The sequence below is a fragment of the Chryseobacterium sediminis genome, from assembly GCF_008386505.1.
Classification (GTDB): domain Bacteria; phylum Bacteroidota; class Bacteroidia; order Flavobacteriales; family Weeksellaceae; genus Chryseobacterium; species Chryseobacterium sediminis.
In genome coordinates, this window is record NZ_VUNZ01000001.1 from 1,265,229 (window position 1) to 1,322,899 (window position 57,671).

Sequence of the window (57,671 nt, forward strand, 5' to 3'; positions counted from 1 at the left end):
ATAGGTCTCGCCTTCATTTCATAATCCGGACGGAAACGGTACATATAAATTCTTCCGTAATCTTCCAGTTCCTGCTTAAATTCAGGAATCAGTTCTGCGTGAAACTGAGGATCGAAATAACGTAATGCATTCTTCAATGCCAGTTTTTTCTCTTCTTCTCCTAAAATTTCTTTACGCTTCGGAGCATGGTTGATATTGGTTTCGTATGGTTTTGGTTGTGGCAGCTGACTAGGAATCCCCTGCTGTATCTGTTCTTGAAATGTCATATTACTATTTAAAGGTCTATTTTTAAACAATGTTTGAAGTTTTAAAGATATTCAAATTAGAAAATATAGGCAAGAGGAGAAGGGAAGAATGGTTTAAAGTTTAAGGTTTAAGCAAAATTATTGAACACGATATCAGTCACAATCTGATATTAATATTATATTTGAATAAACATGCCTCAATTCCCCTCTTCCGGAGGAGTGGATTTCAAAGTGCAAACTTTGAAAGACGGGGTGGTTAAAAACACAATAATGAAAGAAATCCCCACCATCATCAATGGAATTCCGATCCATAGGAATTTCGTTGAAAATCTACCTTACAATCCCCATTTAAAGTTACTATTAAAAGAAAAGCGCAAAGCCCGTATTTTGGGTGAAGTAATATTCTGGAAGAAAGTACGTGCAAAAATCTTTCATCATATTGATTTTGAAAGACAAAGGATTATTGGAAATTATATTGTTGATTTTTATATAAAAACTTTAGGACTTATTATTGAGATTGATGGTTCAATTCATAATGAAAAACAGGTTTATGATGGGATAAGAGAAGAATATCTTGAATCTCTGGGACTGCTGGTTTTCAGAATTAGTGATTTTGATGTGAGAAATAATTTGGGTGTGGTGATGAAGGAACTGGAAGAATTTATTATACTTCATTACGGAAACCACCCCGTCTTCAAAAATTCTTTAAATTTTTGAATCCACCCCTCCGAGGGAGGGAATTGCCTTTACTAATATTAGTCGTTATTCAACATAAAAAAACCTCACTGAAATTCAGCAAGGTGGTTTTTTTTATCGTAAAAATTTAAGTTAAAACATCATCGTTTTCTTCTTCATGATCATCTTCATTATCGCTGAGACTCCAGTAGTTGTTCTCTTCATCTTCTTCCCCTATTTCTTCCATTTCATCATCGTCATCTATTCCGGGGATATCTAAGCCCTTATCAATTTTATCATCATCAAAATCTTCATCTAAAATAGGATTTCCGTCTCCATCAAGCGAAATATGTTTTTCTCTCTTAAATATATCTTCGTTAGGGTTATAATCCATCTGTTCTAACCTCTTGTTCTGTTGATTAATATTTTTCTCTGGTGCCATAATATTTAAGATTTTAGGTTTATATATTTAGAACAAAAATAATTCCAAGTTATGATGAATGAGAAGAATAAACGTCAGGATTTGCACAATGAGGCATTTTTTCATCTTTTGAAAAAGCGATGATATTTCCTGCAGCCAGTCTTGCCATCCCGTTTCGGGCTTCGATAGTGGCAGAACCAATGTGTGGCAGGATACAAACACTTGAAAGTTCAAGAATAGGATCATCCGCTGACATAGGTTCGGGGTTGGTAACATCAAGACCAGCGCCCCATATTTTTTGATCAACCAATGCCTGATACAAATCTTTTTGATTGTGAAAGCCTCCTCTGGCAGTATTGATGAAAATAGCATCCGGTTTCATCTGTTCAAATATGGACTTATTAAATAATTCTTTATGGTCAGGGGTAAAATTGGCATGAACACTCAATACATCTGAGTTTTTGATCAGCTCTTCAAAAGAAACATAAATTGCTCCCAATTCCTGTTCTGCTTCTTCATTATGATGGCGGTTATGATAAATGATATTCATTCCAAAAGCTTTTTTGGATTTTTCAGCCATTTCATAACCAATACGACCGAGCCCGAAAATACCAAGGGTTTTTCCATAAAGTTCCTGACCTAAAGCATGCAGAGGATCAAATGCTCCCCAACTTCCGTCTTTTACTTTCCGGAAATTGTAGCTTGCTCTTCTCGCCACCGACTGCATGAGTAAAAAAGCGACATCTGAAGTGGCTCTGCTCAAAACATCAGGAGTATTGCCCACCGGAATATTCCTGTGAGTAGCTTCTTTGATTTCCACATGATCAAATCCCACAGAATATAAAGCAATGGCTTTCACATTCGGGCAGGCTTCAAAAAAGTTTTTGTCATATTTAAATTCTGCCCCAACACTTAAAATGGTATCGGTATTTTTACAGTAATTCAGCCATTCTTCATAAGAAAGGTTTTCTTTTTCCGGAATTGTAATTTCCAGTCCTGCTTCTTTCAGCATTTTAATTCCTGCTTCGGGAATTCTTTTATTGATAAAGACTTTCATTGGTATGGATTAAGGATTGTAAATAAAAAACCTCACTCGCAAAAAGTAAGGTTCTGAACTTTAATATTAAAAATTATTTCTTTTCATCTGAATAGTCTCTGTTCTTCTCCAGGCTTCAGAAGCAATTTCCTGAATTTCTGTCCAAACTTCTTTCGCGGACTTTTGAGTCTGTGCCATAAATCCTTGTTTGGTTGCTTCCTGATTCCTGCTTTTCATGTCATGAATGTAATCTTTTGCCTGCTGGGAATAACTTTCTACGCTATATCCCGGATTATTACTGAGGTTTTTCTGAAGATTACTAAAATCATGTGACGCTTTGAATCTGTTCGTGTCCATAATATAGATTTTAGTGATTGGGTTCTCGTATGAGTCCAATTTTCATTCCGAAATGAGTTAAAATATTTTAAATTTTGACTAAAGCCAGTTGAATTTAATGTAAAAAAAAACGGACTAAAGTTCATTCCTATTGATGGGATTGGTATTCGGCAGAACTGGTGTTTGAGACCAGCCCTTCTACCAATTCCGTGATTTATTGATTGGTATTTCCAAGCATAGGAACAAATTTATAAGCCCCGAATTCTTCTTTTTCAAATTCTGTAGGACCTATTTTGGTAAATCTGTATAAAACCTGTTCATCCGTAGGTCCCAATGGAATCACCATTATTCCTCCGATGTTCAATTGTTTTAAAAGCTCTGTCGGTAATGTAGAAGCGCCACAGGTTACAATGATTTTATCAAAAGGAGCAAAAGTAGGAAGTCCGGCAAAGCCATCTCCAAAGCTCTGAAATTTTGGAAACAAATGAAGTTCTCTGAGTTTCTTTTTGGAAAAGTCGAACAGGTCTTTTTGCCTTTCAACTGTATATACATGAGCTTTCATTGCCATTAAAACAGCAGTCTGATATCCGCATCCGGTACCAATTTCCAGAACTTTTTCGCCTGGTTTTACCTGCAGCAGTTCAGATTGCTCTGCCACCGTTGAAGGGTGAGAAATGGTCTGATGTGCCAGAATGGGAAATGCCCTGTCTTCATAGGCAAAATCTTCAAAGATACTTTCGATAAAAAGGTGTCTTGGAACTTCACTCATTGCCGAAAGTACATTTTCGTCCGAAATTCCAATTCTGTATCGAAGGTAATCTACTAAAATCTTTCTTTTTCCTTTATGTACAAACGAATCCTGCATTTGACAAAAGTAAGAAATTAGATTTTAGATTTCAGAAATCGTATGAAAGAATTATCCACAAAAAATAGAGCACTCTAAAAATGACCGCTTTATTCTTATTTATCAATTCCATTTTATCGGATAAGGTCCATAAAAATCGCTGAAGGTATTATCTGCACATCTTTTTCTGACAAAAAAGTTATAGCTCATTGTTTTACTTAATCCTATATAAACGGCTTTTTGGCCTGTTACTAATTCCCCACCTGCCGGTGGTGCAGAACTGATCGTTAAGACAGTTTCATACATAGAAATCACATCATTTTCCCAGGATACTGTAGCGTCAAAAGTAGAAGAATAATCAGAAGAAGTCGTTTTTGAATACGTTGCATATCCCGGTTTTACACAAGTTGTCGTATTACTGGCCACAACAGTAATGGGTCCTGCCCAATTGCTCCTTCCATTGGCTGTTCCGCAATTTTTTCTTACGTAGAGATCATATTTATTATTCTTATACAATGGAAGACTATAGGAATTCTTATAAGTTACAACTGCGGTTCCTTTTCCTAAAGAGAAACCAGGCTCTCCATACTGTATTTCATAATATCCTTCGCCCTGGCTAATCATATTCCAGGAAAGCAGGTTATTTCCTTTTTCAAATGTCAAATTTGTTGGAGTTCCACATTGAGCCTGCGGGTCATATGGACTATCTCCTATACATCCGGCAGTACATAATCCTAAGATGAGTAATATCGAAATTATTCTTTTCATGGTTATTTTTCTGACCGTGAATTTACTGCAATTTCTTTAATGAATACATGCTTTCAATCTTAAATATCTCCAAGTGAAAAGTCATGTATTTTATAAATGTACATTCACTATATTTACAAAAATTTAATAAAGCTATGTTAAAAGCAGGTTTGGTAGGTGCCGGACACTTGGGAAAAATACATTTAAAACTTCTTAATCAATCAGATAGATATGAATTTGTAGGTTTCCATGATAAAGATGTTGAAAACGGAAAGAAATTAGAAGCCGAATTCGGATATAAATATTTTGAAAATTTTGATGAATTGCTTGAGCAGATTGACATGCTTGATATTGTCACTCCTACAGTTTATCATTACGATTATGCTTTAAAAGCCATTGAAAAAGGTCTTCATTTCTTTATTGAAAAACCGGTAACCCAGACTCTTGAGCAAGCAGAAGAAATTTTACGTTTATGTCAGGAAAAAGGAATTAAAGCACAGGTAGGGCACGTTGAGAGATACAATCCGGCTTTTATTGCCACTAAGGAATATATCAGCAACCCGATGTTTATTGAAATCCACAGACTGGCAGAATTTAATCCCCGCGGAACAGATGTTTCTGTGGTACTGGACCTTATGATCCATGATCTGGATATTTTATTGAGCATGGCTAAATCTAAGGTTAAAAACATCCATGCAAGTGGTGTTTGTGTAGTAAGTAAAACTCCGGATATTGCCAATGCAAGAATAGAATTTGAAAACGGATGTGTAGCCAACCTTACAACTTCCAGAATTTCTATGAAAGCCATGAGAAAAAGCAGATTCTTCCAGAAAGATGCTTATATCTCTGTAGATTTCCTTGAGAAAAAGGCAGAGGTTATCAGAATGAAAGATGCTCCTGAAAACCCTACTCCATTTGATATGATCATTGAAAATGCAGATGGAGAAAAGAATCAGATTCTGTTTGAATACCCAAATATTCAGTCTAACAATGCTATTTTGGATGAGTTGAATTCTTTTGCGGATGCCATCACAGGCGATAAAAATGTAGAGGTTTCTCTTGAAGACGGTACTGAAGCGTTGAAAGTGGCTTTGGAAATTATGAGGCTGATCAGCTAAAAATAAAAATATGCTGTTTTATCACAGCTATACCTACAGTGCTATCTTATAATCGAAAGAATGATTATGAGATAGCATTTTTAATTTTCAATAGCTTATTCCAGATATCAGGATTTTTAAATTTCAATAAAAACTTTTCGTTAAAAATTACTGATTTATCAATAAAAAATCCGTTTCAAAACAAAAAAACAATATATTTGAACAACAATTCAATAAAGTATTGAAAAATTTTGTTTTACATATATGGATACCTGACATAAATGATCTGAATACAGATTCATTTTGTAATGTCGCCATTCATTATAATCTCTAATTTCCATACTATTTAATCCATTGAAATCATTATGAAAAGAGCTATTGTAATATCCGCACTTTTATTGTCTCAATTTGGGACATCACAATTGTTAAAAACTTCTGGACGGAAGATCGTTAATGATAAAGGTGAAAATATCCAATTGAGAGGTCTGGGCCCCGGCGGCTGGATGCTTCAGGAAGGTTATATGCTGAAAACGGCTGACTTTGCAGGTCCCCAGTATAAGATTAAGGAGAAAATTGCTGAGTTAATTGGTGAGGACGGAATGAATGAGTTCTACAAAGCTTATCTGAAAAACGGAATCACCAAACAGGATATTGATTTTCTGGCAAAAGCAGGATTCAATTCAATACGACTTCCTATGCATTATAATCTTTATACACTTCCAATTGAAAAAGAAGCCGTAAAAGGAAAAGATACATGGCTGGAAGAAGGCTTTAAAATGACCGATGATCTGCTTCAATGGTGTGCTGCCAATAAAATTTACCTCATCCTGGATCTTCATGCAGCTCCCGGCGGACAGGGAAATGATGTCAATATTTCTGATAATGATAAATCTAAACCTTCGCTTTGGGCCAATGAAGAAAACCAGAGAAAGACTATAGCTCTCTGGAAAAAACTGGCTGAACGATATAAAGACAGTCCATGGATTGGAGGTTATGACCTGATCAACGAGCCTAATATAAATTTCACAGGCAAAAACCCGAATGGTACCGACGAAATGTCAAATGCCCCGCTTTGGAAACTTCAGAAAGAAATCACCGCTGCAATCAGAGAGGTTGATAAAAAGCATATTATTTTCATTGAAGGAAACGGCTGGGGAAATAATTATAACGGACTGCCGGCTATCTGGGACAACAATATGGCTTTCAGCTTTCATAAATACTGGAATTACAATGATGATCAAACCCTGAAATTTGCGTTGGATCTTCGGGAGAAACACAATATGCCCATCTGGCTTGGTGAAACAGGTGAGAATTCCAATGTCTGGTTTACTGAGCTTATTCAGCTTTTGGACAAACATAATATCGGGTATGCGTTCTGGCCGATGAAAAAGATTGATAATATTGCCGGAATCACCAATGTCAAGATTACACCTGAATATGAAAAGCTATTGGATTACTGGAAAAACGGCGGTGAAAAACCTTCAAAAGAATATGCAAAAAAAGCATTGATGCAGATTGCTGACAACTACAAACTGAACAATACGGAAGTCAAAAAAGATGTTATTGATGCCATGTTCAGACAGACAACGGATGCTTCAACAAAACCATTTAAAAATCATCAGGTTCCGGGAAGAATATTTGCTTCGGAATATGATTTGGGTAAAATGGGTTCTGCTTATCTGGATAAAGATTTCATTAATCTTTGGGTAAGTGATCCTGCAAAAAGATCCGAATGGAACTCCGGACAGCAGATGAGAAATGATGGTGTGGATATTTATAAGTGTAATGATAAAATTACCAATCAGTATTATGTGGGGAAAACAGAATCCGGAGAATGGCTCCAGTATACTGTTCAGTCAAAAGGAGACAAAAATTATACGTTTGACATCCGTTATTCAGCAGCCAGTGATTCAAAAATAAGGATTGAAACGGCTTCCGGAAAAGTTTTAGCTTCGGTATCATTGGCTTCTACCGGAGGAAATGAGAACTGGAAAACGATTTCCGTAAAGAATATCGGCCTTCAGAAAGGGGAAAACAAGGTCAGAATATTCTTTGAAAATGATGGTGCCAATCTGAATTATTTTGAAGTAAAATAGTAATAATTATCTTAAATTGCAGCTCTCTTTTGGTGTTCAAAAGAGAGCTTTTTAATTTCGGTATTATGAAAAAAACAGCATTTCTTTTTCTTCTAATTTCAGCATTCACATTTGCTCAGACCTCACTATTGGAACAAAAAATACATTCAATTCTTAAGAACAAAAAAGCGACGGTGGGAGTTTCTGTTCTGGGTTTTGAGAATAGTTTTAAATATGATAAAAATTCGGATAAAAAACTTCCGATGCAAAGTGTGTTCAAATTCCATATTGCAGCCGCAATTCTGAATTCTGTAGATCAGGGAAAGCTTTCGTTAGATCAGAAAATTGTACTGAACCAATCAAATTTACTTGAAAATACATGGTCTCCGCTTCGGGATAAGTATACGGGAAGTAATGTTGAAATTCCGTTAAGTGAAGTGATTGAATATACTGTTGCCAAAAGTGATAATAATGGCTGTGATATTCTTCTCAAGCTTTTGGGAGGAACTCAGCCTGTACAGAAATTCATGGATTCCAAAGGAGTAAAGGGTTTTCAGATCAAGTATAATGAAGAGGCGATGCATAAAGACTGGAAAGTTCAGTATGAAAATTACAGCACCACAAAATCTGCAGTTGATGTCCTGAAAAAGTTTTATGACGGCAAATTATTATCAAAAAAATCTACAGATTATCTGATGCAAGTAATGCTGTCTACTTCAACAGGATTAAACAAAATGGTAGAACAACTTCCCAAAAATACTCCTGTGGCCAGAAAAACGGGAGCTTCCGGAAAAAATAACGCAGGTTTAACAGGGGCAGAAAATGAAATTGGCATTGTTACTTTACCCAATGGAAAACATTATGCATTAGCTGTATTTGTCAGTAATTCAATGGAAACGGATGCGGTAAACTGCAGGATGGTTTCTGATATTTCCAAGGAGGTTTGGGAATATTTTAATAAATAAAATTTTAAGCTTATTTTTAAAGCGATTTTTAACATGAAAAAAATAATAGTAACAACGGCTCTGCTGGCTTTCACATTCTTTTACTCGCAGAAGAATCAGAATTATTTAGAGATCAGCTACGGAAGCGTATGCTGTGGTCCGCCATCTGATAAACCTGTCATCAGCTATCTGAAAGAATTTAAGAATAAAAGCCGGGTAAAAAGTCTGGAAATCCTTTTACAGAAAGGCAGAGGCAGAGAAGGTGAATTCACATTATATGTTGGTACTGATTATCTTACTAAAAATCAAAAAAGCCGTCTTATAAGAGGATTAACGGCTACTGTTTCTAATCAGAACAACAGTAAGAAAACCCAAAGTACAGGAACCGTTTTCTTTGATTCGGCAACGGTTGTTTCTCAGGCAGATCTTATTGACGTAAAAAATTTAACTATCTATAAAAAATAAAGGAAAAATGATCAAAAACATTGTAGTTATCGGAGCGGGAACCATGGGAAATGGTATTGCACATACTTTCGCACAAAGCGGTTTTAAAGTAAATCTTGTAGATGTATCTCAGGAAGCTCTGGACAGAGGTTTGAAAACCATTACTACCAATCTTGACAGAATCATTGCAAAAGGAAATCTTACAGAGGAGCAAAAAGCTGAAACACTGGGAAACATCACTACTTTCACAGCATTAAATGATGCAGTAGGTGCTGCTGATCTTATTGTAGAGGCAGCTACAGAAAACATGGATCTTAAACTGAAGATCTTTGGCCAAATGGATGAACTGGCTCCTGAAGGCTGTATCCTTGCAACCAATACTTCATCTATATCTATCACAAAAATTGCTGCTGCTACTAAAAGAGCTGATAAAGTAATCGGGATGCACTTCATGAATCCGGTTCCAATTATGAAACTGGTAGAAATCATCAAAGGATATTCTACTTCCAAGGAGACTTTTGATGCCATCTATGAAATGAGTAAAACTTTAGGTAAAGTTCCTGTAGAAGTGAACGATTATCCAGGTTTTGTGGCTAACAGAATTTTGATGCCAATGATCAATGAGTCTATTGAAACGCTTTATAACGGAGTGGCTGGTGTAGAGGAAATTGACACGGTAATGAAGTTGGGAATGGCACATCCAATGGGTCCGCTTCAGCTGGCAGACTTTATTGGTCTTGATGTATGTCTTGCGATCCTGAATGTAATGTATGACGGTTTCAAAAATCCGAAGTATGCTCCTAACCCATTGCTTGTAAATATGGTAACAGCAGGGAAACTTGGTGTAAAATCAGGTGAAGGATTCTATGATTATTCTGAAAGCAAAAAAGCTGAAAAAGTTTCAAAAATGTTTTTGAAGTAATTTTAAAGTCAATAATTTTATTTATCTTTGAGAAAGTTAAAACATTAAAAAAATGAAATTACCAAAGTTTTTATTAGCAGATAATTCGGAGTTTCCAGAGGATCTATTTGTAGTTCATACAGAATACCCAAGATTTATCTTAAACGTTGAGGAAGAAGAAGTTGAGTGGTTAGATGATCTTGAAGGTGATGATGAAGAAACTATGGCAGACGAAGCTACTAAAGTAGTAGAAGCAGCGTTTAAATGGTGCGACGAAGAGTTGGCTAAGTACGACGAAGAAGAGGAAGATTAATAACACTCTAAAACATAAAAAAGGAACTCAATTGAGTTCCTTTTGTTTTTTATTCTGATTTAGTGAATTTCAATAATAAAAGATTGTCTTTATACAATTCTAAAGTATTTCCGGAAATCACATACTTGTTTGCTTTTCCCATCATATCCATAAAGTTCTGCTCTACTCCGATGTTGTTACACATCATTTTTGTAGAACCCATCTGTCCGGCCGTAAAACCACCTGTAGACGGATCTATGGTAGCTGTTCCGAAATAGTTGTTGCATCCTGCGTTTCCAGTGATCTTTTCTCCTTCGATGTTCAATGTTGGAACTTTACCTTTTACCGTTTCAGCCAGAGTCCATTTTGTATTGGCAAGAGCAGGCTGAGCTTTTCCTACTTTAGAAGCAGACGGGCTTGTCATAGATCCACATGAAGCCAATACTGCTGCTGTACATATACTTAAAAAAAGATTTTTCATTTTTTACTTTTTGAATTAATCCAAATTTACGGAAATTATATTATTTAAACGGGTTGCGGTGAATTTTATTATCCTTTAACAGTTGACATTTGAAAATTTTTCCGAATTATTTTTACGCTCTTGATAATCAAAAAAAGGGTTGAAAGCGTTAAGACATAAGAACTTTATCTGCATTAAAGTTATAGCATTGCCTTTGTCATTCCGAAGGAATCTATACTATAATTGGTTTATAAAATATATTGAGACTCCTACGGAGTGACAAAGACTGTGGATAGATTGTTTTTATACTAGATTTCTATTTTCACTACTATCACGAATGCGATTCAATAGGAACGGGATATAATCCTGAGTCTAGTCGAAGGGAGCCGTTTTTGTATCAACAAAAATTCATTTGGCTTTAGCCGAAACATATTAATATATTTTTATTAAACCTTTAAAAACGAAAAAACGGACTTTAAAAGTCCGTTTCTATTATTTATGAAATATATTTTCAATGATTAAGATCTCAACTCAGCGTTGAATTCTTTCTGGAACGCTTTGATCAGAGAATCCATTACTTCTGTAATTTCTTTTTCTTCCAATGTCTTTTCTTCGTTTAACAGCTCGAAGCTCATTGCATAAGACTTCTTGCCTTCAGGAAGATTTTTACCTTCATAGACATCGAATAGATTAATATTCTTAATGAATGGAGATTTATTCTTTTTAGCCGTCTGATATAAATCCTGATAGTTTACATTTTTATCAATCAATAAAGCTAAGTCTCTTCTTATTTTGTTGAATTTCGGAATGTCTTTGAATTTCAATTCATTTTTAGAACGCAGTTCCTGAGCATATTCCAGTTCAATTTCTGCATAGAAACAATCTTGATCAATATCAAAGTCTTTTAATAAAACAGGAGCTACTTTTCCAATTCTTACCAGTGCTTTACCATCAACTTCATATACCAGAGAATCTGAGAATCTTTCATCCGTTAAAGCAACTTCTTTATAATCTACAGCCAGTCTTTCCAATAAAACTTTTACATAAGCTTTAAGGTTATAGAAACTTACAGCAGACTTAGGCTGAAGCCAGTTTTCGGAAACATCTCTTCCGGACACCAACAAAGCCAGTTGTTTTCTTTCTTCGTATTTTTCTTTTTTGTGATAAATTTTTCCTAATTCAAAGAATTTGATGTCCTGGTTCTTTCTGTTGATATTATATACAGCATTCTGCAGAAGACCTTCTAATAAAGATTTTCTCATGAATGCCAAATCTCCGCTTAAAGGATTTAACAGTTTTACAGCATCAGTTTCGTCTTTTACAGAAGTTAATGAATTATTCATCACTTCATTGAATCCAAGGCCTTGTAAAGTTCTTGCCCAGCTATTTTCCAGTTCATCCTGATCGTTAGTGCTAAGTTTCACCGGCGTAAAAGAAAACTTCTGTGGAGCATCAATTTTATTGTAACCGTAGATTCTTAAAATCTCTTCAATGACATCAATTTCTCTTGTTACATCTGCTCTGTATGCAGGAACAGAGATTTCAAAGCCGTTAGGAATTTCATTTAAAACCTGAATTTCCAATGCTTTTAAGATTTCCTTTACTTTTTCTCTGTGAATTTTCGTTCCTAAAATCTGCTCAATTTTAGAGAATCTGATAATCACATAGTTATCTTCTATTTTCTTAGGATATTCTTCTAATAACTCTCCTACTAATTTTCCTTCAGCAATTTCCTGAATCATCTTAATAGCGTGAGTGATGGCCGTTCTTGTAAGATTCGGGTCTACTCCTCTTTCAAATCTGAAAGAAGCATCTGTATTCAGGCTGTGGGCTTTTGCTCCTTTTCTTACCGCAATCGGGTTGAAATAAGCGCTTTCAAGGAATATTGTTTTTGTAGTTTCTGATACTCCTGAATTCTCACCACCGAATACTCCGGCAATACACATTGGCTTGTCTTTACCATCTTTGATCATGATTTCAGAACCGTTCAATGTTCTTTCAACTCCGTCTAAAGTAGTAAATTTCGTTCCCGGTTTTACAACTCCTACTTTCACTTTCTTATCTGCAATTTTATCTGCATCAAATGCGTGAAGCGGTTGTCCGTACCCGTGAAGAATATAGTTGGTAATATCTACAACGTTATTAATCGGGCTTAGTCCGATTGCTTTTAGTCTGTCTTTTAACCAAGATGGAGAGTCTGCCACTTTCACGTCTTCAATAACTGCTCCGATGTATCTTGGGCACAATTCAGCATCTTCAATTTCCAGTTTGAAATCATGAGTTCCTTCATTATTCAAAGCTTCAGAAGATACTTTATTGAATTGAGATTTTAGTTGGTTTGTAGAAAGATAGGCATGTAAATCTCTGGCAACTCCATAGTGAGACATTGCATCGGTTCTGTTTGGAGTTAACCCGATTTCAAACACCTCATCATTAGTAAGCTCAAAATAGTCAGCAAAGTTTTTACCTACTTCATATTTGGTTTCATCCAGCACCATGATTCCTCCGTGATCTTCGCTAAGACCTAGTTCATCTTCTGCACAGATCATTCCCTGAGAAACCTCCCCTCTGATTTTTGCTTCTTTAATTTCAAAAAAGTTTCCTGTTTTATCATAGATTTTTGTTCCGACAACTGCTACAGGAACGGTCTGTCCTGCATCTACGTTTGGAGCGCCGCAAACAATATTCAATATTTTTCCGTTTCCTACGTCTACTGTTGTCTTCTTCAGTTTGTCAGCATTCGGATGTTTTTCGCAAGTTAGTACTTTACCTACCACAATTCCTTCCAGGCTGCCTCTTACACTTTCAAATTTATCTATCCCTTCAACCTCAAGACCAATATCTGTAAGGAATTCACCGATTCTTTCAGTTTTTGATTCCGTTTTTACAAAGTCCTTCAGCCAGTTGTTTGATATTTTCATTTGTTTATCTATCTACTTATTTAATTCGTCAGATGAGCCTTAAGGATGCACCTGCTCTATTTTGAAACTTTTATTTGAAATTCCACCCCTGATTCCGGTGTGATTTTTCGAGCTACAAATGTCGTGTTTTTTTGAGAAATAGAGAAATTTAGAAGCGACTTTAAGATAATTAATTTTCATTAATACTTCTTGAATCTATTGATCAGATGGTCTTGCTACCTTCTTTAAACTGTCAGAGAATAATACCAGTCCTCCGGCCATCATGATAATGTCTTTCAACACTAAACGTCCTGCTCCGGATAGATATGGAAATCCAAATTGAGGCGTCGGATAATCTCCACCCAGATTCGGCACATATACTTCGGGAGTGGTTCCTAAAAATGACAGGGTAACTAATGACATTAAAAACGTTAAAGCCCCTCCTACTGCTCCTATTTTAGGAAACCAGATTCCTAACAGCACCAAAAGTCCGATTATAACGATCATTGTCCCCAAACCATAAGAAAATGTGTATGTCCTATTTTCTTTATGCCAATCAATATTTTTCTGGATAACTTTACCTTCTGGGTTTTTATACAGGGTATATTCTGCAACAAGTTTTTTGTCTTCATTAAGAATTTTATTCCCTGCATTTTTGTAGAAGAAACTCATGAAAGGGCTATTGGCTACAAAGGGTACAATTCCTTCGGCTTCGTAATGAAATGCCTTTAAACCTCCAATCCAGGCCATAACGATGAAAATTGAAATTCTGAGAAAATTGAAAAAGTAAGTATCCAATTGTAATAAACGGTGGTAAAGTCTGTTGTTTTGCATGTGATTTATTTTTTTAACAAAGGTATTCACACGCTTATGGCGTCAACATAGATATATCAGGACATTACATGGACATTTTTGCCACCACAGAGATTCCTACTTGTTCTCTATATTTTTTGGGAGAACATCCTACCGCTTTTTTAAAATACCTGCTGAAGTAAAATTCATCTGCAAAGCCAAGTTCTGAAGCGATTTCTTTTACAGATCTATAGGTTAAATGCAACAGCTTTTTGGATTCAAGAATAATTCTTTCATTGATAAGCTGGGTAGGCGTTTTCGCAAATTCTTTCTTTACCGCTTTACTTAAAGTATTATTGGTGATACTCAGTTTGTCACTGTAAAATGATAGTTCCTTTTCACTTTTAAAATGAACCTCCAGCAGTTTCTGAAATTCTGCAGCATTTTTATTCGGCAGTTTATCATGAGAAACTACACTGCTTTCTATACTACTTTTCTGTTTGCTGCCAATGGCAAGGATAAGCTGTATATACGTTTTGATAATGGATTCTGAAAACTGATGTTTTTCTGATTCTTCTTTTTTGATATGATTAAAAAGCTCGAGAATATATTTATAATTTTCTTCGGAGAGTTCAACCCCTGGATTCAGGTAAATATTATTGAAAAGCAGTCCATTACACGCCACTTCTTCTTTATGATATTCGATACAGTAATAATCACCATGAAAAAAAAGTACATCGATATTTTCATCAGATTCCGAAGCCAGTTTCAGTTTCTGATAAGGAGAAAGAAACAGTATATTGTATCCGCTGTAAGAGTAATTAATATCATCCACAGAGAAAACACCGGAACCCTTCCATAGAATAACACTGTAGTTTTCAGTAGTGAATTCTGAAGGAAAATCTGAGGTGTGATAAGACTGTATTTTTATTTTCATGATGAGTCCTTTTTAAACACTAATGACACTAATAACTCACAAATAATACGATTTGTAAACTATTTAATATTCTCTTGAATAGGTTTTCTTCTCTGTCAAATATTCGGTTTTAGTTCCGTTACCAGTTCTGAAAAGGGTTTTGAGAGTTTCTCTATATTTGTCATTCTCTACTCTGGGAAGATAGCATACAAAATGTAAATGTGGGCCTTTGCTCCATCCTGTATTTCCACTTAATCCAATTACATCTCCTTTTTTCACCTGATCACCAATATTTACCTTGACTCCGTTTTGCTTTAAATGATAATATTGAGCAAAAGTTCCATCCGGATGTAAAATAGTAATATAATTTGCTTTATCTATGCAACTTCTTGTTGGACAACCTATATTACTGGTGCTTACCAGATCTGTTACCAACCCTTCTCTCGCAGCAGTGACTTCAGTTCCTTCCGGCATTGTAAAGTCTAAAGAATTTTCATTCTGATGAGAGAAAGTTCCATTATATCCCTGATAGATATTAACCGATTTTCCTTTTTTAAAAGGCAAATCATAATGATAATCTTTATCATAGTTTATTAATGTAACATCTCCAATGTACATCATATATCCTGGAATATTCTTTACCTTCCAGCTTTTCATTTTGTCTGCAACAACAAAATAACCAACTTTATTTCTTACTGAGTTGGCAGGAATTACCTGAGTTGTTTTAAAGGGTTTGGGAATTCTCATATTTTCTACTTCTGGAGACCCTGAAAACACTAAAGACATTGGATAAATGCCCTTGTTATCTGCATAAAGGTTTAAAGTATCACCTTTTTTTTCATGATAAACCTTAATGTTACTTTGTGAAAATAAGGCGATAGATGGTAATAGTAAAATAAGAGTTGTTATTTTCTTCATGTTTATTATTTTTTTTCTTACTATACTTTTGCCTTGAAGCAAAAGTATGCAAAAGTTCAAGACGGGAATCATCCGCTAAAAATTTGAATGTACTCCTAAAATTTCCAAACTCGCATGGATAATCCGGTTCTTCTTCGGTTCAACAGTATGCCCCATGCTCAAACAGTGGAAATTTTTTAACGGATTACATCCAAATTTTCTTAACGCTCCTAATTCCTAAGTCGGTTCCACATAATTACAACTATGAGTCGGAATGCAGGATTACAAAAAAAAGCCGGAAAAATTCCAGCTTTCTTTTTTATGGTATATTTAATATTATAATCCGATTACCGGCATTGATAACATTAAGATATTTTCGTTTTCTTCAAGACCATCAAGAGGTTCAATGATCCCCGGTCTGTTAGGTTGAGACATTTTCATGGTGATATCATCAGATCCTAGAATTGTCAGCATTTCAGTTAAGAATTTAGAGCTGAATCCGATATTGATATCTTCTCCGTTATAATCACAAGGAATCTGCATGTCTGCTTTGTTTGCATATTCAGTATCTTCTGCATGAAGGTGAAGAATATTTCCTGAAAGCTTAAATCTTACCTGATTGGTAGATTTATTAGACATGATAGATGCTCTTTTGATTGCTCCTAATAAAAGGTTTCTGTTGATTGTCAATACATTTGGATTTTCCTTTGGAATTACCGCTGTGTAGTTTGGATATTTACCGTCAATCAGTCTACAGATCCATATATGCTTACCAAAAGTAAACTTAGCCATATTCTCATTGAAGTCGATTGTAACGTCTTCATTGGAACTTGCCAGGATATTTTTGAAAATGTTCAGAGGTTTTTTAGGCATGATAAACTCCATCGGCTCAGCATTCATCAGATCAGCTCTTTTGTACACCACTAATCTGTGGGAGTCTGTAGATACGAAATTGGTTTCGTTTTCTCCAAACTGGAAAAGAACCCCTGTCATTACCGGACGAAGAGAATCATTACTTGTAGCAAATAAAGTATTTGTTAAAGCTTCAGACAAAACCCCTGCAGGCATCGTCACGCTTTGTGAAGCGTCGAATTCCGGCAATTCAGGATAGTCATCAGCATTATCTAATGCTACTGCGAAATTATCTTTTTCATCTAAAATCTCAAGCTGGCTTCCTGTTCCTTCTGCATTGTCTTTCACAACAAATGTCAGAGGCTGTTCACCATAAGTCTTGATAAAATCCTGAAAAATTTTAGCAGGAACAGCAAATTTACCTGTATCATCAGACTTTACTTCCAGAGAAGTAACAAGAGTTGTCTCGCCGTCAGATGCTGTAATGGTAACATTATTTCCGTCTAATTCAAAAAGATAGTTTTCTAAAATCGGTCTCGATTGAGAGCTTGATATTACGCCACTTACAGTTTGTAACGCCTTCTGCAGTTCACCACTTGAAATAATAAATTTCATAGATTTATAAAATAAGTTTCTACAAATATAATAAATAGATACAATAAAGAAAAGAATAATATGGAGGAGTTTTTCACAAATATCCTTAATCTGTTTTGAGCCTTGATATTATGCTTAAATTTCTTTTGATCTTATAATTTTCTTCAAAATATTCACTTTAGTCGGATTTCCATTTGTCTTTTTTTTCTTCAAAACGCAGTAAAACATGAGTATTTGGGAGCAAAAAAGGTTAAATACTGATCATTTTCTCTAATAATATCTTATTTCAAATATAAAAGATAATCTACAACAATCAAAATACAAAGCTTATCTTTGTGTGGAAAGTTCAACATTATGCGAAAACCTCCCATTCATAAAAGTTTCCTCAATGCTTTTCGGGGTGTTTTCATGATGATAAAAACGGAAAGGAATTTCCAGATTGAGCTTCTGGCATTCTTCGTGAACCTCTTTTTTATTTTTTATTTCCGACTGAACAACACGGATGCGGCCTTGGTTTTAATCGCTTCGTTTGCTGTTTTAAGTGCCGAAATTTTCAATACAGCCATTGAAAAGATCTGTGATATCATCCAGCCTGATTTCGACAAAAGAATTGGCTTTATTAAAGATATTGCGGCAGGCGCTGTTATTCTGACAGCCATTGCATCGGTAATTGTTGGGGTTTTGGTATATTGGAAATATGTTTTCAGCTGAGCTGAAAGAAAGAAGCCGGGAGCTGAAAGTTTTAGACCACCCCGTCAAAAATTCTTTGAATTTTTGCCACCCCTCCAAGGGAGGGGAATATTACATCTTCAGTTCAAAGGTTTGTGAAGACAGGAGGTTTCATACTTTTTAATCTTATTTCACAGCAATTAAGATATCCACTTCGGCATCTGACGGATTCTGTGCTTTTTTTCCATAGATTTCAAAATCAGCTGTAAATATTCTTCCCAGATCCATTTCCCAGATTTTCAACCATTCATTGATAACCAAGTCTTTTGAAAGATCTCCTTTCGTAGTAAATTTCACGTAATTCCCACCTTCAAAAGAATACCCAACCATTCCTTCAGGAATAGTGTCAAGGTTTTCCACTTTACACCCCAAAACTGTTGTATAAGGCTTTGTATGGTCTTTTTCGTAATCCGTATAGATGGAATAAATGGTATTGTCTATCTTATTCGGAATTGAATTGAGAATATCCTCGTTTATCATTTTTTCCCATAATACCGGAATATCTTTTCCGGCCTGTCCATTTTCATTGGTGGTTCTTACTGAGATTCCAATAATCTTAAAAGGTTCCACTTTCATGTTATTCATTTCTTGATTTTTTGTTGTGTGACAAAGATAAAGACTGGTTGTGACAAGGGTATGTCAGGAGTTTTTTAAATTGATTGAATATTATATTTTTTTTAAGGTTAAAACCATTTGAATGTTGACGTTTTAGATAAACGGGCTTCCTTCGTTCCCGCACAGGATTATAGCCCGTTCCTATTGAATCAAATTTCTGCGGTTATTCTCTTTTGGCTTAGCCAGTCTATCCAATTTTGTCACTCCATAGGAGTCTCAGTATATTTTATAAACCAATTATAGTCTAGATTCCTTGCTTTGCTCGGAATGACAAAGGTGCCGTTGAAGTTTTATAGCAGATAGTGAGATTGCTTTGCCCGCAATAACTATTTCCCGACGTAAATAAATCCTTTTTTTCCGGATTTAAAAACAGTTTCAATTCTTTTATAGTCATCCACTTCATATTCATCTGCCTGAAGGATTTCCGCTTCTGTTACTTCAAAAAGCACTCCTTCTATTTGATCATTATCATTTCCTGAAAATTCCAGTACGGGATGGTATTTCTGACCGCTTTTTCGCAGTACTTCAGGGTCTGTAATTTCAAGCATACTCAGTTTATAGCCTGATAAGATGTCTTTTTCACCTTGTAAAAGTCTTCCAAAGGTTTCTATCTGAACTTGTTCTTTCTGTAAGGTTCCGTAAGAAAATAAATGTGGCATTATAAATATTTTTCAATGATTGGAATGGCAACTTCGGCCATCATTCCGTAGCCTTTTTCATTGGGATGTACTCCGTCTGCAGATAATAAAATCTCTTTGTCTTCTAAGAAAGCAGCATAAAAATCAATATACCCCAGTGAATGTTCTGCTGCAAGATCTTTAAGGATTTGATTATAAACAACAACATCTTCATTAATCCTTTTTTTGCCTGAACTTACTACCACTCCATCAATCTTTTGAGAAAAAGGAAGGATGCTCACAAGATAAATTTCGTTGGAAAATTCTTTGGCATGTGCGATTGCAGTACCCATATTGTTTTTAAATTTTCCAGGATCTACCATCTGTACTCCTTCTTTTATAGCAAGATCATTGGCTCCATAGCTTAAAAAAACAATATTTCCATCAGCCGAATTTCGAGCATTGAGTTCGTGTGGAATTCTTTTTAGTAATCCTTCTGTAGTCTCCCCACCGATTCCTAGATTGAATAAAATCAGTTCATCTCCATTCCCTTCGTGAAACTGTTGCAAGGCATATCTTTTCAAAATATCCACCCAGCCTCCAAAAACACCGTCATATTCTCCATAAGTAATGCTGTCACCGAAGAACAGCCCGTAAATAATTTTCTTCATTCCACTTTTATTGTTTCCTGTTTTTTGTTGAAGTAAAAGTATTAAGAAAAAACTGTTTGAGAATTATAAAATTACTGAATTTATGGAAGATTTTAACGCAAAGTTTGACTATTTTCTATTATAGATTTAAGGGAGCAAAGTAAAGAATCAACAAGTTGATTGGATGAAGCGAATATAACCAAAATTGAACCATTAAGATTTTTTAAGAAGGAAAGAATTATTAAGATAAAGCTGAAAGCTATTATTAAGCAGACGGCTTTATTCATCGTTGATGAATCTTAACTTATTTTAAAATCTTTACTGTTCTTAATGGTTTAAGATTCTCTTTACTCATCATTCCAGTCTCAATATAATATTGGCATGTGATTCTATTATTTCCACCAGAATTTCAAAAAGGGTCTGCCCTTTTCCTGCGGTCAACTCATCTAATTTCTGCTGAATTAATTCTATGTTGAATGGTTTTCCCTGCCTGATCTTATTTTCGTAGAATTCACGGGTGGCATTAAAACCCAGATTTTCTTTTGATTTCTGTGATTCCTTCCAGATGATTTCAATTTCTTCTTTGCCATCGATTACTCCGAAACCTCCGTAAAGAATATCATCAAAGCCATCCAGTGTTCCTACTTTCCAGTCTGTATCTTTCATCAGAGCGCTTGAAGCTTCTTCGTAGAAACCTTCTAAAGACGAAAAATGACCGCCATGAATGACGATCATTTTTCTTTTATTATTATTTGAAGTATTCAACACCGTTTTTGAATATGTTGTGATAATTCGCGGTTGGTATATTTTTCATGAGACCTTCAGCAAATCGTTCCGGGTGTCCCATTCTTCCGTAGATCTTTCCACATGGGCTGGTAACTCCTTCAATTCCGAATAATGAGTTATTCGGGTTGAACGGCATCCCGTGAGCGATGTTTCCATCAAAATCTATGTATTGGGTAGCAATCTGTCCGTTTTCATATAACTTTTTGATTTCTGCTTCTGAAGCCATAAAACGTCCTTCTCCGTGAGAAATCGGAATGGTGAAAGTCTGACCTTTCATTCCTTTTAACCAAGGGCTTTCGTCATTTACCACTTTTACCGTTACCATCTGAGAGATATGTCTTCTGATCGCATTGTGAGCTAATGTCGGAGAGTTTTCATCCAAATCTTTGATTCTTCCGTAAGGTAATAATCCTGACTTCACAAGCGCCTGGAATCCGTTACAGATCCCGATGATCATACCGTCTCTGTCTAACAATTCATGAACTGCGTTTTTCATCTTTTCGTTTTTCAGAACGTTAACAATGAATTTTGCAGAACCGTCCGGCTCGTCACCTGCAGAGAACCCTCCTGAGAATGCCAGAATCTGAGATGTTTTGATCTCTTCTACCCATGCATCAATACTTTCCTCCAATAACTGGTGGTTGATATTAATCAAAGGCAGACTGCTTACTACAGCACCTTCTTTCTGGAATGCATTCAGTGTGTCATACTCACAGTTGGTTCCCGGGAATACCGGAGCAAAAACTTTAGGCTGAGCAATTCCGTGCTTTTTAATGATGATATTTCTTGGATGGATTGAGTTTGATTTTTCATCAATTTCAACCGTAATTTTTTCTTTTTCTACTGTTGGGAAAAGGTTTTCAAATGTATTTGTATTGGCAGATACAAGGTCTGTGATATTGGATTCAAGACCGTTGATTTTTACAATACCAGAATCTTTTACTTCTCCGATAAGCTGAAGAGCAGATGAGTTTAATTCTTCTTTTGCTTCAATAATTAAGCTTCCGATATTTTTTGCCAATAAAGTATTTTCATCAGCATTAACCTCAGCACCTAATCTATTTCCGAAACTCATTTTTGCCAAAGCTACTGCAAGACCTCCTTCTTTCACTGTTTTCACAGAAACAATTTTTCCTGATTTGATATTTTCAAAGATGAATTCAAAAACGTCTTTTAAAGCATTATAGTTTGGAAGTCCACTTTCCTGAGCAACATGATTGAAGAAATACAGTTTATTTCCTGCATTTTTCAATTCAGGAGAGATGATATTTTCTTTATCTCCGTTGGCACATGCAAAAGAAATCAAGGTTGGCGGAACATTCAGATCCTGATACGTTCCACTCATGGAATCTTTCCCTCCGATAGCGGCAAGACCTAAATTGATCTGAGCATCATAAGCTCCTAAAAGTGAAGCTAAAGGTTTCCCCCATTTTTCCGGGTTTTGTCCTAGTTTCTCGAAGTATTCCTGGAAGCTTAGTCTGATGTTTTTGTAATCGCCTCCCATGGCAACAATCTTCGCAACACTTTCTACTACAGCGTAAGATGATCCTAATAGTGAGTTTTGTTTTGAAATTTCAGCATCAAATCCCCAGCTTGCCAAAGAAACGGTCTTAACGTCTTTTGCTCCTAAAACCGGCAGTGCCTGCACACTTCCTTCCATTAAAGTCTGCTGATATTTTCCACCTAAAGGCATGGCTACTGTAGTTGCTCCAATGGAAGAGTCAAACATTTCCAATAGCCCTTTTTGGGAAGCTACATTTTTATCTTTTAAGATGTTCAGGAAGTTTTCTGCTGTGAAAGCTTTAGTTTCTTCTTTTACGTCTTCAAGGTGAGTGATTTTCACTTCCTGAGACTTAGAACATCCGTTGGTATCTAAGAAAGCTCTTGAAAGATCTACAATTTTGTCTCCTTTCCAGAACATCTGCATTCTTCCTGAGTCTGTTACTTTTGCTACTTCTACGGCAACAATGTTTTCAGCTTCACAGAATTTGATAAATTTTTCTTTATCCTGAGGATCTACTACTACCGCCATTCTTTCCTGAGATTCAGAAATAGCAAGTTCGGTTCCGTTTAATCCTTCATATTTTAATGGTAATACGTCAAGGTTTACTTCCAAAGAGTCTGCAATCTCACCGATAGCTACTGAAACTCCTCCAGCTCCGAAGTCGTTTGATTTTTTGATCAGCTTCGTTACTTCAGGATTTCTGAATAATCTCTGGATTTTACGCTCTTCTACAGCATTTCCTTTCTGAACTTCAGAACTCATAGTGTGGATTGAAGTCTCGTCCTGCTCTTTTGAACTTCCGCTTGCTCCTCCTACTCCGTCACGACCTGTTGCTCCTCCTAAAATGATGATTGAATCACCGTTTTCAGGTTTTTCACGTCTTACCCAGTCTACAGGAACAGCTCCGGTAACGAAACCTACTTCCATTCTCTTCGCTTTATAACCTTCGTCATAAATTTCAGAAACCATTGTGGTAGCAAGCCCAATTTGGTTACCATAAGATGAATATCCGTTAGCAGCCTGTTTTGTAATGGTTTTCTGAGGTAATTTTCCTGGTAATGTTTTATCAACCGGTTCCAAAACATCTGCAGCACCTGTTAATCTCATCGCCTGGAACACAAAAGATCTTCCGGATAATGGGTCTCTGATAGCTCCTCCTAAACAAGTGGATGCTCCTCCGAAAGGTTCAATTTCCGTAGGGTGATTGTGGGTTTCGTTTTTGAATAACAAATACCAAGGTTCTTTTTTACCGTCGTATTCTGCTTCGATCTGGATGGTACATGCATTGATCTCGTCAGAAATTACCAGGTTATCAAGATTCCCTGTTTTATGGAAATATTTACCGCATACTGTTGCAAGATCCATCAGGGAAATTGGCTTCAGCTCACGGCCTAAGAATTTTCTTTTTTCGATATAATCATTGAAAATAGTTTCCAATGTGTGTTTGAACTGGCCTTCAAACTGAATGTCTGACAATTCTGTTTCAAACGTAGTGTGACGACAGTGGTCACTCCAGTACGTGTCTAATACTTTAAGTTCTGTTTCCGTAGGATTTCTGTCTTCAGTTTTGAAGTATTCCTGAATAAATTTCAGATCGTCCAATCCTAATGCAAAACCATGATTGTTATAGAAGTTTTCAAGTTCTGCATCATTGAAATTGATGAAATTTTCGTGGATGATCACTTTTGACGGCATCTCATCTGCAGGAATATCCAGGATAGATAAGTCTTTTTCCTGAGATTCTACTTTGTTAATCAAAAGGTCTTTGATTTTAACCAAATCTGCTTCAGAAACTCCTTCAAATTCGATTAACTTTCCACTTCTTACTTTTGATTTTTCATTTTCTGTAAGCAAAGCAATACATTGTTGTGCAGAGTCTGCTCTCTGATCATACTGACCTGGCAAGAATTCCATTCCGAAATGAATTGTTTTTGCTGGGTTTTCTGTGTGTAAAATATCAGTAACAGGGTCTACGAAAGTGTTGTTGACCACTTTTTCAAATTCTCCTTCATTCAGATTGAAAATATCATATACATTGTATACTTTCACGCTTTGAACTGCCGGAACAACCGCTTTTACTTCATCAAAAATTTTTGGACTTTCAACATCGAAAATTCCTCTTTTTTCTACGAAAATTCTTTTGTTATTAGACATTAGATGTCAGATTTTTAATATTAGATTTATTTTTCTTTTTACTTTTTGAATCTAAAGTATCAACGTTTAGTTTCTATCTTAGGTCCATGTGTATTTGGAATTTTTGGAGGAATTTTTCATTCTGCCATTATTCTGTACAAATTTAAAGGAATAAGTCTATTTTCTTCAAATTTGAACGTTGGAATTTCCAATTTTATTTATTTGTTTCTAAATTTATTAGGATTATCCTGATGTTCTTTCTGAAAATCCTCTGCATTTTTTATTTCTTCTTTCAGCCAGCTTTCAAAAGGAACTTTTTTCTCATTATAATCTTCTATCGCATAAAATGTTTTACCATCTTCTGAAACCAGAAATTTGAAGCGGTAAAGCATATCCAATTCCTTTTTCCTGTAATTGTAGGTGTTTACCTGATAATACGGAAAGTTCTCTTTTGGTCTTTCTACGATTTCAAAAAACAGATTCTTTTCATTTTCGGACAGTTTATTGTAAAAATTCACATAATAAAGATCCGAAAGTTTTTTCTTTTGCTCTTCAAAGAACTGAAGGATATTCTTCTCTTTTTCATTGTATTGAAACGAATTCGGATAATATTTCCCATCTATTTCCACTTCATTACCGGATTGTTTTGCGACAGACTGAACGGTTTCTCCTTTAGTATTCATCACTCCCCATTTCCCGCCTACGATTGCTTTATGCTCATCATTTGTTTTTTCCCAATCACAGCCGTCACAAAATGCAGCATATCCGTAATTAAAGGGTGATGCAAAATCGTGTTCAGCTTCAATGACTGTTTTCCCGTTTCGGTCTGCAAATCCTACTTTACCATTTTTAACCAATCTTCTCAATCCTTCAGAGAAATAATCTGCTCCATTGTCATAAAGAAAAGGTTTATACAGGAATTTCCCATTTTTATCATAGACATATCCCCATGCATTTTTCTCTGGTTTTTCCCCCTCTTTACTGCCATCAAAAAGAATAGTTTCTCCTTCTACGGGATCTCCATCTTTAAGGAATGAAAAGATTTTGAACTGTGCAGGAACAATAATTTTTCCAGCTTTATTTTTTACCCCAACCAGAGAGTCTTTGGATTTGAAATAATATAAAACTTCTTTTCCCTGAGAAAAAGAAAGCATTGGTATTAATACAATGGTTACCAGTAGTCTTTTCATATTCGTTGAGATTGGAAATAAAATATGCAGCCGAAAAGACTGCATATTGTTTTATACTTTAAGATCAGCTTCTAATCCTATTAAGTCTTTGTTTTGGTCTATAATCGGCTGTACCTCGTTCTTGACGAATTCTTCCGTCTGAATTGGTGCAAAACCAATAAAGTTCTTAGGATCTAAAACTTCTTTCAGTTTTGATTTATCTAGTTTTAAAGAGTTATCATTTAAGATTCTCTCAATAAGGTCATTTTCTTTTCCTTCTTCTTTCACTTTCTTGGAAGCTTCCATAGAGTGAACTCTGATCACTTCGTGGATTTCCTGACGGTCACCTCCTGCTTTCACTTCTTCCATGATAATATATTCTGTTGCCATGAAAGGAAGTTCTTCCATAATATGTTTGTTGATTCTGTTCGGATATACAACAATTCCGTTCATGATGTTGTTCCAGATCAATAGAATTGCATCAACAGCTAAAAACGCCTGAGGAATTGTTAATCTCTTGTTTGCAGAGTCATCTAATGTTCTTTCAAACCACTGTGTAGAAGCTACCATTGCAGAACTTGTTGTCAGAGACATTACGTATTTTGCCAACGCCCCGATTCTTTCGCTTCTCATTGGATTACGTTTGTAAGCCATTGCAGATGAACCGATCTGGTTTTTCTCGAATGGTTCTTCAATTTCTTTAAGATTCTGAAGTAAACGTAAATCGTTTGTGAATTTGTGCGCAGACTGTGCAATATTTCCTAATAAAGCAACTACTTTAGCATCAATTTTTCTATCGTAAGTCTGTCCGGAAACTCCAAAAACTTTATCGAATCCGAATCTTTTTGAAAGTTCTTTATCTAAGTGTTTTACTTTAGAATAATCTCCGTTGAAAAGTTCAAGGAAACTTGCAGCAGTTCCTGTAGTTCCTTTTACTCCTCTGAAACGAAGCGTTTCCAGGAAGAAATCAAGTTCTTCAATGTCAAGAACCAAACTCTGTAACCAAAGTGTAGCTCTTTTCCCAACTGTCGTTAACTGAGCTGGCTGGAAGTGAGTGAATCCTAAAGTCGGAAGATCTTTATACTGAATCGCAAAATCTGCTAAGTTCTTCATTACGTTAACCAACTTTTTCTTTAAGATTAAAAGTCCGTCACGGATCTGAATTAAGTCTGTATTGTCTCCTACAAAAGCTGAAGTTGCTCCCAGGTGGATAATTCCTTTTGCTGAAGGCGCCACATCTCCGTAAGCGTGAACGTGAGCCATTACATCATGACGGAATTTCTTTTCATACTCTGCTGCTTTCTCATAATCGATATTTTCAGCATTAGCTTTTAACTCAGCAATCTGCTCGTCTGTAATTTCAAGTCCAAGGTCTTTTTCGATTTCAGCAAGAGCTATCCAAAGTTTTCTCCAATTCTGGAATTTGTTATTGTGTGAGAAGTTAAATAACATTTCTTCACTGGAGTAGCGCTCTTCCAATGGATTTTTGTAGGAATTCATTCGTTCTTTTACTTTTTAGATGTACAAAAATACGGTTTTTCGGTGAGAGATGAAAATCTTGCTTTTATGATTTTTCAACCATATTCTGAATCAAATAAAGAGTTTTCATTTATACTTTTATCTTGAAGCAAAAGTATACAAAAGTTCAGGACGGGAATCATCCGCTAAAAATTCGAACTGAATGTTAGGTCTAACAATAAACAACAGGCTGTCTCATTTCTGAAGCAGCCTGTTTTACATTATTTTCATGAATCAGATTAATCAATAAGTCCGCATGGTGATCCCACAGAAATACATTTTTTCACAAATGAACACCAGAAGTATCCTGGCAGACACATTGGAATACCTCCCTGAACTGTTTTTAATTCTCTTTTTGAAAGTTTTCTTAGATTTTTCATGATAACATTTTTTGATTTTTTTCCTACTCTATATGCTTTTCGGATTACGCTTTAATTTGGTAATACAATATACATTTTTTTCGGATAAAAACATAACCTGTTCATTTTATATAGTTTACAATAAAATTTGTTTGTTAACTTTGGATGGTCAACAATGCATGTTAATATAGTTTCTAAAACAAGGAAAATAAAAACCTCTGCTATTCATGGACACGAGCGATAAGCTCGCGCTAGCAGGGGTACGAATAAAATCAGCAAAAATTAAGGCTGTCCAAACTTTTGGGACAGCCTCTTTTAAGTTAGTTTTTTAATTGGATATTGCTACACTTATTTTTTTCATACCAATCCATCCATCCTTTTCTATCTTTTTCATATGCTCCGTAAGGGTATGTTCTACTATAATTCAATGCACTCTCATATGATACATGTGAATAAATCGAAATGAATTTAAGAGACTTATGAAAACTTTCATTTTGATTTTTGGTAATTAAGCTATCAACAATATTTATATTTTTGTAAAACTCATATTTAAATTTCTTATTTTCTATACACTTTGAAGATCCTTTCGATAAAATTTCTTTTTTTGTTATAGAACATGAAAAAAAGAACATTACAAAAATAATATTTAATATATTTTTCATAGTTATGGTATAGGTTTTTTATTAACATTAATTCCACCTGTTGCTGTAGTTGTCAAAGTTTGTTCTGTTACATTGTTTTTACTATCAATAAATCTATCCGCCCCACCTGTGGTATTTTCCATTCTTGTATTACCATTGGCTTTGTTTTCTGCTGTTTTGGCTACATTATGGGATGCTTCATAATCTACAGCTGTACTACCAGAGATTTTCCCTAAATCTCCTGACTTTAGACCTAATTTAGCTTTTTCATGTTGTTCAACTGTTGAATGAATTAAAGCTCCAGCACTTGTTGCTCCACCACTTCCTGCTTTGTCAAATTCTGCAATGTCTGCAATGTCAATTTTGTTAGTAACCCAACTGTCAACAATAGTATTCACATCATTTTCAACCACTTCTTGTTTAACTACTTCACTACTATTTACAACGGCTGAATACTCTTGATAAAATGCTTTTTGTTCCGAAGTCATTTCTATACCAAGACTCGCCATACCTGTTGAAACAAGACTAATTTTTCCTGAACTATCTATATTCACACTATAAAAACCTCCAGTTCCTTTAGATACTTCATTTTTATATTTCTCGATTGCAGTTGCACTTCCTGTAATAATGATATCAGTAACTCCACGACCATCAGGATCAATAAACCTAATAGGATTATTTACAGTATAAGCATAAGGTGACCATCTTCTGTATTGTTCTGCCAACGGATCTATCACTCCCCATCTTCCAAGCTCCGGCATATAGAACCTAGCCCCATAATCATACATCCCCGTCTCCTGCAGTTCTTTGCCGTTGTACTTGTACTTATATGCAGGGTTTCCTGTTAATACATTATACCCTTCATGTTTTAATCCAAACGGGTAATAATTACTTTCTTCAATGATCTCTGTGCCTGCTCCATTCTTGGCATAACTCAACCTTACATTTCCAAGATGATCAGTATAGTTGTACACATACTTTCCGGTTTCAACATTAAAATATCCTCCTGCGGTTGGAAAGAATTTCAATATTGAATCAATATATTGAAAGCCATCCAGATAATCTGTCGTTTCCGTTCCAAAAACCTTTCTTACTTTCACTCCGTCTGCTCTGTAAATATAGTCTGTTACTTTGGAGTTTTGGGTAATCTTTCCCGGCAAATTTAGATAATTATATTTTATTTCACTGATATCTTTATCCTTATGATTAATCATATTGCCATTCTCGTCATAATCTATCTGTTTTCCTCCTGTAGGATATCCATTAAAATTCTGTGTGAGATCAGAAGCGGAAATTAGTCTGTTTCCGGAATAAGTATAATAAATATTGTCTATATATTCTGGGGTATTATTACTTCCTTTCATATTTCTCTGAAGTCTGGTAATATTTCCGTTAGAATCATACGCTATTTCTTCATTGTAAAAATGATTAATAGGGACAGAACTTGTAGGCTCCTGATAGTAACCCGCGGTAAGCCTGTTTAAAGGATCGTAAGCATAAATATATCTTTTCAAAATGTCATCCATAGACGTTTTCCAGTCTACTTCAGAGATATTACCATTGAACTTTCTATAGGATGAATTAACTGAATTCTGATATCTTATTTCATATCCAAATAGTTTTCCATTCAAAGCTGCAGGATCATTGATCTGGGTCATCCAACCCCTGATATTATACTTATAATCTATCTGCTGAAGTGGAGAAGAAACTGTTGTTCCTCCTACTTTCTTAGATTCCAGCTGGGAAATTTCATTATATTTATTCTGAGCCAGATATTCAACAGGGTTGCTGCCTATTTGATGGGTATGGGTCAGAAGTCTGTTCTGGGAATCATAGGTGAATTTTTCTACAATGATCTTTTCAGGATCTGTACCAAGCCTTCTGTGATAGGTATTGGTCTGAAGAATAACTCCTGTAAAGTCAAGTTTATTATTTACCACAGTATAGCCTCCCAAATAGTTGTTGCTTCTTGATCCGAAGGTTCTTCCTTTCGTATCATACCAGACAAAGTTACGAGTCCATCTGTCATCTTCTATATTTTTGATATAGGACGCAGTAAGAAGTCCCTTGGTGGTTTGTGCGTTTGCAGGATTGTCCGTAAGAAGAGGCTGGGCAAAGACATTGGTAACCCCAGGAGAGCCTTGGGGATAAGTATCATAATAATTAACTGTTAATAGTGTAGTGACAGAACCTGGATAGCTGGCAGAACCACTATCATAATATACCCCCATTCCACTGTTGGTGAATCCTACCGTAGAGGATCTGGTTACATTATTACTGCCTTTAGCATCTGCTAATGTTTGTTCTGCTCCTCTTCCTGCTGTTCCATACGTCTGGGAACTGGTATATATTCCAGTATAGGCGGTTCTTCCAAATTGGTCATATTTGGTAAAAAGCCACTGTTTTAAAGCGCCCATAACAGCATCCTGGGTCATAATCAGCCTGTCCTGTTTGTCATATACCATATATTCCCAGCCTTTGCCCGGAATTTTCTTTTCCACCAGGCGGCTTCTCCCGTCATATTTATACTGATAACATAAATCATTAAGTACAGTATTGGGATCTGTTGCTGCAGAAGCTTTGGGAGGGATCACATAAGCCAGCTGGTTATAATCATTGTAAACATAGTAGGTATCTGCATTTTCTGAGGCACTGATTACTTTTCTGACCAATACAACCTGTCCTTGTCCGTTTTTGAACTCTATGGTTTGGTTTCCATCTTCGTCGGTAACCGTATTTTTATATAATTGCCCCGTTCCATAAGAGCCTGATAATGTAAGACTGGAGGTAAAAGTGGTATAGTTAAAAGTGGCTATGTACTTTTTAACATCGCCATCTGCATTGGCATCATATCCAAATTGTACAGGCTTTGTACTCCATGCTGTACCCACCTGAACCTGCTGCTGAATCCTGTCTAATGGTGAATTTTCCAGAATCTTCTCTGAATAAATCTTCTCTGATCCATAAGGTGTACTACTCACATTTGATAAGGGGTCAGGAGTAATGGCTCCGTTCAGTGTTCCTCCCTGGGGTACAGGAAGATAGTCCTGAACCTGCCTCCCAAACTGATCATATTTAATAGGAGTAACAATATCCCGTCCTAATGGAGAGGCTTTTACATTGACAATTTGTTTGGGTCTTCCCAGCCCGTCAAAATACTGAACCGTTTCGGAACTTCTCACATTAGCTAACGTAGGATCGGACAAATAGGTCTTTGAATACACATAGTTTTCTGTATTGGAAAGCTGTGCCTGGACAGTTCCTCCGATAAGAATCCCTATAGGAATTATAAGTTTTTTCATGATTGTGTTTTAGTTTTTATAATTGTATTTGAATTCTTTTACCGTTTTATAGATCATATTCCCACTGCTGTCTTTTTCCTGCTGACGGATTTCTTTCAATCGGTTAGCACTATCATAAATATAATATTCACTGATTCCGGATGGCGGTGTGATACTTCTTACTCCTACTAAAGGATCATACGTATAGGTAGTAATCTGATAACCGGATAAGGAAGTATTAGCTCTGAATGAACTTAATGCAGATAAAAACGCCGCCTCATCATTACCCGAAGCTGCTGAAGCATCAGTATTGGAAGCATTAACAACAGAATCAATTAAAGACTGCTGAATATCTGATAATTTCGCTCCTTCTATCTTTGCAATAGGCTGAGTCTCGTTATATCCCCAGATAATTACTGTTGAAATACCATTTCTAGTGGTGAACTGCTGCAGGTTCCCTTTGGAATCATATTGATCATAATTAACTTCCGTAGAAGAAACATTTTGCAAATCTGTAGACACAACAGAGCTTGGAAATAAGTTCAATGGGTTATCGTATTTTGTTTCTGTTTTAGAAAGTGTTTTAGCGGCTGCTCCAATAGTTTGTGTTGTTTCGGTTTCTAAAGGAATACCAATCATATTGGCATTGATCAGACGTTGATTTCCTTTTTCATGAGCATATTTAAAAGTAGTATTAGACAGTGAATTGTCAGGAAAAGTAGTTTTTTGAGAAGTCAGCTGGTAATGAGAAGTACTGTTATACAAATATTCTGTCGTAGTTGTAAGTTTTTTGTAAGGAGTATCATCTTGTATATCTACAGGTACGTTTTCATAATATTCGGTACTTTTTGTATTGGAAAGAATCGAATAATAACTTTCTTTGGGTAATGAGACCATACTATAATTAGAAATAATTGTCTCCAGCGGTAAGTTTACATGAGAAGAAAATAGAGCATATGCTTCTTTACCTCGTAAATCATAAACAGTTTTTAAGGTTTTTAAGTCATAATTATTTGATGTTTTACTTTTAAGAAATAACTGTCCTGATGCTGATTTAGAAAAAACTCTATTTTCAAGAAGTTTTCCATTAAAATCATCATAAGAAAAACTTTTGTCCATTGAACTTACTGTATTTGAAACTACACTTCCTAAATAACCGTCAGAACCAAAAAAATTCTGATAGCTTCCATCAAAGACTGGCATTAAAGGTGTTCTAATAATGAACTGGTCTTGTTGATACCCGTTACTAAATATTTTTTGTTCTCCACCCTTTTCAAAATTATCACCTCCATAGCTAATGGTAACGTTAGGATATGACGGATACATAAAGTAATCAGAAAATGGACCTATAAGTTCTGATGATTCAAAATCGTGATTATATGCTAAAGGCACAAGAACCATCCCCCCTGTACACCCTTCTACAGTATATTGAGATGTGGTATAACTCGTCGGATAAAGAGAGATCGGTATAATATTCATATTGTTGATATCCTTGAATAAGGAGTAATGTATTCTTTTAATATTGGTAATGGTATTATTTTCATCAACGTCATAAGTTTTTTTTAGTCTCAACCCTGCTATATTCTGACTACCATAGCCGCTTTTATAAGAAACCATAAAAGTACCCCCGTAATTAACATTAGGTTTTGGCACTAATGATAATTTCAAAATATAACTCTTACTTGGATCAGTGGTAAAAGTAAAACTTTTGTTTTTTGTTCTGGAACCATTGTCTATATCTGCTTGTGTAGTTTTGGGTAAATTAATGACTTCATTCAAGAGTACATTGCCTGTAACCTCATCCAGAATTTTTAAATTAACTTCCAACATTGTGGTTATAGAAGTAATTTCATTTTGTGTAATCACCAGATCAAAGGCCAATTGATTATCAATAATAGCACTTCCATCTAATGTTGTCGTACTTTCTGTTATGGGAACATCATAAGGATTGCTACGAACTTCACCATTTTTATTTTGTAAAAGAGCATATTTTTGTGGTCTGGCTTCATAATCAAAAAAAGTAGTGCCTTTAGTTGGATATGTAATAGAGGACAATGTTCCTTTTTTTGCCGATGAAAAATCAGAAGTTCTATCAGCATAGTTGTATAAATCACCAATAGCATAAGGAAAATTAGGGAGTCCCAACAATCTTAAATTCGGGATTAGTGTGGAGTTAACTTTATTATTAAAGTACCCGAATACATCAGCACTAAAGCTGTATTTATCAGGTAGCCCCGTAGGATCATCATAGGAGAATGAATATTCATTATCAAATACAGCGTTCTCCCCTTGATAATTATATTTCTTTATTTTTGTTAGAAAAAATCGTTCAAGAACAGTGGGGTTTAATGTGGAATATTGATCGAGGTATTCAAAACTTATTTGCTGGTATTTTTTATTTGAAAAACTATTAACGATATCAATTGAGGAGATTTTATTATAATAAATACCATTCACGTTATTATAATTAAAATTTATTGTTTTTTCTTTTCCTATTATTTTTACTAATACTCTTGCATCCTGAATTTTTAGAATATTACTTTCTTTTATATAAGCTGGAACAGCAGCTGTTCCGGACCCCTGACAAACGGTACCATTTAATTCCTGAGATCTAAGTACTTTTCTTTCCGTTATTGAATTTAAAAATGACTTTGCACCTATATTCTGATATTCAAAAGTAATTTCATTATTTCCAACATTAGTAATTTTCGTTAAATAAAAGCTTGTGTATCCTGAATAAATAGGAGCATCACGAATCCAGGTTTTTTCAATGGCTGTGCTTCCTCCAAAATAATATTTAATACCATCATTAGTGGTTAGCATAAATTGATGGGTCGTTTTAAAATCACCAATAGTTTCAATTTTGAATTGATGACTGTCTGTAGTTAAAACCGGATTTAAATTCTTATCTAAATAAAATTTTCCTGACAACCCATTTACCGAAATACTAAATATATCTATTTCATTATCATAAGAATCGTCTGTAAAATATGATTTCACCAATAATGAATTATTAGATCCATCCGGGATATTAACTAAACTCTCTATCTCCGATGAAGTATTAAATATTAATCTATTAGATGGGACTTGCATTTCGTCAGGAAGGTCATTAATTGTCCTTGTTATAACACCTCCCGCATCTAAAAACCAGCTTACTCCAACATTATTGGGCAAATCATTTACTTTTACACCCAATTTTGAGTAATTTAATTCAACTTTATTGAATATATTTTTTTCCTTTATTTCAGCGATAGGAATATTAATCTGAGCCATTCCTTTATATTCATTTAATGGCTGATTCCCATATCGTGTCATTTCTTCCGCTTGTGGAGTGGGTGGTACTACATTGGTAGATTTACTTATATTATTTTGTTCACCTGTCCTATTTTGTTGTGCATTCATATATAGAGCTGCAATGCAAAATAATAAAGTGAAAATTTTACTATTTATCATTTTTAAAATTTTAATGTTTAATAATGGAGAAACAATTTTAGTTATTGGCTATTATATCTTAGAAGTCTCTCTCAGATATAATACAGACAAAAGCATAGAAAAATATTCTCCTTCCTATTATTTCGTTTTTAATGGTTATCTTACTTCTTTATCAATTTAGCATTCGCCGTTTTATTTGCATCCGTTTTTATCGTCACCAGATACGCTCCCTGAACCAAAGCCTGGGTATTGATCTTAGTTACTCTGTTCTTAGTTTTTATACTCTGAAGCTGTCTACCAGACATATCATACAACAGAATATCAGCATCTTTGAAATCAAAGCCAATTTCTACATAAGCATAATCTGAAACTGGGTTTGGATAGATTTTGATATCATATTTTTCAATGAGCTGATCAACTTGTTTGTCTCCCAGTTTTACAATCTTCCAATTTTCTTTACCAAGCTCTTCTGCACTGGTTCCGGCAAGAATAATGGATCCGTCTCTGTTCAGTTTTAAATCTGAAAGTCTTTCTTCCTTCTTTCTGGATTCTCCTTTGACATGTTTTCTCCACTGTTCATTGCCGTTTTGGTCTAGATAAAGCATCCAGAAGGTCTCATCATCAGTCTGTATTCTTCCTTCTGCCTGAGTGTAACCTCCCAGCAATATTCCCTTGGAAGATTTGTCATCTGCGGAATGAAGAACACTCATACTCATCAGAATGTCTCTGTTTTTGAAATTGTAAGATTTCTGCCACTGCTCATCGCCTCTTTCATTTAAAGAAATCAACCAAAGGTCTGTCCCTTCTTCAATACCTACCGTTTTATTTCCTGATCTCTCCGATCTGGATTCTCCACCAATGATGAAACCTGTTGAAGTTAAAGCCAGAGTTCTGACATGATCATCACCTTTCCCTCCAAAGTTCTTTTCCCATTCTACTTTTCCGTTTTTGTCAAGTTTGACGATCCAGTAGTCGCCTTCACCGAAGTTTTCAGTTTGTTTCGAGTTTCGGAATACGGGATTTGAGTTTTGAAGGCTTGACACAGAACCCGCATCTCGCATCCCGGACCCCTTTTCAGATCCCGAAACACGAACCTCGGAACTTCTGGAATAAATTCCAAGCAATGCTCCGCCGTCCCTCGTTGGAATCATCTTCTCTACTTCATCCAAGCCTTTTCCACCTAAAATTAGTTGCGAAAGTTCTTTTCCGGATTTGTCTAACTTGGTAATTAATACATCTTTAGAACCATAGCCTTTTGAGGAATTCTGTACATTTCCAGCTACAAAGAATCCTAAATCTGTTGTTTGAATAACCGCTCTGGCTTCTTCATCTGAAGAGCTTCCTAAAGTCTTTTGCCACAATTCATCACCAAATTCATTGATTCTGATCAGCCAGATATCTGACCCTCCTTTAGAGTCCTCTTTTTTATCTAATCCTTTTCCTGAATATGAGGTTCCGGCCAAAAGGAATCCACCGTCCTGTGTGGTAACAGTAGCAGACAGGTAATCATGATTTTGTCCTGAGAAGTATCTCTCCCAGACTTCATTTCCCTGCTGGTTTAGTTTTACCAAATGGAAATCGTAACCGTTGTTTTGTTTACTTTCTGTAGGCTGCTGCTTATTGCTTTGAATAGAGCTTCCCGTGATTAAATATTGTTGATCGATTGTTGTAGTAACCTGGCTAAGAAAATCCTGGGTAGAGGATTTGATGTCTTTCTGCCATACCACCTCCTGAGCAGATATGCCCAAGACCGTGCATAAAGTAAATGCACTGATATAGAATTTTTTCATTCCAATGTTGTTTTCTGAGTTAGTAATTAGTTTATTAAAAAACTACGCAAATTTAACACTTTTTAAGACATAAAAATCCCAAAGAAGCGATTTAACATAAATCATACTATTTATTATTTGATTTGCTTATTTATATTTGACTTTATCTTATGATGACAAAAATATATACGCAGAACGACAAAACTTGTCGCATAAAAATCTATTTTGAAACTAATGAATATACAACACAAAAAAGCCACTCTCCCGAGTGGCTTCCTATTTTTTTGAATTTTATTTTACTGATAAATCACTTCATCATTCTTTTTGATCTGGTAGCTTTTTTTATACGGAGTTAAAACATAGCTGTCTTTAATATAAGACCCGCTTTTCCAGACTTTCGCTTTCCCTTCTTTATTCAGGATAATACTTTTTGCTGCTCCATCCGGAATAAAAACTTCCGCTTTTTTCATGTCTTTCGTGAAAATTACTGCCGTCATTGAGGTATAACTTTTATCTGAGTTTACTTCCTTTAGTTTTATTTTCTGACTGAAAGTTTTTATACAATTATTTTTTAACTGTGAATAAGTGTATCCTGCAGAACCAATACAGCCATGAACATCTCTGTCACCCCCTAAAACAGGAGTACTTTTTTGGGCAAAAACTAATGAGCCAAGGAACATTGCGCTGAGTAAAATTGTTCTTTTCATATGTAAAATTTTTGTTTTCTGATTAGTAGAACTATATCCCTAAATGGAGTATTAGTTAATTCTTCTAAGGTACAAAAAAAACCACTCTTCCGAGTGGTTTTCATTTTGAAATATGATCTTATTGATAGATCACAATATTATCCTTTTTAAGTTGGTAGCCATTTTTTTTGTAAGGAACCAATACATATCCATCTTTTTTCCACGCTTTGGCTTTACCGCCTGCTCTGGTAAGAATGATGCTTTCCGAATCGGAATCTTTTACAAAAACCTCAGCTTTTTTCATGTCTTTGCTGAAAATAACCGCAGCTATTGAAGTATAACTTTCTTTTGGAGCAACTTCTGTCAACTTAATTTTCTGTTCAAAAGTTCTTACACAGTCTTTCTTGATTTGAGAGTAGGTATACCCTGCAGAACCAATACATCCGTGTGCATCTCTGTCACCACCTACTACAGGTGTTTTTTGTGCAAATGCTAAAGAACCAAGGAACATTGTACTCAATAAAATTGTTTTTTTCATGTCGATTTGCATATAATAATAATTACCGTGGTATTATTAAAAATCATGCCAAAAAACACATAATACACATTTCTGTGAATACTTTTTCTTTCTATTATTTAGTCCAATTGATTTTTGAATGCTTCACATCGGCAGAACTTGTACCAATCATAATATCAAACTCTCCTGATTCCCAGTCATATTTCAAATCTCCGTTATAGAACTTAAGATTTTCAGGAGTAATATCAAATGTAATCTTTTTGGATTCTCCTTTTTTCAGAAATACTTTCTGGAAACCTTTCAATTCTTTTACCGGTCTTGTAATACTTCCTACCATATCTCTGATATATAATTGAACTACTTCTGCCCCATCATAATTGCCATTATTGGTTACAGTAACTGATGCCTGAACAGTTTGATCTCCTTTCGGATTGCTGTTCGATACTGCAATATCAGAATATCCGAATTTTGTATAACTTAAGCCAAATCCGAATGGGTACAATGGTGTATTACACTCATCCATATAGTTTGAACGGAATCTCTGGTACTCACATTTATCAGTAAGTTCCTGGCTTAATGGACGGCCTGTATTTTTAGCATTGTAATAAATAGGAACCTGGCCAAGGCTTCTTGGGAAAGTCATTGGTAGTTTTCCTGATGGATTTACTTTTCCAAAAAGAACATCTGCAATTGCATTTCCGGCTTCTGAACCTGCAAACCAAGCATTAAGGATAGCATCAGGAGCATCTTTTACATTGGTTAAAGCTAATGGACGGCCTGTGAAAAGTACCATAGCAATTGGCTTTCCGGTCTTCTTTAACTCGTTTAAAAGATCAACCTGCGATTGAGGAATGGTTATTTCTGTTCTTGATGATGATTCACCACTCATTTCCGCAGATTCTCCAATTGCCAAAACAATTACATCCGCTTTATTGGCCACATCAACAGCTTCTTTTAATAGTGCTTCTTTTGAGCGGTTATCCCGATCCGTTTTCTTACCGTGAGCTGCATAGATATCTTCCAACTTAGCATCATAATCAATATTAGCACCCTTAGCGGAAAGGAATTTTACTTCTTTACCATAAGTCGCCTGAAGCCCCTGCATCAGGTTTACTGCTTTATCATGTTTTGCAGCAACGCTCCAGGTTCCGGCCATATTGAGTGAGTTGTTCACCAATGGTCCTATTACCGCAACAGTTCCTGACTTTTTCAAAGGAAGCACCTGATTTTCATTTTTCATTAAAACCATAGATTGAGCCGCAACATTTCTTGCAATGTTTCGGTTTTCCATATTGTAAACTTCTTTTGCCGCCAGTTTTGCGTCACCATATTTGTATGGATCCGTAAATAATCCGAGGTCATATTTTGATTCAAGAATTCTTTTTGCTGCCAGATCAATTTCAGCCTGAGTTACTTTTCCTTCAGCTAAAGATTTTTTTAATGTTGTTAAAAAACCTTCGCCTACCATATCCATATCAACACCAGCTTTCAAAGCCAATGCAGAAACTTGCTGAAGGTCTCCCATACCGTGATCAACCATTTCATTGATCCCCGTATAATCGGTTACTACAAAACCTTTAAAGTTCCATTTATTTCTTAAAACTTCGGTTTGCAGCCATCTGTTTCCGGTTGCAGGAACTCCGTCTACTTCATTGAAAGAAGCCATCACAGAAGCTACACCTGCATCAACAGCAGCTTTATATGGAGGAAAATATTCGTTGAACATTCTCACGTGGCTCATATCAACCGTATTATAATCTCTTCCGGCTTCTCCTGCACCATACAATGCAAAGTGTTTTACACAAGCCAAAATAGTGTTCCCAACTGCTAAGTCTTTCCCTTGATATCCATACACCATATTTTTCGCAATTTCACTGCCTAAATACGGATCTTCACCTGAACCTTCGGACACTCTTCCCCATCTTGGTTCGCGGGAAATATCGACCATTGGAGAGAACGTCCAGTTGATCCCGTCAGAAGACGCCTCTCTTGCGGCAACTCTTGCAGACTGCTGAACCAGATTCATATCCCACGAAGCTGCTAAGCCTAATGGAATGGGAAATGTTGTTTCATAACCGTGAATAACATCCATTCCGAAGATCAAAGGAATTTTCAAACGGCTGTTTTCCACTGCTACTTTTTGAACAGCTCTGATTTTTTCCGCTCCCTTTATATTGAACAAACCACCCACTAAACCTTGTTCAACTTTTTTACCGATGTCTGAGCTTTTTGCCAGACCTGTAGTAAAATCACCTGAACTTGGTAAGTTAAGCTGGCCGATTTTTTCATCCAACGTCATTTTAGATAAAAGATTATCAACAAAAGCTTTCTTTTTAGCCTGATATTGAGCCGTCTGATAAGACTGAACGGGCTTCGTTACCATTTCCTGTGCGGAAAATACAGGTGCCAATGCTAAAGTGGCAATTACAATTAACTTTTTCATAAATCTATCTTCTTAAATTATTGTTTTTATATTTTTAGTTTTAATTCGATGGGTTTATCTTTCGATCATTGTGTGTTGGGTTACTTTTCTTTCTTCTTAGACAACATCCATTCATAAAACTTGGGGTTTGAATAGGCAGAATCCCATGAATTGTGATTATCATTCGGGAAAATAACCAATTCCGCAGATGGATTTACCGGATGCAGTTTTTGATAAAAATTAAAAGCATTGGCTGGTAATACAATATCATCCATTCCTCCATGAAATATTTTCATATTCAAATCCTTAAATTTATGAATATTGGCTGTCATTACCTGATCTGTAGGGGCACAAACCGAAGCTACTGCCGCAAACATTTCAGGATGTTCCATCGCAAGTTTCAAAGTTCCCCATCCTCCCATAGAAAGTCCGGTAAGATAAATGCGGGAAGCATCAATTTTATATTTCTTCTGAATTTCTTTGATCAGATTATAGACCGTAACGGTATCCCACCATGTACCTTCAGGACATTGAGGCGCCAAAATAGCTACCGGTTCTTTGATCAGGTTTTTATAGGTGAACGGACTGTGTGCTTTGACTAAGTCAATATTAGTTCCTCGCTCTCCTGAACCATGAAGAAATACTATTAATGGTACATTTTCTTTTGTATTCTGAGGATAATCCAAAACATAGGATATTTTTTCCTGCCTTTGAATTTCTTTATTAAGTTCTGCTTTTATCTCCTGTGCATTCAGTTGTAATGAAAACGGCAGAAGTAAAAGAGGAATATATTTCAGTTTTAATTTCATATTGATTTCGGTTTTTGACCAAAGTCTTTGAATCTGGTATTATTTTATTCCATATTTGGTTGACTGAAAGCTTAGCTTTTTTAATCCCTGCTGAATTTCAGGAGCATTCATAAACAATTTCCAAAGGAATCCTGATCTGTAGTTTTCGATCATTGGTGCAATTGTCCCCTGATCTATCGCCAGATATCTTGGTGTAAACCAATTGTTGTAATTAATAGATGTAGCATCATAAGGGCCTGCAGATCCTATAAATTCAGGTTTTTGAGTATAGATGAATCTCAGGAAAGCCATTGATTCTTTCGGAGTATATGGAAAACTGCTCAAAGCGGCTGTAGGCGTTATCACACCGTTGTCATTATTGCCCGGCATATGAGCTGTATAACCAGCGCTTCCATCCTCATTTCTGGTATAACCGGCTGTAAGTCCCCAATAATTAGGTCCATAACCTTTCCATTGTTTTGGATTTTCAACACAATATTTGTAGTCGATAAGGGTTTGATTTTTATTGATATCAAAATAGTTTTTCACAAGCTTATCCGATAATCCCGTAGGATCCAGCCCGATATATGAATATTGTGCCCAGAAAAGCGGTCCGCCATATTCTTCAGCATAATTGTGTTTCACATACAGAGGTAATCCGTATTTTGTTTTGTCTGTAACGTAGGTTCCGTTTCTCGTCCAGCCCTTGTAATATGTTTCTGCATCAATGGAATGCGTAGGTGAAGATGCGGCCAGAATATAGGTAATAAGACATTCATTATATCCTTCCAGCGGAAAATTCATTTCCCATTGGTAGTCCGGTGACCAGTGCCAATAAAGAACTTTTTCACCTCCTTTTGTATACCAGTTCCACTGAATTCCTTTCCATAGCTCATCACATTTTGCTGCCAGTGCTTTTTCTTCTGCATTTCCGTTTTTAAAATATTCACGAACCATCAGTATTCCTGAAGTAAGAAATGCTGTTTCCACAAGGTCACCGCCATTATCTTTTTTGCCAAAAGGAACTGTTTTTCCTGTTTCCCCATTGATCCAATGTGGCCAGGCCCCTTTGTGACGGTCTGCCTTCGCCAGGAAATCCATGATATGAGTAAGTCTTTTTACAGCTTCTTTTCTCGGAACAAATCCTCTTTCCACCCCTACCAGAATGGTTGCCAGCCCAAATCCTGAACCTCCTGTAGTAATAACATGTTTATCATTATCCGGATAGATATCGTCTTCATGATAGCGTTCTCTTCCTAACATTGAATGAGGTTCTGCATAATCCCAGAAATACTTCAAAGCATCTTTCTGTACTCTATCCATCAGCTGTTCATCAGTAATATTACTTTTTACAGCTTCAGTTTTTCCAACTTCCTGTTTTGCTACAGGAGCATTTTTACAGGAATACACGAAGAATAAAGAGGTGATAGCGATTGATAATACGGTCCTTTTCATAAGGTTTCTTGTTATAAGGTTCTAAAAGAAGAGGAGAACTTTCATTCTCCTCTAATGTTTATGATTTATTTTTAGTATCCAGGGTTCTGAACGAAAAGTCCGTTACTCTGATTCATTGCGTCCAAAGGAATTGGGAAAACTTCATTTTTCCCTGTTTTAAATCCTTTAGGTCCTAAATAAGTAGCGGCCTGTCCTGTTCTTACCAAATCAGGGAATCTATCCATTTCCATAGCCAACTCTACTCTTCTTTCCTGCCAGATTGCAGTTCTAAGAGCGCCCTGACTGGAAGCTGTAGTATTTCCAAGCTGAGCTCTGTTTCTTACTTTATTAATACTCGTAATGGCAGCAGCTGTATTTCCTAATTCATTTGCAGCTTCTGCATTGATTAAAAGAATATCAGCAAATCTTAGAATTCTTATATTTTGAATAGAACCGTAGCCACATGCATTATTATTCAAGGATGTTGGTACATAGACTTTTTGATTCCACATGTTACCTGCCTGAGGATCTCCTTTCTTAATCAAATCTCCTTCAAGAGTGGTTTCTCCTTCTCTTAGAATGCTCAGTTCTTTTCTTATATCTCCCGGTTCAAATGCATTTTCTAATGCCTGGGTAGGCGTAAAGAAGCCCCATCCAAACTGATTTCTTACTCCTTGAACTTCTGCATACTGACTGCCTCCAAATCCTGGAGCGCAATCACAATTCACTTCAAAAACAGATTCTGACCCAAACTCTCCAGCTGGTCTGAACAAATGGTTAAAATCCGGATCTAAAGAATATCCCATACCAATAACCTGATTGGAAGTATCATAAGCTTTCTGGTAATCTTTCATATAAAGATATACTTTTGAAAGTAATCCTAAAGCCCCTCCTTTTGTTACTCTTCCACGATCTGCAGCAGGATAAGTCTGAGGCAAAACTTCAGAAGCGGCAAGAAGATCTGATACAATAAAGTTATACACTTCTGCTGTTGAATTTCTTGCTTTCAGATAATTTCCATCCGCCGGTAATCCATCATATATCGGAACTCCACCATAGATTCTTACCAAATTGAAATAGAAATAGGCCCTCAGCATTTTAGCTTCAGCTACCAGTCTATTTTTTAGCGTAGCATCCATATTTATTTTCGGAACATTGGTAATAACCTGATTGGCCCTGTTTACAGCCTGCCATTGCCCGATCCAATATCCTCTTACTCCATCATCACTTACTGTAAAAGTAAAATTATCATATGCATTAATAAATGATGCATCCCCAGGATTAGATCCTTTTTCCACATCATCACCTGTTACCCCAAATACATATTGTGCAGGAAAACCTGTGTTTTCCCAACTTCTTAAAAAGCTATAAATAGCACTTGTAGCCTGCATTGCATCATCCTGCGTTGTAAAGAAATTTGCTACATTCGTTTGCCCTTCATCTTTAATATCTACAAAGTCATTATTACAACTTATGCTTAAAGAAAGTATGGAGAGTGTTAAAAATATTTTTTTCATAATTTTTTTAATTAAAATGTTAAGTTCATACCGAATGTATAAATAGCAGAGATTGGGTAGATATTATTATCAATTCCCATCTGTACTCTGTCTGTATTTGTAATCTCTGGTGAGAACCCGTTATACTTGAAGCTTGTCCAAGGGTTTTGGGCACTTACATATAATCTCAGCTTGGTTAGTGATAAAGATTGTGCAAGAGATTTCGGTAAGTTATAACCCACCTGAACATTTCTTAATCTGATGTAGCTGCCGTCTTCTACATAGAAACTGTTTGGCAAAATGATGGATTGGTTAGAGGTAATCATTGCATTGGTATTAGAAGTACCTGCTCCATGCCATCTGTTATTATACATATCCAGATCCCAGGTTTCGTTTCCAAAACGCTGCTCACGGTTATAGTTGTATATTTTGTTACCGAATACGCCTTGGAAATCAACAGCGATATCAAAATCATACACATTAAAATTAACTCCAAAACCATAAGTTCCTTTAGGAATCGGGTTTCCTAAGAACGTCTTATCTCTTGAGTCAATAGTTCCGTTACCATCCTGATCTGCAAATTTGAACCAACCTGCTTTTGCTCCCGGCTGTCCTGAAGCAGCTGCTTCTGCATCGGTCTGGAAAACACCAGCCACCTGATATCCGTAGTAAGAACCTACTGCCTGACCACTTTGTAATCTAACAATAGAATTTCCAAATAAACTAGCTCCTGTTTCTAAATAAGATCCACCATATACGGATGTGATTTCATTTTTAAGCGATGTAAAATTACCATATATTCCAAAAGTAACATTTTCACTTAATTTAGTATTGTAATTAACGGAAAGTTCAAAACCTTTATTTTTAAAAGAGTAAGCGTTTGTTACGAAATTGTTCCAGTTACTTGCTCCTGATACCGTTCCCTGGTTTACACCATACACAACATTTTTGGAATCTTTATCATAATAAGCCGCATCAATTTTAAGCTTATTATTGAATAAAGCCATTTCCAACCCTACATCTTTACCGGTTGTTGTTTCCCAACCAATATTTGGATCAATAAATTTATCAATAGTCTGCGCAGGATAACCTGAATTGCCAAAATATGCTCCACCTCCTATAATAGTTGTATTGGCCGTATATCCTCTTCCTACATTAGGATTTCCTAATTCACCATAACTTGCTCTTAGTTTTAATAAATTAAAAACATTCTGCTCACTCATAAAGTCTTCTTTAGAGATTACCCAACCTGCACTAATTGCCGGGAAGGTTTTGGATCTATCAACATTAATCTGTGAGCTGGCATCTCTACGTATAGAAGCATTTACTAAATATTTCCCTTTGTAATCATAGTTAATTCTTCCAAAGAAAGATTCAATTCTTTGTTGATCCTGGAAAACTCCGGAAACAACAGCATCATCTCTATCTACACCTTCCACATGAACAATGTCTGTTCCGTTGGCAATATTTAAAGATCCGTTTGTTCCGTCATAACTAACATTCTTAGCAGCCCAGTAGTCTTGTGACAAAGAAGTTCTTGTTCTGGAAAACCCTGCAAGAATATCAAAATGATGATTACCAAAACTTTTCTTCCAGTTAATTGTATTATCCCAAACGTAATTTCTATTTCTAAAATTTCTTGTAATCAATGAAGATGCTACCTGGCTGGAAACAGGAACATAATTAAGTGTAGGCGTATACTCATATTGGCTAGGGCTGTAATTATCACTAGAATAACTGATTCTGAAAGTAAAGTCTTTCAGGAATTTTAATTCTCCCCAGATGTTATTAAGCAATCTCTCCTGCCTTACCTGTGAACGATATAGATCTAGTCTTGCTCTTGGGTTTGGTATAGAATATCCGTTGAAAAACTGATAATCACCAGTAGCAGGATTCATTACAGAAAATATAGGAGGAGCATTATATGCATTTAATAAAGGATTTTGTGCTACATCAGTACGCATCTTGGAAAAACTGAAGTTATCTCCAATAGTAATGTTATCTGTAATTTTATAGCTAAGATTTAATTTGGTATTAAATCTGTTAAAACCGCTTCCAGAATTAATTCCCTGGCCCGCTGCAAGGTTACCTTCATCCTGAAGATATCCTACACTGCCATAATAATTAAGTTTTCCTATGCTTCCGGTTGCCGAAAAATCATTAGAATTAATGATGCTTGTACGGAAAATCTCATTGTACCAATTGGTATCTGCAGGGAAATTAGCCCTTGAAATTGATCCTGTAGGGTCTCCGTTGTTATCATTAAGCAGCTTCTCATTGTAAAGCTCAATGTATTGATCAGAATTAACCATTTTAGGAATATTGGTTACCTTTTTAATTCCTAAATATGAATTTACGTTAAAAACAGGTTTTCCTTTTCCGGATTTGGTCTTGATAATCACAGCACCATTGGCAGCCTGCGCTCCAAAAATAGCTAAACTTGACGGATCTTTCAGGACACTCATAGATTCAATATCCTGAGGATTAAGGAAAGAGATATCAGTTGTTATCATACCATCTACAATAAAAACAGTATTTCCTGATAAGGAACCAACTCCTCTGATGTCTACTCGCGGAGATCCACCAGGAGTACCTGTATTGGTGATGTTTACCCCTGCAAGCTTACCCTGTATAGAGCTTACCGGGTTAGCATTCGGTTTATCAGCAAGATCTTTTGCAGAAACCATTCCGATACTTCCGGTAACGTTTTCTTTTTTCTGAGCCCCATATCCAATCAAAACTACCTCTTCGATCTTCTGCTCTTTGGCAGCAGTATCTTTTGGAGTAGTCTGAGCATTGACGTTCATACCGAAGTACAGAGCCGCAATGAGACATGAGTACTTTAAATTACTTTGTTTCATATAGTTTCAATTTTATTCAAATAAATTCAAATTTGTACCTGTCTCTAAAAGTGGAGTTATTTAAAATCTCAAAAAAAGACATTAACCAAAAATATAAAAAATATCGAACAATGTTAAATTATCTTAAACATTTAACTATTATCATTTTTTATTATAAAAAAATCAACAAGTATTCAATTTTTATAATTTTATATTCAAAATAATTATCAATTATCCATCATTTTATTAATCATAAATTAACATTTTTAGTATAAAAAATCACCAAATCCGGCTCTGGATTTAATATTTTGTTAAATAGAGAATAGTAATTACCTTTGGTGCAGTTTTTGAGAAAAAGCATTTAGAAATAAATAATAAAAAATCAATGAAAAAATATATCATTGCAGCCGCTCTTATAATAGGAACCGGTGCTGTTATTACCACCAGTGTACAATCATGTACCACATTGGCCACATCAGACATGGGGCTTTCTATTATTAAAAGAATTCTGCTGAATGGTATTGATAAAGGAATGGGTATCTACGGAAACAAGGAAGCCTTTCTTCAGAATAATATGGTTGACAAGGCACTTCCAAAAGAGTTAAGAGACATCAATTCTATGTTGGAAAAGGTAGCGCCGTCATTGGTTGCTAAAGAAAGGGATTATATTGCACAGGCCGCAGCTTATACGGTAAATACATCAAAACCTATTCTGGAAGGCGCTGTCAACAGCCTGAATGCTCAGGATGTAACCAGAATCATGCAGGGAACTACCGCTACACAGGTTCTGAAAGAAAAAACATCCCAACAGCTTATTGCAGCAATCGCTCCCAAAGTGGATGAGAAACTGAATGAATACGGGATTGTAAAAACGATCAACTCCGCATTGTCAGGAAGCAATTTTCTGGGCAGCCTTTTAGGAGGAAATAAAAATACTGTCAATTCCGGAGGATTGAGCCAGCTGGCTTCTGAACAACTGGTAAACGGGCTATTCAATATCATTGAAGATTACGAGCATCAGAACTCTAAATCTCTCCTGGGGCCATTTGGAAAATAGGAAAAATTTCGTTATATTTATATTATATTATAATTGCAGATGGATATATTACAAGGAAATCAACACGCAAATCCTGAAGATTTTTACAAGTCTTTGAAGGATAAACTGGAGGGTCATCATGATTTTCCGGAGGATTATTTATTTAAATTTATTATTCCTACAGACCAGTCAAAGCTTACTGAAATATACAGAGTTTTTGACGGCATTAAATTTACACTGGGAAACCGCGAAAGTAAAAATGGAAAATACACTGCCTGCAATATCAATGCATTTGTTTTAGATGCAGATCAGGTTGTGAATATTTATAAAGAAGTAGCAAAAATAGAAGGCGTTATTCTATTGTAAAAACAGAAACCGTTTCATAGTAATGAAACGGTTTTTTTATTGTAAAACGTAAATAAAAACACTATGAACATCCAGTTGATCCTATTTAATATTATTTTAATCACCTCTGCAACAAGTTGTGTTCACAAAAATAACAGTGACAACAGCACAACGAATATCACCAATGCAGTACAGCAGCAAAAAATTGAACAGATTCAGTTAGCGGAAAGAACGAGAGGGTTCAGTAAAAGTATTGTCTTTACTCCTTCATTAAAAACCACAAATACAAACGAAGAGATCGTCAACGCTAAGATATCTTCTGCCGAATGGAAAGCCGTTTCCAGACTTGCTGAAACCCTTGACTTGTCTAAAATATCAGATCTTAAATCTCCTACTACAGGCAGACATTCTGATCGAGCTATGGCTGCTTCTATTATTATTACATCCAACGGAAAAGAGTATACTTCTTCAAGTTTTGATTCCGGACACCCGCCAAAAGAGCTGGAAGCTTTATATAATGCGATAAACGGAGCTGAGAAAGCCAAAAACCAATAAAATAAAAATCCGCTCTTTTACAGAACGGATTTTTTATTTATATACTTATTATTTTTCAATAAAGTATTTTACATTTTCAATGGGTCTTCCCAACATGGCGACTGAGCCTTTTACCAGAATTGGTCTTTGTATCAGAGAAGGGTTTTCTGAGAGAATTTTCAGCCATTCTTCTTCCGAATAATTTTTGTCTGCGTACTTCTCAATATAAAGCTTATCTGTTTTTCGGATGATATGAAAAACACTTTGGTTAAGCTTTTTCAACACGGTTCTGATCTCAAGAATACTTAGTGGATCTTCAACAATATTAATGATCTCAAAAGACACTCCGTTTTCGTCAAGATACTCCAGTACAGCATTTGATTTTGAACAGTTCCCGTTATGTAAAACTTTAACTATCATGATATAAGTATTCAAAAAATTAAAACTTCTTTTAACAAATTTACCAAGAATTACCTTGAGTATGTCTTAATGTACTGATAAAAATATGTTAAAACAAGCCATGTAATTCTGCCTCAATTTTCTCCAGTATAAATCCGAAATCTTCCGGTTTTTCTACAAAATCAAGATCATCTACTTCTACAATCAGAAGCTTTCCTTCAGTATAGTTAGAAATCCATTTGTCATATTTCTGATTCAGTTTTGAAAGATATTCAATGCTGATAGAAGCTTCGTATTCACGGCCTCTTTTATAGATTTTTTTAACGAGATTAGGGACATCTGACTTCAGATAGATCAGCAGGTCAGGAGCTGATACAAAAGACTTCATCAGATCAAAAACCGATGAATAATTATTGAAATCTCTGTCTGAAAGAAGATTCATATCATTTAAGTTTTCTGCAAAAATATGAGCATCTTCGTAAATGGTACGATCCTGAATGATGTTTTTACCACTTTCTCTGATCTCTTTTACCTGACGGAATCTGCTTCCCAGAAAATAAACCTGCAGTGCGAAACTCCACTTGCTCATATCTGAATAAAAATCCTCAAGATAAGGGTTATGATCTACGTCTTCAAATTGTGCATCCCATCCGTAATGCTTGGAAAGCATTGTCGTCAACGTTGTTTTCCCTGCTCCAATGTTTCCTGTAACCGCAATATGCATATTCTTTTTCCTTGTATTTACTGATTAATTGATAAGCTTTTCGATTCCCTCAGTCTGAACTTTAGAAGTGTCTTCAAGCAATTTCTGCAGCGTATTGTCTGAAGGCTTCTCATCTTTATTCTCAATGGGTTTTTCTTCAGTTTTTTCTACTGGTTTTTCTGTAGATTGCTGTAGAGATTCCGGCTGAGCTTCAAGCTGTTTCTGCTGTTTGGCTTTCTTTACTTTTTCAAGGCTGTAAAGATAGAGTTTGTTCCCCTTGATTTCAAAATAAGAAAGGATGTTTTTATCCACAATTTGCGCCTCCGGATCTTCAAAAATCGTCACCATTCCTTTTTCAGGAACGTATTGTGAAATGAAATTACTGGCCACAACCAGAATTGCGTCATTCTCTCTTCTAAAGCGTTTTCCGTTTTCTAAAGGGGCTTCAAAAAGTTTTTCAAATTTCAGGCTGTAAATCCTGATATGTTTTCTTGTTAAAATATAGACTTTATTTTCGTAGACCAGCATATCCATCATATCTTCAAAACTGATATCAAACGGATAAGAATTGATCGTAGTATCGTTTCTGAAATTGTACTGTATCAGACGTTTTGTACTGTCATCCAAAAGCCATAGCTGCTGCAGATCTTCGGCATAAGCCATTCTGATGAAACCAAATTTCTGCTTAAAATCAAGCCTTTGAATTTCATTCATATTCTGATCTACAAACTTCATTTCCTGAGCATTTTCAGAGAACAAAGGTACATTGAGGGGGTTTTGTACATTCTGCACTTTGTAAGGAACAGTAAGCATCATTTTCCCGATCTGCTTTCCTAACGAGTCGTATTTGGTAAAACTAAAATCTTTGTTTTTATAGATATACAGATTTCCGTAGTCATCGGCAAGCATATCTTTAGCTTCCTTCAATTTTAAAGTATCTAAAGGGAGAATATTCTGCGCAGAAAATGTACAGAAAGCAAAAGTCAATATCAGATATAGTAATCTCAAAATTCTTTTTTACTAAAGATAGCGCTCCTCATGGAACGCTACCAATTTACATACTTTATTTTATTCAGATAGAAATTGTTATTAAACTTTTGTTATTTAATTACAACTTCATAAATCTTCGGCCAGTTCTTCCCTGTTACCAGCATATTATCGCCTTTGAAAGCAATTCCGTTCAATACATCATCACTTCCTTTTGTGTTCTGTTTGGCAATTTCTGTGAAATCAAAAGTTCCCACAACTTCACCGTTGGCAGGATTAATTTTTAAAATTATCGGTTTCTGCCATACATTGGCATAGATAAATCCATTGTGATATTCTAGCTCATTCAATTGATCATAAGCCTGAGCGCTACCGGCAACAGCGATATATTTAATCAGTTTTGAAGGGTTATTGACATCAAGGAAATACAACAGTTTACTTCCGTCAGAAGCAATCAGGTTTTTCCCGTCATACGTAAGTCCCCAACCTTCACCTAATACATTTGGATAAGCAAATTCTGAAAGCAGTTTTAAAGAGTTCTTATCATAGATATACCCTTTTTTGCTCTGCCATGTCAGCTGATAAACTTTATCTCCTACAATAGTACTTCCTTCAGAAAAGTCTTCTTGAGCCTGTTTGGTAGAAGCAAGCGGCGTTGTAGTTCCCAATGTATATTTTAAAATCTGGGAAGCTCCGTTCTGACCGTCACTTTCATAGATGGTATTTCCTTCCACCTGGAAACCTTGTACAAAGTTTTTAGGATCGTGAGGATATTCTGCTACTATCTGGTAAGGAATATTTTTTTCAGGATTTTTTGCAAATACATTAATGGTAGCATCCTGATTCAATACTTCTCCTCCTTTTGTTTTAATGTTGAATGTAACAGCATTATCACCTAATGTGAAAAATTTAGGATCAACGGTTAAATCTGTTGTTTCTTTATCTCCAAAGCTGATGGTTACACTTTCTGCATTTTCCGTTACTTCTTTCGGAAGCTCTAGCTTATCTCCGAAATGGTATCCTTTCGTCTCCATTGAATTATTATAAGTATTCAGTGTATCAAGAATTTCTTTATTCTTGTTACAAGATGCCAGTAATAAAATCGCTGCGAAACCCGCTATTATATTTTTTTTCATTGAATTTCTAAATATTTCCCCAAAAATAGCAAATTTTATTCCGTATTGCCAATATTATCTATGGGTTCTCCAAATTGTAATATATAACCGTTATTATCATAGACTGCAAATTCCCTCATTCCCCACTCAAAAGATTCAATTTCATAGCATATTTTAGCCTTTGTTTTAAGGTCTTCCCAAAACTCATCCACCTTATTTACATTAAAATAAAATGAGCCGGAAAAACCTATTGAAGTTTTTGTTTCATGCTGATTAGGCTGAGAAAGCATGATGTATATTTCATCTTTACGAAGGGAAGCCCATTCCCAGTCATCATTTCTATCTATCAAGGTAAAACCGAGAACACGCATATAAAATCCTATGGTCTCATCAAGATTTTCTGTCCAGAGAATAGGACGAAGTGCAGTAAATTGTGTCATGATTCCTGTAATTCAAAGGTATTTCTATGGATTTTCATATTCAGGGAAATCCAAGTTTCTGTATCAATCGTTGCTTCACTCTTAACTTCAGGGTCAAAAGCAAAACCTACTTTCCGGTAACATTCAATAGCTCCGGTATTCCAATCATAAACATTCAGTTCTGCAGTTTCTTTATCAAAGTGACTGAAACCATATTTCAGAAGTTCCTGCATTACCTTCTTTCCGTAGCCTTTTCCTCTGTTGTTCTCATCCCAGATCAGAATTCTACCCAACAGAAATGTTTTCTCCTTTAAAAAAATCTGAGCATGGCCAATTATTGTTCCTGTTTGATCTGCAATGGTAAACAGGGTTCTGTTTTTATCAGACAGGTCAGTTTCCAACTGTTCTGCTGTAAGAGGAAAGCGGTATACAGGTCCGGCAAACTGAAGAAGCATTCTTTCATCTTCTATCTTTGAAATCAGCAGTGGTGCATCCTGAATGGTAAAGGGATGTAATGTAATCATGGTCTACTTTTCTAAATATTCTTTTAAACTCTGTCCCAAAATAGTGTTCCAGCCTTCTGTAAAATTTTCTCTTGAAAAACCCTCTCCTAAATCTTTGAAGTTTTCAATTCCTTCATGAGTCAGCTTTACAAGAGTCTGCCCGTCCGCTGGAAATAATTCCCATGTGACAACAGTCTTTTGTGCTGAAAAATCAGGATACGACCACGTATGTTTCAGTTTCTGGTGAGGTATTATTTCTAAAATCTCACCCTGATGATGGTATTTATTTTCTCCTCCGGGTTCGTAGAAATTAAATTCTTCACCTATTTCTAATTTAAAATCCTGGATATCAAAATACCAGGATTTCATTTCATTTTTATCGGTCAATGCATTCCATACTTTTTCAGCCGGAGCATTTATTTTGTATTGCACAGTGATGGGTGTACTCATATTATGGATTTAATATGTTTAAATGTACACATTTTGTCCGTAATATTTAACCACAAAAGTCACAAAAATTTTATCTCTTAATGGTTTAAAACCTAAGTTTATACTCCTGAAAAGCACACTTAAATCATTAAAATCTAACGATTTTCATTTTATTATCTTTTCACCATTCGAGCTTCTTCATTCAATATTCTTTTGTGACTTTTGTGGTTCTTTTTTTATTATCCGTGTGAAAATCCGGTGATCTTTGCTTCATCAAAATCCAATTGCATTTCAATGGTTCTCATCACATGATCGTCAAATATTTTTTCTCTTTTCATTCTGTGCAGTTCATTTCTCTGAGCCTGAATGATCTGTCGAAGGACATCTTTGTTTTCATTAATGGCTGATACATAATCTCCTGTGGAAGCCATACATTGGGCTTTGTCTGCCATCAGCATCATTTCATTTTCCAGCTTATGTTTTTGATGACGCACTAAGCTGTTTGTGACTGCCAGTTCGGAAAAGTCATTATCCAGTTTGTGTAATGCGGTTTCTTTCAGCTTACGCATAAGAATCACTTCCTGTTTTTCTTCAGGCAGTTCACTTCCGGCATCCTGAATATTCAATAATTTCAGTATTGGACTTAGCAATAACCCCTGTCCTACCAGAGTAATTAATATAATAACAAAAGTTACAAATAAAATAATGTTCCGGTGTGGAAATGCTTCTCCGTTTGGTAAGAAGGCAGGAATTGACAATGCTGCAGCCAGTGAAACGACTCCTCTCATCGCCGCAAAACTGATGATGAATGGTTCCCGCCAATCCGGTTTGGGAACTTTTAATCTTAATTCTTTGGAACAGACTCTTGGGAAATACATCAATGCATAACTGTACAGAATTCTTGTCCCGATAATTGCTCCTCCAATTACTACACTGTAGAAAATTCCCTCAGAAATAGTGTATTCTTTCATTCCTTCCACTACAATGGGAAGTTCAAGACCAATCAGGATAAAAATGATTGTATTCATCAGGAATATCAGAACACTCCACACGTTCCCGGACTGTATCCTTGAGGTGTGGCTCAAATAACAGTGTGAATTGTAAGACATCAGTAATCCTCCGGCCACTACTGCCAGCACTCCTGAAAAATGGAAATGCTCCGCTCCCACATACATAATGTAAGGTACAATAAGGGTAATAATGGTATCAATATTAGAATTGGTAGGAATTATTCTAAGCAATGCTCCAAATAAAAAGCCTACCGCTACTCCCACAGCAATTCCTCCGATCGCCATTGTAAAGAAATCCTGAACAGCATCCCTCCAGATAAACTGTCCTGAAATAACCGCTGCAAGGGCAAATTTAAATACAATTAAACTGGATGCATCATTGATAAGACTTTCTCCTTCCAGAATATTGGTAATTTTTTTAGGAATTTTCATATGTTTCAGCACCGAAGTGGCTGCTACCGCATCCGGTGGAGAATTTACCCCTCCCAGCAAAAATCCCATTGCTACCGTAAGCCCCGGAATAATTGAAGAAGAAAGATAAGCCACCACGATGGATGTTAAAAATACCAATCCGAAAGCCATTGAAAATATTTGTTTTCTCCATTTATGAAAGTCCTGCCATGAAGTAAACCAAGCCGCTTCAAACAGAATAGGCGGCAGGAAAATAAGGAAAACAAGATCAGGTTCTATTTCTATACGCGGCATTCCCGGCACAAAGCTAATCAGCAACCCTGCAATCACAAGAAAAATCGGGTAAGCGACTTTTAGTTTTTGGCCGATCATTACCAATATCATCACAGACAGCAGTACTGCAATGGATATTATAACATAGCTGTGAATCATTTTTAAGTTGTTTTTTTAAGTGTTATTTTTTTGATTAAAAATTTTCTGATTTTATGGAAAATATCTTAATCTTTTAATTTAAAATTAGAGTACAATATTATTCTTTGGGGTAATGGCTGGCGGAAGATCAGATTCGTCCAGCATATCTCTCATATCAATTTCTATGGTACGACTGATCTGAGTAATAGGAACATCGTTAGGACTTCCTTCAAATGGGTTTACAGAGGCTTCTCCTACGCTATCTAATGTATGGAAGCACCATGTCACCAATAAAGAAAACGGAATATTAAACCATATTGTCCATCCTTCTACTATTGTTCCGTCTCCTAATTTATCAAGTTCTTTCAATAATCCGAAAGGCACAAAAAGAATGAATAAAAGCAAAAGATAAGTGGTGATTGAGGAGAAGTTTCTTGGATAGGGAAAGTTTTTAATTCTTTCTGCTTTACCCTGATTATCGGTAAATTTCACCAACTGCTGATTGATTTGCGTCCATTGAAAATCATTAAGTTCTCCTTTTTCGTAAACTTCAGACAAAGCTTTACTCTGGCTGGCCATCAATTGCGTTGCTCTGTTCTTTTTGCCTAAAATATATTGAAGCTCTGGCTCGGACAGGTATTTTTTCAATTCGTCATCCAGCTTAGAAAGCCTTTCCGGGATATCATACTTCCTGGAATATTCATCAAACTGGGCTGTACCCATATTTTCCCATGCTCTTGGCTCACGAAGCTGGAATCTTAATGCGGTAAGCCATGCATAATGACGAAGAAACATTTCTTTTACTTTACCTGCATCTTTGGAAAGCAGTGCATCTCTCAGAATATACCCGAAACTACGGCTGTCATTAATGATAGCTCCATAAATCTGTCTTGCTTCCCAAAGTCTGCTATAGCTGGCATTGTTTTTAAATCCTACAATAAAAGCAACTGCAGTTCCCATTATGGCAATTGGCTGCCACGGAACTGAGAGAAATTTCCAGCCTAGAAAGTACAGAACTGTGGGAATAGCTGATAATACAACAAGAGCATAAATACTCCGTCTGGTCCAGGTAATGAACTCACGGGCTCCAAATCTTTTTCCTGAATGCATAGGTGTTTATTTTTTGTGTTTATTATTTTTATTTTTCAAATAATGATCTTCATCAAGCATTCAGCAGCGGTTACGATTAGTTTTTGGTAAATGGAATATTATTATAAAAACCAATCTGAATCTGTCCGCGATTTCTGTTTTCCTGAATCTGATTCATATAACCTGCTTCAATCCTCATATTTTTATTAATGACATATCCTAAAGCTCCATAGACTCTGTTTCTGTCGAAAACCGGACTGTTGAAGTGCAGGAAAATCTCATTGTATACTGATGCATAAAGGGTTTTCGGCAGCAATTCTTTTTGAGTAATCGGAATATTTACCCCCAGCATATAACGAAACCTCATCCTGAAATCATCTTCCAGAAAACGTTCTTCCAAACGGTAGCGGTGCTGAAGGTAAAAACGTCCAAATTTCTGCTTGGTAATATACTGCTGGAAAATTCGGTGTTCTATATTTTCCTTTTTCTCCCCGTTTACATAAGGCTGGCTCAGAATGAAACCATATCCCAATAAAACATTGTTATTATTTTCTGTAAGATCATAGCCAATCCCTGTACGGATCAGTAACTGTTCCAGATCTCCAACCGCATCAAAATTACGGTACTGAATCTCATTATGCCAGTTCAGTTTCTTGCTGATCTTGTTATTTCCAAAATACATATACCATGCTCCCAGATCATTTTTTTGAGCAAATGTCAAAATGGATCCCAAACCTAATACTGTGAATGCCAACTTCGTAAAAACCTTTCTCATGCTTATCAATTACTATTATCTATCGTTTTTAACAAAATTAATATTTTAAATCAATAATAGCAAGTAATATTTAATACCATGATTTAAAGAGAGATGAATCAAATGGTTTTATTTCTCGAAACTAGCTTGGAACCTGTTCTGTCAATACATCCGTTTCATTTTGATCAAAATAAGTACAAGTCATGGCATTAAGGTCCATCTTCCAGCCTTTGACTCCGTTTTCCGCACAGTCATTACAGAAAGTCATATAGTCTGTTCCTCCCTGTTGGTGAAGTTTGAGTCTCTGTTTAAAGTTTTCAAGGTTTAAGCTTTTTGAAACAGTAAGTGGATTATATTTACTTCCTGTCTGGACAGACTGATTTTCCAGGTCAAAATATTGTGTATTTCCATCAGAAACGTATGTTGTATAATGAGAAACGCCTAACTTTTTTACAGCCTGAATATAAGCTGGGAAATCGGCTCCGCTTTTCACTTTCTGATGTTCGGTTTTAATGTCTTCAATTGTAAATTTCATTTTTTATGTTTTTTATGTTTATTAAGAAAAATCTTCCGTCATGTTGTGATCTCTGATGTTTTCTTTCATCAAATTTAAAAATTTTTGGGATGCAAATATAGAGCAAATAAAAAACCGGCAATGTGATTGCCGGTAAG

At 35.7% G+C, this 57,671-nt stretch carries 53 protein-coding genes (1 of these 53 only partly in view); 11 read left to right on the forward strand and 42 right to left on the reverse strand.

Translation table 11 applies throughout. From position 1 onward, the window contains the following. Positions 1-266 carry the 5' portion of a urocanate hydratase gene (locus tag FW780_RS05925; protein WP_149832649.1) on the reverse strand. The gene continues 1,720 nt to the left of window position 1, outside the view, so 266 of the gene's 1,986 nt are visible here — the first part of the coding sequence; the start codon lies at positions 264-266; its stop codon lies beyond the left edge, outside the window. A 249-nt stretch (positions 267-515) separates the two neighbouring features. Here FW780_RS05925 and FW780_RS05930 point away from each other — a divergent pair, with 249 nt between their 5' ends. Beyond that, complete coding sequence (locus tag FW780_RS05930; protein ID WP_149832650.1) at positions 516-962, forward strand: endonuclease domain-containing protein; 447 nt, start codon at positions 516-518, stop codon at positions 960-962. Positions 963-1,068: 106 nt separating this feature from the next. Here FW780_RS05930 and FW780_RS05935 read toward each other — a convergent pair whose 3' ends face one another. The 5 genes from FW780_RS05935 to FW780_RS05955 all read right to left on the reverse strand — a co-directional run bounded on the left by FW780_RS05935 (position 1,069) and on the right by FW780_RS05955 (position 4,325). Further along, positions 1,069-1,362 (reverse strand): hypothetical protein, encoded by a 294-nt coding sequence (locus FW780_RS05935; RefSeq protein WP_149832651.1) that lies wholly within the window; start codon positions 1,360-1,362, stop codon positions 1,069-1,071. 49 nt (positions 1,363-1,411) lie between these two features. Further along, positions 1,412-2,398 (reverse strand): 2-hydroxyacid dehydrogenase, encoded by a 987-nt coding sequence (locus FW780_RS05940; protein ID WP_149832652.1) that lies wholly within the window; start codon positions 2,396-2,398, stop codon positions 1,412-1,414. Between the two features lie 66 nt (positions 2,399-2,464). Then, a complete protein-coding gene (locus tag FW780_RS05945; protein WP_241676852.1) occupies positions 2,465-2,734 on the reverse strand; it encodes a prevent-host-death protein in 270 nt (89 codons plus the stop codon). A gap of 193 nt (positions 2,735-2,927) precedes the next feature. Next, a complete protein-coding gene (locus tag FW780_RS05950) occupies positions 2,928-3,578 on the reverse strand; it encodes a protein-L-isoaspartate(D-aspartate) O-methyltransferase (protein ID WP_149832653.1) in 651 nt (216 codons plus the stop codon). A 102-nt stretch (positions 3,579-3,680) separates the two neighbouring features. Further along, positions 3,681-4,325: a hypothetical protein gene (locus FW780_RS05955; protein WP_149832654.1), complete on the reverse strand. Its 645-nt coding sequence runs from the start codon at positions 4,323-4,325 to the stop codon at positions 3,681-3,683. Positions 4,326-4,459: 134 nt separating this feature from the next. Here FW780_RS05955 and FW780_RS05960 point away from each other — a divergent pair, with 134 nt between their 5' ends. From FW780_RS05960 to FW780_RS05985, 6 genes are all read left to right on the forward strand, one after another. Continuing rightward, complete coding sequence (locus FW780_RS05960) at positions 4,460-5,422, forward strand: Gfo/Idh/MocA family protein (RefSeq protein ID WP_149832655.1); 963 nt, start codon at positions 4,460-4,462, stop codon at positions 5,420-5,422. 344 nt (positions 5,423-5,766) lie between these two features. Beyond that, positions 5,767-7,497: a cellulase family glycosylhydrolase gene (locus FW780_RS05965; RefSeq protein ID WP_149832656.1), complete on the forward strand. Its 1,731-nt coding sequence runs from the start codon at positions 5,767-5,769 to the stop codon at positions 7,495-7,497. Between the two features lie 65 nt (positions 7,498-7,562). After that, positions 7,563-8,441, forward strand: a complete 879-nt coding sequence (gene bla-A, locus FW780_RS05970) for a CGA/CIA family class A beta-lactamase (protein ID WP_149832657.1) — start codon at positions 7,563-7,565, stop codon at positions 8,439-8,441. A gap of 33 nt (positions 8,442-8,474) precedes the next feature. Then, a complete protein-coding gene (locus FW780_RS05975; protein WP_149832658.1) occupies positions 8,475-8,885 on the forward strand; it encodes a hypothetical protein in 411 nt (136 codons plus the stop codon). A 10-nt stretch (positions 8,886-8,895) separates the two neighbouring features. Beyond that, positions 8,896-9,786, forward strand: a complete 891-nt coding sequence (locus tag FW780_RS05980) for a 3-hydroxybutyryl-CoA dehydrogenase (protein WP_174774454.1) — start codon at positions 8,896-8,898, stop codon at positions 9,784-9,786. Between the two features lie 52 nt (positions 9,787-9,838). Then, positions 9,839-10,078 carry a hypothetical protein gene (locus tag FW780_RS05985; RefSeq protein WP_002977986.1) on the forward strand — a complete coding sequence of 80 codons (240 nt, stop codon included), beginning with the start codon at positions 9,839-9,841 and terminating at the stop codon, positions 10,076-10,078. A gap of 49 nt (positions 10,079-10,127) precedes the next feature. On the opposite strand, the gene FW780_RS05990 is transcribed toward FW780_RS05985, so the two are convergent. The 6 genes from FW780_RS05990 to dnaN form a co-directional block, all read right to left on the reverse strand. After that, the gene (locus FW780_RS05990; protein WP_047421614.1) at positions 10,128-10,538 is read right to left on the reverse strand and encodes an META domain-containing protein; all 411 of its coding nucleotides are present in this window, start codon (positions 10,536-10,538) and stop codon (positions 10,128-10,130) included. Between the two features lie 497 nt (positions 10,539-11,035). After that, complete coding sequence (gene pheT, locus FW780_RS05995; RefSeq protein WP_149832659.1) at positions 11,036-13,438, reverse strand: phenylalanine--tRNA ligase subunit beta; 2,403 nt, start codon at positions 13,436-13,438, stop codon at positions 11,036-11,038. 195 nt (positions 13,439-13,633) lie between these two features. Continuing rightward, on the reverse strand, positions 13,634-14,251 hold the full coding sequence (locus FW780_RS06000) for a DUF417 family protein (RefSeq protein WP_149832660.1): 618 nt from the start codon (positions 14,249-14,251) through the stop codon (positions 13,634-13,636). A gap of 64 nt (positions 14,252-14,315) precedes the next feature. Beyond that, positions 14,316-15,146, reverse strand: coding sequence for an AraC family transcriptional regulator (locus FW780_RS06005; protein WP_149832661.1), 831 nt, complete (start codon positions 15,144-15,146; stop codon positions 14,316-14,318). Positions 15,147-15,209: 63 nt separating this feature from the next. Next, positions 15,210-16,043 carry a M23 family metallopeptidase gene (locus tag FW780_RS22735; RefSeq protein ID WP_149832662.1) on the reverse strand — a complete coding sequence of 278 codons (834 nt, stop codon included), beginning with the start codon at positions 16,041-16,043 and terminating at the stop codon, positions 15,210-15,212. Positions 16,044-16,358: 315 nt separating this feature from the next. Next, positions 16,359-17,489, reverse strand: coding sequence for a DNA polymerase III subunit beta (gene dnaN, locus FW780_RS06015; RefSeq protein ID WP_034699704.1), 1,131 nt, complete (start codon positions 17,487-17,489; stop codon positions 16,359-16,361). Positions 17,490-17,822: 333 nt separating this feature from the next. Here dnaN and FW780_RS06020 point away from each other — a divergent pair, with 333 nt between their 5' ends. Next, positions 17,823-18,179, forward strand: a complete 357-nt coding sequence (locus FW780_RS06020; RefSeq protein ID WP_149832663.1) for a diacylglycerol kinase family protein — start codon at positions 17,823-17,825, stop codon at positions 18,177-18,179. 144 nt (positions 18,180-18,323) lie between these two features. Here the strand turns inward: FW780_RS06020 and FW780_RS06025 are convergent, their stop codons facing one another. The 19 genes from FW780_RS06025 to FW780_RS06110 form a co-directional block, all read right to left on the reverse strand. Further along, complete coding sequence (locus FW780_RS06025; protein WP_149832664.1) at positions 18,324-18,782, reverse strand: GyrI-like domain-containing protein; 459 nt, start codon at positions 18,780-18,782, stop codon at positions 18,324-18,326. Positions 18,783-19,138: 356 nt separating this feature from the next. Further along, positions 19,139-19,471, reverse strand: coding sequence for a gamma-glutamylcyclotransferase family protein (locus tag FW780_RS06030; protein WP_149832665.1), 333 nt, complete (start codon positions 19,469-19,471; stop codon positions 19,139-19,141). Further along, positions 19,471-20,100, reverse strand: coding sequence for an SGNH/GDSL hydrolase family protein (locus FW780_RS06035; RefSeq protein WP_149832666.1), 630 nt, complete (start codon positions 20,098-20,100; stop codon positions 19,471-19,473). The genes FW780_RS06030 and FW780_RS06035 overlap by 1 nt, the downstream gene beginning before the upstream one ends. A 333-nt stretch (positions 20,101-20,433) precedes the next feature. Beyond that, positions 20,434-20,847: a ribonuclease inhibitor gene (locus FW780_RS06040; protein ID WP_149832667.1), complete on the reverse strand. Its 414-nt coding sequence runs from the start codon at positions 20,845-20,847 to the stop codon at positions 20,434-20,436. After that, positions 20,828-24,523: a phosphoribosylformylglycinamidine synthase gene (locus FW780_RS06045; protein ID WP_149832668.1), complete on the reverse strand. Its 3,696-nt coding sequence runs from the start codon at positions 24,521-24,523 to the stop codon at positions 20,828-20,830. Before FW780_RS06045 ends, FW780_RS06040 begins: the two co-directional genes overlap by 20 nt. A gap of 197 nt (positions 24,524-24,720) precedes the next feature. Further along, on the reverse strand, positions 24,721-25,692 hold the full coding sequence (locus FW780_RS06050; RefSeq protein ID WP_241676853.1) for a WG repeat-containing protein: 972 nt from the start codon (positions 25,690-25,692) through the stop codon (positions 24,721-24,723). 51 nt (positions 25,693-25,743) lie between these two features. Then, positions 25,744-27,171, reverse strand: coding sequence for an adenylosuccinate lyase (purB, locus tag FW780_RS06055; RefSeq protein ID WP_149832670.1), 1,428 nt, complete (start codon positions 27,169-27,171; stop codon positions 25,744-25,746). Between the two features lie 257 nt (positions 27,172-27,428). After that, complete coding sequence (locus tag FW780_RS22320; RefSeq protein ID WP_153816321.1) at positions 27,429-27,569, reverse strand: bacteriocin-like protein; 141 nt, start codon at positions 27,567-27,569, stop codon at positions 27,429-27,431. A gap of 299 nt (positions 27,570-27,868) precedes the next feature. Beyond that, on the reverse strand, positions 27,869-28,210 hold the full coding sequence (locus FW780_RS06060) for a hypothetical protein (RefSeq protein WP_149832671.1): 342 nt from the start codon (positions 28,208-28,210) through the stop codon (positions 27,869-27,871). Positions 28,211-28,212: 2 nt separating this feature from the next. Further along, entirely contained in the window at positions 28,213-31,491 is a 3,279-nt protein-coding gene (locus FW780_RS06065; RefSeq protein WP_149832672.1) for a DUF6443 domain-containing protein, read from the reverse strand. A 9-nt stretch (positions 31,492-31,500) separates the two neighbouring features. Then, entirely contained in the window at positions 31,501-34,923 is a 3,423-nt protein-coding gene (locus FW780_RS06070; RefSeq protein ID WP_149832673.1) for a hypothetical protein, read from the reverse strand. 140 nt (positions 34,924-35,063) lie between these two features. Continuing rightward, on the reverse strand, positions 35,064-36,692 hold the full coding sequence (locus FW780_RS06075; RefSeq protein ID WP_149832674.1) for a T9SS type A sorting domain-containing protein: 1,629 nt from the start codon (positions 36,690-36,692) through the stop codon (positions 35,064-35,066). Between the two features lie 275 nt (positions 36,693-36,967). Further along, positions 36,968-37,378, reverse strand: a complete 411-nt coding sequence (locus FW780_RS06080; protein ID WP_149832675.1) for a hypothetical protein — start codon at positions 37,376-37,378, stop codon at positions 36,968-36,970. Positions 37,379-37,496: 118 nt separating this feature from the next. Further along, entirely contained in the window at positions 37,497-37,895 is a 399-nt protein-coding gene (locus FW780_RS06085; RefSeq protein WP_149832676.1) for a hypothetical protein, read from the reverse strand. 94 nt (positions 37,896-37,989) lie between these two features. Beyond that, the gene (gene bglX / locus FW780_RS06090; RefSeq protein WP_149832677.1) at positions 37,990-40,317 is read right to left on the reverse strand and encodes a beta-glucosidase BglX; all 2,328 of its coding nucleotides are present in this window, start codon (positions 40,315-40,317) and stop codon (positions 37,990-37,992) included. 80 nt (positions 40,318-40,397) lie between these two features. Further along, complete coding sequence (locus tag FW780_RS06095; protein ID WP_149832678.1) at positions 40,398-41,105, reverse strand: carboxylesterase family protein; 708 nt, start codon at positions 41,103-41,105, stop codon at positions 40,398-40,400. Between the two features lie 39 nt (positions 41,106-41,144). Continuing rightward, on the reverse strand, positions 41,145-42,539 hold the full coding sequence (locus FW780_RS06100; RefSeq protein WP_149832679.1) for a glucoamylase family protein: 1,395 nt from the start codon (positions 42,537-42,539) through the stop codon (positions 41,145-41,147). A gap of 71 nt (positions 42,540-42,610) precedes the next feature. Further along, positions 42,611-44,035 (reverse strand): RagB/SusD family nutrient uptake outer membrane protein, encoded by a 1,425-nt coding sequence (locus FW780_RS06105; protein ID WP_149832680.1) that lies wholly within the window; start codon positions 44,033-44,035, stop codon positions 42,611-42,613. Between the two features lie 11 nt (positions 44,036-44,046). Next, positions 44,047-46,875 carry a SusC/RagA family TonB-linked outer membrane protein gene (locus tag FW780_RS06110; RefSeq protein ID WP_149832681.1) on the reverse strand — a complete coding sequence of 943 codons (2,829 nt, stop codon included), beginning with the start codon at positions 46,873-46,875 and terminating at the stop codon, positions 44,047-44,049. 364 nt (positions 46,876-47,239) lie between these two features. Between FW780_RS06110 and FW780_RS06115 the strand changes: the two genes are divergently transcribed. From FW780_RS06115 to FW780_RS06125, 3 genes are all read left to right on the forward strand, one after another. After that, a complete protein-coding gene (locus FW780_RS06115) occupies positions 47,240-47,911 on the forward strand; it encodes a DUF4197 family protein (protein ID WP_077416375.1) in 672 nt (223 codons plus the stop codon). 39 nt (positions 47,912-47,950) lie between these two features. Continuing rightward, positions 47,951-48,256, forward strand: coding sequence for a DUF493 family protein (locus FW780_RS06120; RefSeq protein WP_047378055.1), 306 nt, complete (start codon positions 47,951-47,953; stop codon positions 48,254-48,256). A 63-nt stretch (positions 48,257-48,319) separates the two neighbouring features. Then, positions 48,320-48,790, forward strand: coding sequence for a hypothetical protein (locus FW780_RS06125; RefSeq protein ID WP_149832682.1), 471 nt, complete (start codon positions 48,320-48,322; stop codon positions 48,788-48,790). A gap of 48 nt (positions 48,791-48,838) precedes the next feature. Here the strand turns inward: FW780_RS06125 and FW780_RS06130 are convergent, their stop codons facing one another. From FW780_RS06130 to FW780_RS06180, 11 genes are all read right to left on the reverse strand, one after another. After that, the gene (locus tag FW780_RS06130) at positions 48,839-49,189 is read right to left on the reverse strand and encodes an ArsC/Spx/MgsR family protein (RefSeq protein ID WP_149832683.1); all 351 of its coding nucleotides are present in this window, start codon (positions 49,187-49,189) and stop codon (positions 48,839-48,841) included. A gap of 88 nt (positions 49,190-49,277) precedes the next feature. Further along, positions 49,278-49,892 (reverse strand): deoxynucleoside kinase, encoded by a 615-nt coding sequence (locus FW780_RS06135; RefSeq protein ID WP_149832684.1) that lies wholly within the window; start codon positions 49,890-49,892, stop codon positions 49,278-49,280. Positions 49,893-49,916: 24 nt separating this feature from the next. After that, positions 49,917-50,879 carry a hypothetical protein gene (locus tag FW780_RS06140; RefSeq protein ID WP_241676854.1) on the reverse strand — a complete coding sequence of 321 codons (963 nt, stop codon included), beginning with the start codon at positions 50,877-50,879 and terminating at the stop codon, positions 49,917-49,919. A gap of 92 nt (positions 50,880-50,971) precedes the next feature. Further along, positions 50,972-51,994, reverse strand: a complete 1,023-nt coding sequence (locus FW780_RS06145; RefSeq protein WP_149832685.1) for a glutaminyl-peptide cyclotransferase — start codon at positions 51,992-51,994, stop codon at positions 50,972-50,974. Positions 51,995-52,029: 35 nt separating this feature from the next. After that, on the reverse strand, positions 52,030-52,413 hold the full coding sequence (locus FW780_RS06150; RefSeq protein ID WP_149832686.1) for a VOC family protein: 384 nt from the start codon (positions 52,411-52,413) through the stop codon (positions 52,030-52,032). Continuing rightward, positions 52,410-52,916 carry a GNAT family N-acetyltransferase gene (locus FW780_RS06155; protein WP_149832687.1) on the reverse strand — a complete coding sequence of 169 codons (507 nt, stop codon included), beginning with the start codon at positions 52,914-52,916 and terminating at the stop codon, positions 52,410-52,412. The genes FW780_RS06150 and FW780_RS06155 overlap by 4 nt, the downstream gene beginning before the upstream one ends. A gap of 3 nt (positions 52,917-52,919) precedes the next feature. Continuing rightward, on the reverse strand, positions 52,920-53,345 hold the full coding sequence (locus FW780_RS06160; protein WP_149832688.1) for an SRPBCC family protein: 426 nt from the start codon (positions 53,343-53,345) through the stop codon (positions 52,920-52,922). A 218-nt stretch (positions 53,346-53,563) separates the two neighbouring features. After that, positions 53,564-55,177, reverse strand: a complete 1,614-nt coding sequence (locus FW780_RS06165) for a Na+/H+ antiporter (protein ID WP_047378062.1) — start codon at positions 55,175-55,177, stop codon at positions 53,564-53,566. A gap of 84 nt (positions 55,178-55,261) precedes the next feature. Then, positions 55,262-56,266, reverse strand: a complete 1,005-nt coding sequence (locus tag FW780_RS06170) for a bestrophin family protein (RefSeq protein WP_149832689.1) — start codon at positions 56,264-56,266, stop codon at positions 55,262-55,264. Between the two features lie 76 nt (positions 56,267-56,342). Continuing rightward, positions 56,343-57,020 (reverse strand): DUF2490 domain-containing protein, encoded by a 678-nt coding sequence (locus FW780_RS06175; RefSeq protein WP_149832690.1) that lies wholly within the window; start codon positions 57,018-57,020, stop codon positions 56,343-56,345. A gap of 121 nt (positions 57,021-57,141) precedes the next feature. Continuing rightward, positions 57,142-57,534, reverse strand: a complete 393-nt coding sequence (locus tag FW780_RS06180; protein ID WP_149832691.1) for a DUF1398 domain-containing protein — start codon at positions 57,532-57,534, stop codon at positions 57,142-57,144. Between the last annotated feature and the right edge of the window lie 137 nt (positions 57,535-57,671).

Excerpts from the sequence above, each read along its gene's own strand:
- FW780_RS06065 (WP_149832672.1), bottom strand. The coding sequence starts at position 31,491 with ATGAAAAAACTTATAATTCCTATAGGGATTCTTATCGGAGGAACTGTC.
- FW780_RS05945 (WP_241676852.1), bottom strand. The coding sequence starts at position 2,734 with ATGGACACGAACAGATTCAAAGCGTCACATGATTTTAGTAATCTTCAG.
- FW780_RS05985 (WP_002977986.1), top strand. The coding sequence starts at position 9,839 with ATGAAATTACCAAAGTTTTTATTAGCAGATAATTCGGAGTTTCCAGAG.
- FW780_RS06175 (WP_149832690.1), bottom strand. The coding sequence starts at position 57,020 with ATGAGAAAGGTTTTTACGAAGTTGGCATTCACAGTATTAGGTTTGGGA.
- FW780_RS22320 (WP_153816321.1), bottom strand. The coding sequence starts at position 27,569 with ATGAAAAATCTAAGAAAACTTTCAAAAAGAGAATTAAAAACAGTTCAG.
- FW780_RS22735 (WP_149832662.1), bottom strand. The coding sequence starts at position 16,043 with ATGAAGAAAATAACAACTCTTATTTTACTATTACCATCTATCGCCTTA.
- bglX (WP_149832677.1), bottom strand. The coding sequence starts at position 40,317 with ATGAAAAAGTTAATTGTAATTGCCACTTTAGCATTGGCACCTGTATTT.
- FW780_RS06085 (WP_149832676.1), bottom strand. The coding sequence starts at position 37,895 with ATGAAAAAAACAATTTTATTGAGTACAATGTTCCTTGGTTCTTTAGCA.
- FW780_RS06155 (WP_149832687.1), bottom strand. The coding sequence starts at position 52,916 with ATGATTACATTACATCCCTTTACCATTCAGGATGCACCACTGCTGATT.
- FW780_RS06105 (WP_149832680.1), bottom strand. The coding sequence starts at position 44,035 with ATGAAAAAAATATTTTTAACACTCTCCATACTTTCTTTAAGCATAAGT.
- FW780_RS05975 (WP_149832658.1), top strand. The coding sequence starts at position 8,475 with ATGAAAAAAATAATAGTAACAACGGCTCTGCTGGCTTTCACATTCTTT.
- dnaN (WP_034699704.1), bottom strand. The coding sequence starts at position 17,489 with ATGAAATTTATTATTTCAAGTGGTGAACTGCAGAAGGCGTTACAAACT.
- FW780_RS05960 (WP_149832655.1), top strand. The coding sequence starts at position 4,460 with ATGTTAAAAGCAGGTTTGGTAGGTGCCGGACACTTGGGAAAAATACAT.
- FW780_RS05950 (WP_149832653.1), bottom strand. The coding sequence starts at position 3,578 with ATGCAGGATTCGTTTGTACATAAAGGAAAAAGAAAGATTTTAGTAGAT.
- FW780_RS06165 (WP_047378062.1), bottom strand. The coding sequence starts at position 55,177 with ATGATTCACAGCTATGTTATAATATCCATTGCAGTACTGCTGTCTGTG.
- FW780_RS06160 (WP_149832688.1), bottom strand. The coding sequence starts at position 53,345 with ATGAGTACACCCATCACTGTGCAATACAAAATAAATGCTCCGGCTGAA.
- FW780_RS06080 (WP_149832675.1), bottom strand. The coding sequence starts at position 37,378 with ATGAAAAGAACAATTTTACTCAGCGCAATGTTCCTTGGCTCATTAGTT.
- FW780_RS06135 (WP_149832684.1), bottom strand. The coding sequence starts at position 49,892 with ATGCATATTGCGGTTACAGGAAACATTGGAGCAGGGAAAACAACGTTG.
- FW780_RS06030 (WP_149832665.1), bottom strand. The coding sequence starts at position 19,471 with ATGCCACATTTATTTTCTTACGGAACCTTACAGAAAGAACAAGTTCAG.
- FW780_RS05935 (WP_149832651.1), bottom strand. The coding sequence starts at position 1,362 with ATGGCACCAGAGAAAAATATTAATCAACAGAACAAGAGGTTAGAACAG.
- FW780_RS06005 (WP_149832661.1), bottom strand. The coding sequence starts at position 15,146 with ATGAAAATAAAAATACAGTCTTATCACACCTCAGATTTTCCTTCAGAA.
- FW780_RS06035 (WP_149832666.1), bottom strand. The coding sequence starts at position 20,100 with ATGAAGAAAATTATTTACGGGCTGTTCTTCGGTGACAGCATTACTTAT.
- FW780_RS06075 (WP_149832674.1), bottom strand. The coding sequence starts at position 36,692 with ATGAAAAAATTCTATATCAGTGCATTTACTTTATGCACGGTCTTGGGC.
- FW780_RS06130 (WP_149832683.1), bottom strand. The coding sequence starts at position 49,189 with ATGATAGTTAAAGTTTTACATAACGGGAACTGTTCAAAATCAAATGCT.
- FW780_RS06180 (WP_149832691.1), bottom strand. The coding sequence starts at position 57,534 with ATGAAATTTACAATTGAAGACATTAAAACCGAACATCAGAAAGTGAAA.
- FW780_RS06125 (WP_149832682.1), top strand. The coding sequence starts at position 48,320 with ATGAACATCCAGTTGATCCTATTTAATATTATTTTAATCACCTCTGCA.
- FW780_RS06120 (WP_047378055.1), top strand. The coding sequence starts at position 47,951 with ATGGATATATTACAAGGAAATCAACACGCAAATCCTGAAGATTTTTAC.
- FW780_RS06100 (WP_149832679.1), bottom strand. The coding sequence starts at position 42,539 with ATGAAAAGGACCGTATTATCAATCGCTATCACCTCTTTATTCTTCGTG.
- purB (WP_149832670.1), bottom strand. The coding sequence starts at position 27,171 with ATGAATTCCTACAAAAATCCATTGGAAGAGCGCTACTCCAGTGAAGAA.
- FW780_RS06095 (WP_149832678.1), bottom strand. The coding sequence starts at position 41,105 with ATGAAATTAAAACTGAAATATATTCCTCTTTTACTTCTGCCGTTTTCA.
- pheT (WP_149832659.1), bottom strand. The coding sequence starts at position 13,438 with ATGAAAATATCAAACAACTGGCTGAAGGACTTTGTAAAAACGGAATCA.
- FW780_RS05965 (WP_149832656.1), top strand. The coding sequence starts at position 5,767 with ATGAAAAGAGCTATTGTAATATCCGCACTTTTATTGTCTCAATTTGGG.
- FW780_RS06115 (WP_077416375.1), top strand. The coding sequence starts at position 47,240 with ATGAAAAAATATATCATTGCAGCCGCTCTTATAATAGGAACCGGTGCT.
- FW780_RS05930 (WP_149832650.1), top strand. The coding sequence starts at position 516 with ATGAAAGAAATCCCCACCATCATCAATGGAATTCCGATCCATAGGAAT.
- FW780_RS06070 (WP_149832673.1), bottom strand. The coding sequence starts at position 34,923 with ATGATAAATAGTAAAATTTTCACTTTATTATTTTGCATTGCAGCTCTA.
- FW780_RS06145 (WP_149832685.1), bottom strand. The coding sequence starts at position 51,994 with ATGAAAAAAAATATAATAGCGGGTTTCGCAGCGATTTTATTACTGGCA.
- FW780_RS06020 (WP_149832663.1), top strand. The coding sequence starts at position 17,823 with ATGCGAAAACCTCCCATTCATAAAAGTTTCCTCAATGCTTTTCGGGGT.
- FW780_RS06025 (WP_149832664.1), bottom strand. The coding sequence starts at position 18,782 with ATGAATAACATGAAAGTGGAACCTTTTAAGATTATTGGAATCTCAGTA.
- FW780_RS06045 (WP_149832668.1), bottom strand. The coding sequence starts at position 24,523 with ATGTCTAATAACAAAAGAATTTTCGTAGAAAAAAGAGGAATTTTCGAT.
- bla-A (WP_149832657.1), top strand. The coding sequence starts at position 7,563 with ATGAAAAAAACAGCATTTCTTTTTCTTCTAATTTCAGCATTCACATTT.
- FW780_RS05990 (WP_047421614.1), bottom strand. The coding sequence starts at position 10,538 with ATGAAAAATCTTTTTTTAAGTATATGTACAGCAGCAGTATTGGCTTCA.
- FW780_RS06170 (WP_149832689.1), bottom strand. The coding sequence starts at position 56,266 with ATGCATTCAGGAAAAAGATTTGGAGCCCGTGAGTTCATTACCTGGACC.
- FW780_RS06150 (WP_149832686.1), bottom strand. The coding sequence starts at position 52,413 with ATGACACAATTTACTGCACTTCGTCCTATTCTCTGGACAGAAAATCTT.
- FW780_RS06000 (WP_149832660.1), bottom strand. The coding sequence starts at position 14,251 with ATGCAAAACAACAGACTTTACCACCGTTTATTACAATTGGATACTTAC.
- FW780_RS05955 (WP_149832654.1), bottom strand. The coding sequence starts at position 4,325 with ATGAAAAGAATAATTTCGATATTACTCATCTTAGGATTATGTACTGCC.
- FW780_RS06110 (WP_149832681.1), bottom strand. The coding sequence starts at position 46,875 with ATGAAACAAAGTAATTTAAAGTACTCATGTCTCATTGCGGCTCTGTAC.
- FW780_RS06050 (WP_241676853.1), bottom strand. The coding sequence starts at position 25,692 with ATGAAAAGACTACTGGTAACCATTGTATTAATACCAATGCTTTCTTTT.
- FW780_RS06060 (WP_149832671.1), bottom strand. The coding sequence starts at position 28,210 with ATGAAAAATATATTAAATATTATTTTTGTAATGTTCTTTTTTTCATGT.
- FW780_RS05940 (WP_149832652.1), bottom strand. The coding sequence starts at position 2,398 with ATGAAAGTCTTTATCAATAAAAGAATTCCCGAAGCAGGAATTAAAATG.